Origin of the sequence: Apilactobacillus kunkeei, assembly GCF_005930975.1 — a bacterium.
Taxonomy (GTDB): domain Bacteria; phylum Bacillota; class Bacilli; order Lactobacillales; family Lactobacillaceae; genus Apilactobacillus; species Apilactobacillus kunkeei_E.
In genome coordinates, this window is the sequence record NZ_VBSE01000036.1 from 1 (window position 1) to 57,671 (window position 57,671).

57 protein-coding genes, 1 tRNA gene and 1 other annotated feature (1 of these 59 running past the window's edge) are annotated in these 57,671 nt (G+C 33.9%); of the genes, 8 read left to right on the forward strand and 50 right to left on the reverse strand.

All coding sequences use genetic code 11. The annotated features are described in order from the left end of the window. Positions 1-81: 81 nt before the first annotated feature. Positions 82-951, reverse strand: coding sequence for a DegV family protein (locus tag FD688_RS01980; protein WP_138741611.1), 870 nt, complete (start codon positions 949-951; stop codon positions 82-84). Between the two features lie 158 nt (positions 952-1,109). Between FD688_RS01980 and FD688_RS01985 the strand changes: the two genes are divergently transcribed. Then, on the forward strand, positions 1,110-2,822 hold the full coding sequence (locus tag FD688_RS01985) for an NFACT RNA binding domain-containing protein (RefSeq protein WP_138741612.1): 1,713 nt from the start codon (positions 1,110-1,112) through the stop codon (positions 2,820-2,822). A 28-nt stretch (positions 2,823-2,850) separates the two neighbouring features. Here FD688_RS01985 and FD688_RS01990 read toward each other — a convergent pair whose 3' ends face one another. After that, positions 2,851-3,396 carry a metal-dependent hydrolase gene (locus tag FD688_RS01990; RefSeq protein WP_190242880.1) on the reverse strand — a complete coding sequence of 182 codons (546 nt, stop codon included), beginning with the start codon at positions 3,394-3,396 and terminating at the stop codon, positions 2,851-2,853. 73 nt (positions 3,397-3,469) lie between these two features. Between FD688_RS01990 and FD688_RS07465 the strand changes: the two genes are divergently transcribed. Continuing rightward, positions 3,470-4,444: a DNA/RNA non-specific endonuclease gene (locus tag FD688_RS07465; protein WP_412174671.1), complete on the forward strand. Its 975-nt coding sequence runs from the start codon at positions 3,470-3,472 to the stop codon at positions 4,442-4,444. 41 nt (positions 4,445-4,485) lie between these two features. Here FD688_RS07465 and msrA read toward each other — a convergent pair whose 3' ends face one another. From msrA to parE, 7 genes are all read right to left on the reverse strand, one after another. Continuing rightward, on the reverse strand, positions 4,486-5,007 hold the full coding sequence (gene msrA / locus FD688_RS02000; protein ID WP_034531164.1) for a peptide-methionine (S)-S-oxide reductase MsrA: 522 nt from the start codon (positions 5,005-5,007) through the stop codon (positions 4,486-4,488). Positions 5,008-5,024: 17 nt separating this feature from the next. Beyond that, the gene (gene msrB / locus FD688_RS02005; protein WP_041152243.1) at positions 5,025-5,462 is read right to left on the reverse strand and encodes a peptide-methionine (R)-S-oxide reductase MsrB; all 438 of its coding nucleotides are present in this window, start codon (positions 5,460-5,462) and stop codon (positions 5,025-5,027) included. Positions 5,463-5,585: 123 nt separating this feature from the next. Continuing rightward, positions 5,586-6,293, reverse strand: a complete 708-nt coding sequence (locus FD688_RS02010) for a nicotinamide mononucleotide transporter (RefSeq protein ID WP_138741614.1) — start codon at positions 6,291-6,293, stop codon at positions 5,586-5,588. Positions 6,294-6,416: 123 nt separating this feature from the next. Next, positions 6,417-7,343, reverse strand: a complete 927-nt coding sequence (locus FD688_RS02015; protein WP_138741615.1) for a manganese-dependent inorganic pyrophosphatase — start codon at positions 7,341-7,343, stop codon at positions 6,417-6,419. A 21-nt stretch (positions 7,344-7,364) separates the two neighbouring features. After that, positions 7,365-8,333: a LysR family transcriptional regulator gene (locus FD688_RS02020; protein WP_138741616.1), complete on the reverse strand. Its 969-nt coding sequence runs from the start codon at positions 8,331-8,333 to the stop codon at positions 7,365-7,367. Positions 8,334-8,461: 128 nt separating this feature from the next. After that, complete coding sequence (parC, locus tag FD688_RS02025; protein WP_412174672.1) at positions 8,462-10,930, reverse strand: DNA topoisomerase IV subunit A; 2,469 nt, start codon at positions 10,928-10,930, stop codon at positions 8,462-8,464. 12 nt (positions 10,931-10,942) lie between these two features. Continuing rightward, positions 10,943-12,913, reverse strand: a complete 1,971-nt coding sequence (parE, locus tag FD688_RS02030; protein ID WP_138741618.1) for a DNA topoisomerase IV subunit B — start codon at positions 12,911-12,913, stop codon at positions 10,943-10,945. A 152-nt stretch (positions 12,914-13,065) separates the two neighbouring features. Between parE and plsY the strand changes: the two genes are divergently transcribed. After that, the gene (plsY, locus tag FD688_RS02035) at positions 13,066-13,677 is read left to right on the forward strand and encodes a glycerol-3-phosphate 1-O-acyltransferase PlsY (protein WP_054449922.1); all 612 of its coding nucleotides are present in this window, start codon (positions 13,066-13,068) and stop codon (positions 13,675-13,677) included. A gap of 31 nt (positions 13,678-13,708) precedes the next feature. On the opposite strand, the gene FD688_RS02040 is transcribed toward plsY, so the two are convergent. The 27 genes from FD688_RS02040 to FD688_RS02170 all read right to left on the reverse strand — a co-directional run bounded on the left by FD688_RS02040 (position 13,709) and on the right by FD688_RS02170 (position 39,088). After that, positions 13,709-15,265 carry a HAMP domain-containing histidine kinase gene (locus FD688_RS02040; RefSeq protein WP_138741619.1) on the reverse strand — a complete coding sequence of 519 codons (1,557 nt, stop codon included), beginning with the start codon at positions 15,263-15,265 and terminating at the stop codon, positions 13,709-13,711. After that, complete coding sequence (locus tag FD688_RS02045) at positions 15,262-15,948, reverse strand: response regulator transcription factor (protein WP_138741620.1); 687 nt, start codon at positions 15,946-15,948, stop codon at positions 15,262-15,264. The genes FD688_RS02040 and FD688_RS02045 overlap by 4 nt, the downstream gene beginning before the upstream one ends. 263 nt (positions 15,949-16,211) lie before the next feature. Next, on the reverse strand, positions 16,212-16,391 hold the full coding sequence (gene rpmF / locus FD688_RS02050; RefSeq protein WP_041152237.1) for a 50S ribosomal protein L32: 180 nt from the start codon (positions 16,389-16,391) through the stop codon (positions 16,212-16,214). Positions 16,392-16,446: 55 nt separating this feature from the next. Further along, positions 16,447-17,001 (reverse strand): DUF177 domain-containing protein, encoded by a 555-nt coding sequence (locus FD688_RS02055; RefSeq protein ID WP_138741621.1) that lies wholly within the window; start codon positions 16,999-17,001, stop codon positions 16,447-16,449. Between the two features lie 87 nt (positions 17,002-17,088). Next, positions 17,089-18,210, reverse strand: a complete 1,122-nt coding sequence (locus tag FD688_RS02060; protein WP_190242881.1) for a nucleotidyltransferase — start codon at positions 18,208-18,210, stop codon at positions 17,089-17,091. Between the two features lie 4 nt (positions 18,211-18,214). Beyond that, positions 18,215-18,949 carry a class I SAM-dependent DNA methyltransferase gene (locus FD688_RS02065; protein ID WP_138741623.1) on the reverse strand — a complete coding sequence of 245 codons (735 nt, stop codon included), beginning with the start codon at positions 18,947-18,949 and terminating at the stop codon, positions 18,215-18,217. A 4-nt stretch (positions 18,950-18,953) separates the two neighbouring features. Continuing rightward, positions 18,954-19,310, reverse strand: a complete 357-nt coding sequence (rsfS, locus tag FD688_RS02070) for a ribosome silencing factor (protein ID WP_034531185.1) — start codon at positions 19,308-19,310, stop codon at positions 18,954-18,956. Positions 19,311-19,324: 14 nt separating this feature from the next. Beyond that, on the reverse strand, positions 19,325-19,936 hold the full coding sequence (gene yqeK, locus FD688_RS02075) for a bis(5'-nucleosyl)-tetraphosphatase (symmetrical) YqeK (RefSeq protein WP_138741624.1): 612 nt from the start codon (positions 19,934-19,936) through the stop codon (positions 19,325-19,327). Further along, entirely contained in the window at positions 19,929-20,546 is a 618-nt protein-coding gene (locus FD688_RS02080; RefSeq protein WP_138741625.1) for a nicotinate-nucleotide adenylyltransferase, read from the reverse strand. The genes yqeK and FD688_RS02080 overlap by 8 nt, the downstream gene beginning before the upstream one ends. 14 nt (positions 20,547-20,560) lie before the next feature. Beyond that, positions 20,561-20,872 carry a ribosome assembly RNA-binding protein YhbY gene (gene yhbY, locus FD688_RS02085; RefSeq protein WP_034531190.1) on the reverse strand — a complete coding sequence of 104 codons (312 nt, stop codon included), beginning with the start codon at positions 20,870-20,872 and terminating at the stop codon, positions 20,561-20,563. Between the two features lie 17 nt (positions 20,873-20,889). Further along, a complete protein-coding gene (gene yqeH, locus FD688_RS02090; protein WP_138741626.1) occupies positions 20,890-22,023 on the reverse strand; it encodes a ribosome biogenesis GTPase YqeH in 1,134 nt (377 codons plus the stop codon). After that, entirely contained in the window at positions 22,010-22,546 is a 537-nt protein-coding gene (locus tag FD688_RS02095) for a YqeG family HAD IIIA-type phosphatase (protein ID WP_138741627.1), read from the reverse strand. The genes yqeH and FD688_RS02095 overlap by 14 nt, the downstream gene beginning before the upstream one ends. A 111-nt stretch (positions 22,547-22,657) precedes the next feature. Beyond that, on the reverse strand, positions 22,658-23,014 hold the full coding sequence (gene rplT / locus FD688_RS02100) for a 50S ribosomal protein L20 (RefSeq protein ID WP_034531196.1): 357 nt from the start codon (positions 23,012-23,014) through the stop codon (positions 22,658-22,660). A gap of 42 nt (positions 23,015-23,056) precedes the next feature. After that, positions 23,057-23,245 (reverse strand): 50S ribosomal protein L35, encoded by a 189-nt coding sequence (gene rpmI / locus FD688_RS02105; RefSeq protein WP_034531197.1) that lies wholly within the window; start codon positions 23,243-23,245, stop codon positions 23,057-23,059. Positions 23,246-23,292: 47 nt separating this feature from the next. Further along, positions 23,293-23,802 carry a translation initiation factor IF-3 gene (infC, locus tag FD688_RS02110; RefSeq protein WP_034533640.1) on the reverse strand — a complete coding sequence of 170 codons (510 nt, stop codon included), beginning with the start codon at positions 23,800-23,802 and terminating at the stop codon, positions 23,293-23,295. 36 nt (positions 23,803-23,838) lie between these two features. After that, positions 23,839-23,979 (reverse strand) — a sequence feature (ribosomal protein L20 leader region). 44 nt (positions 23,980-24,023) lie between these two features. Next, a complete protein-coding gene (gene thrS, locus FD688_RS02115) occupies positions 24,024-25,967 on the reverse strand; it encodes a threonine--tRNA ligase (protein WP_138741628.1) in 1,944 nt (647 codons plus the stop codon). 321 nt (positions 25,968-26,288) lie between these two features. After that, the gene (gene dnaI, locus FD688_RS02120; RefSeq protein ID WP_138741629.1) at positions 26,289-27,218 is read right to left on the reverse strand and encodes a primosomal protein DnaI; all 930 of its coding nucleotides are present in this window, start codon (positions 27,216-27,218) and stop codon (positions 26,289-26,291) included. Then, entirely contained in the window at positions 27,215-28,603 is a 1,389-nt protein-coding gene (locus FD688_RS02125; protein WP_138741630.1) for a DnaD domain protein, read from the reverse strand. Before FD688_RS02125 ends, dnaI begins: the two co-directional genes overlap by 4 nt. A gap of 12 nt (positions 28,604-28,615) precedes the next feature. Then, on the reverse strand, positions 28,616-29,086 hold the full coding sequence (gene nrdR / locus FD688_RS02130) for a transcriptional regulator NrdR (RefSeq protein ID WP_034531205.1): 471 nt from the start codon (positions 29,084-29,086) through the stop codon (positions 28,616-28,618). A 14-nt stretch (positions 29,087-29,100) separates the two neighbouring features. Continuing rightward, complete coding sequence (gene coaE, locus FD688_RS02135) at positions 29,101-29,685, reverse strand: dephospho-CoA kinase (protein ID WP_138741631.1); 585 nt, start codon at positions 29,683-29,685, stop codon at positions 29,101-29,103. Between the two features lies 1 nt (position 29,686). Continuing rightward, positions 29,687-30,520: a bifunctional DNA-formamidopyrimidine glycosylase/DNA-(apurinic or apyrimidinic site) lyase gene (mutM, locus tag FD688_RS02140; protein ID WP_053795375.1), complete on the reverse strand. Its 834-nt coding sequence runs from the start codon at positions 30,518-30,520 to the stop codon at positions 29,687-29,689. Positions 30,521-30,540: 20 nt separating this feature from the next. Next, positions 30,541-33,189 carry a DNA polymerase I gene (polA, locus tag FD688_RS02145; protein ID WP_138741632.1) on the reverse strand — a complete coding sequence of 883 codons (2,649 nt, stop codon included), beginning with the start codon at positions 33,187-33,189 and terminating at the stop codon, positions 30,541-30,543. Positions 33,190-33,295: 106 nt separating this feature from the next. Then, complete coding sequence (locus FD688_RS02150; RefSeq protein WP_138741633.1) at positions 33,296-33,991, reverse strand: Bax inhibitor-1/YccA family protein; 696 nt, start codon at positions 33,989-33,991, stop codon at positions 33,296-33,298. Between the two features lie 71 nt (positions 33,992-34,062). Next, the gene (gene murC, locus FD688_RS02155; protein ID WP_034531212.1) at positions 34,063-35,394 is read right to left on the reverse strand and encodes a UDP-N-acetylmuramate--L-alanine ligase; all 1,332 of its coding nucleotides are present in this window, start codon (positions 35,392-35,394) and stop codon (positions 34,063-34,065) included. 69 nt (positions 35,395-35,463) lie between these two features. Next, positions 35,464-38,034: a DNA translocase FtsK gene (locus tag FD688_RS02160; RefSeq protein ID WP_138741634.1), complete on the reverse strand. Its 2,571-nt coding sequence runs from the start codon at positions 38,032-38,034 to the stop codon at positions 35,464-35,466. A gap of 64 nt (positions 38,035-38,098) precedes the next feature. Continuing rightward, positions 38,099-38,743, reverse strand: coding sequence for a YtpR family tRNA-binding protein (ytpR, locus tag FD688_RS02165; protein WP_138741635.1), 645 nt, complete (start codon positions 38,741-38,743; stop codon positions 38,099-38,101). A gap of 27 nt (positions 38,744-38,770) precedes the next feature. Continuing rightward, entirely contained in the window at positions 38,771-39,088 is a 318-nt protein-coding gene (locus FD688_RS02170; protein WP_054604732.1) for a thioredoxin family protein, read from the reverse strand. Positions 39,089-39,376: 288 nt separating this feature from the next. Between FD688_RS02170 and FD688_RS07430 the strand changes: the two genes are divergently transcribed. Next, positions 39,377-39,511 (forward strand): hypothetical protein, encoded by a 135-nt coding sequence (locus FD688_RS07430; protein ID WP_257719911.1) that lies wholly within the window; start codon positions 39,377-39,379, stop codon positions 39,509-39,511. Here the strand turns inward: FD688_RS07430 and trmB are convergent, their stop codons facing one another. The 3 genes from trmB to FD688_RS02185 form a co-directional block, all read right to left on the reverse strand. Continuing rightward, entirely contained in the window at positions 39,512-40,162 is a 651-nt protein-coding gene (trmB, locus tag FD688_RS02175; protein ID WP_034531218.1) for a tRNA (guanosine(46)-N7)-methyltransferase TrmB, read from the reverse strand. Positions 40,163-40,283: 121 nt separating this feature from the next. Continuing rightward, positions 40,284-41,495: an ABC transporter permease gene (locus FD688_RS02180; RefSeq protein WP_138741636.1), complete on the reverse strand. Its 1,212-nt coding sequence runs from the start codon at positions 41,493-41,495 to the stop codon at positions 40,284-40,286. Beyond that, a complete protein-coding gene (locus tag FD688_RS02185; RefSeq protein ID WP_138741637.1) occupies positions 41,488-42,225 on the reverse strand; it encodes an ABC transporter ATP-binding protein in 738 nt (245 codons plus the stop codon). Before FD688_RS02185 ends, FD688_RS02180 begins: the two co-directional genes overlap by 8 nt. A gap of 113 nt (positions 42,226-42,338) precedes the next feature. On the opposite strand from FD688_RS02185, the gene FD688_RS02190 reads away from it, so the two are divergent. The 3 genes from FD688_RS02190 to FD688_RS02200 all read left to right on the forward strand — a co-directional run bounded on the left by FD688_RS02190 (position 42,339) and on the right by FD688_RS02200 (position 44,072). Further along, positions 42,339-42,767 (forward strand): HIT family protein, encoded by a 429-nt coding sequence (locus tag FD688_RS02190; RefSeq protein ID WP_053795365.1) that lies wholly within the window; start codon positions 42,339-42,341, stop codon positions 42,765-42,767. Positions 42,768-42,769: 2 nt separating this feature from the next. Next, positions 42,770-43,081 (forward strand): hypothetical protein, encoded by a 312-nt coding sequence (locus FD688_RS02195; protein ID WP_138741638.1) that lies wholly within the window; start codon positions 42,770-42,772, stop codon positions 43,079-43,081. Positions 43,082-43,187: 106 nt separating this feature from the next. Further along, complete coding sequence (locus FD688_RS02200) at positions 43,188-44,072, forward strand: peptidylprolyl isomerase (protein ID WP_225426089.1); 885 nt, start codon at positions 43,188-43,190, stop codon at positions 44,070-44,072. Positions 44,073-44,111: 39 nt separating this feature from the next. Here FD688_RS02200 and FD688_RS02205 read toward each other — a convergent pair whose 3' ends face one another. From FD688_RS02205 to FD688_RS02235, 7 genes are all read right to left on the reverse strand, one after another. Then, positions 44,112-46,604: an ATP-binding protein gene (locus tag FD688_RS02205; protein WP_138741640.1), complete on the reverse strand. Its 2,493-nt coding sequence runs from the start codon at positions 46,602-46,604 to the stop codon at positions 44,112-44,114. Next, complete coding sequence (locus FD688_RS02210; protein ID WP_138741641.1) at positions 46,594-47,781, reverse strand: metallophosphoesterase family protein; 1,188 nt, start codon at positions 47,779-47,781, stop codon at positions 46,594-46,596. Before FD688_RS02210 ends, FD688_RS02205 begins: the two co-directional genes overlap by 11 nt. Before the next feature lie 75 nt (positions 47,782-47,856). Then, a complete protein-coding gene (locus FD688_RS02215; protein ID WP_138741642.1) occupies positions 47,857-49,950 on the reverse strand; it encodes a transglycosylase domain-containing protein in 2,094 nt (697 codons plus the stop codon). A 114-nt stretch (positions 49,951-50,064) separates the two neighbouring features. After that, on the reverse strand, positions 50,065-51,756 hold the full coding sequence (gene argS, locus FD688_RS02220) for an arginine--tRNA ligase (RefSeq protein WP_138741643.1): 1,692 nt from the start codon (positions 51,754-51,756) through the stop codon (positions 50,065-50,067). 249 nt (positions 51,757-52,005) lie between these two features. Next, a tRNA-Gly gene (locus FD688_RS02225) sits at positions 52,006-52,076 on the reverse strand. A gap of 47 nt (positions 52,077-52,123) precedes the next feature. After that, positions 52,124-52,348, reverse strand: a complete 225-nt coding sequence (locus tag FD688_RS02230; RefSeq protein ID WP_054449897.1) for a hypothetical protein — start codon at positions 52,346-52,348, stop codon at positions 52,124-52,126. A 103-nt stretch (positions 52,349-52,451) separates the two neighbouring features. Further along, on the reverse strand, positions 52,452-53,381 hold the full coding sequence (locus tag FD688_RS02235; protein ID WP_138741644.1) for an L-lactate dehydrogenase: 930 nt from the start codon (positions 53,379-53,381) through the stop codon (positions 52,452-52,454). Positions 53,382-53,485: 104 nt separating this feature from the next. On the opposite strand from FD688_RS02235, the gene FD688_RS02240 reads away from it, so the two are divergent. Beyond that, entirely contained in the window at positions 53,486-53,824 is a 339-nt protein-coding gene (locus FD688_RS02240; protein ID WP_190242882.1) for a DUF1516 family protein, read from the forward strand. A gap of 13 nt (positions 53,825-53,837) precedes the next feature. On the opposite strand, the gene FD688_RS02245 is transcribed toward FD688_RS02240, so the two are convergent. The 4 genes in view from FD688_RS02245 to asnB are tightly spaced (at most 32 nt apart) and all read right to left on the reverse strand, a layout consistent with a single transcriptional unit that may run on beyond the window. Continuing rightward, positions 53,838-54,557 carry an aspartate/glutamate racemase family protein gene (locus FD688_RS02245; RefSeq protein ID WP_138741646.1) on the reverse strand — a complete coding sequence of 240 codons (720 nt, stop codon included), beginning with the start codon at positions 54,555-54,557 and terminating at the stop codon, positions 53,838-53,840. Between the two features lie 10 nt (positions 54,558-54,567). Beyond that, positions 54,568-55,818 carry a carboxylate--amine ligase gene (locus FD688_RS02250; RefSeq protein ID WP_138741647.1) on the reverse strand — a complete coding sequence of 417 codons (1,251 nt, stop codon included), beginning with the start codon at positions 55,816-55,818 and terminating at the stop codon, positions 54,568-54,570. Further along, complete coding sequence (locus FD688_RS02255) at positions 55,811-57,349, reverse strand: UDP-N-acetylmuramoyl-L-alanyl-D-glutamate--2,6-diaminopimelate ligase (RefSeq protein WP_138741648.1); 1,539 nt, start codon at positions 57,347-57,349, stop codon at positions 55,811-55,813. Before FD688_RS02255 ends, FD688_RS02250 begins: the two co-directional genes overlap by 8 nt. A 32-nt stretch (positions 57,350-57,381) precedes the next feature. Further along, a protein-coding gene (asnB, locus tag FD688_RS02260; protein ID WP_138741649.1) for an asparagine synthase (glutamine-hydrolyzing) crosses the window boundary here: on the reverse strand, positions 57,382-57,671 show its 3' portion. It continues 1,594 nt past the right edge of the window; only the last 290 of its 1,884 coding nucleotides appear in the window; its start codon lies off the right edge, out of view; the stop codon is at positions 57,382-57,384.

Consider the following 57,671-nt stretch of genomic DNA (forward strand, 5'->3'; position numbering starts at 1 on the left):
GTTATTTTATCAAATTAAAATAATCATTTTATCGAAAGTGCTTTTATTTATCTGTTCAATATTATAACTTCAGTTCCAAAACTAGTTCTTTTTTTCAGTATCAATCATCCAAGCTAAAGCAAGAGACTTATTACCTAAATGGGTACCAATAACTGGCCCAAAATAACTTTCTTCAATATTCATGTCAGGATATAATTGTTGAATATTTTCTTTCCATTCATGCCCAGCTTCTGGATCATTACCATTGATTACGATTGCTTTTAATGGATAATCAACCTTATCAGTAACCTCTTTAAAAATTTCTTCAGTACGTTTAAGTGCCTTCTTGCGAGATCTTACCTTTTCAAAAGCCACAATTTCATTACTATCTTTATCAAAAGTTAGTAAAGGTTTAATTTTAAGTAAGCTTCCTAAAAATGCCGAAGCGTTTGATAGTCTTCCGCCTCTCACAAGATTTTGTAAATCATCAACCACGAATACTTCACCAATTGTGTCTCTAACGTAATCTAAATGTTCAATAATTTCATCAACGTTAGCCCCTGCTTGTACCTTCTTTGCTGCTTCAATTGCTAAATTTCCCATTAGTTTTACGGTAATCTTTGAATTATAAGGAATTACCTTAATATTTTCAATGGTTGGTGCAAGTGCCGACAATGAATTGTAAAAACCAGAAATGGTACTTGCTAAATGAATACTGATTACAGTGTCGTAACCTTCATCTGCCAATGAATCATACAAGTTAATCAACTCACCCATTGGTGGTTGTGATGTACTTGGAAATGACTGCGAATTTTTTAGTTTTTCATAGAATTCATCTGTTGAGATGTTGCTGCCTTCTTCATAGCTTTTACCATCAATCATTACAGGCATATGAACAATATGAATTCCATATTTTTCTTGTTCTTCTTTTGATAAATAAGAAGTACTATCTGTTACGATTGCAATTTTCATTATCTTTCATCCTTTTTACATAATACATACGATTATTTATAAATAAAATTATAACATTAAAACATATTTATATCATGAGAACTCTGTTATTTTTGCTAATTTGTTAGCATATCAGTTATACTATAATGTAAGACTTTGTACGAAAGAGAGATGAGATAATGTCATTTGATGGATCATTTACTCACGCAATGACTGGTGAATTAAATCGATTAGTTTCAGGTGGTCGGGTATCTAAAATCAACCAACCATATGATAACGAAGTTGTATTAACCATTCGTTCAAACCATGAAAACTATCCAATTTTAATTTCAGCCAACCCTAACTACGCACGTGTGCAAATTTCAAGAATTCCATATGTTAACCCTCACACTCCAACTACTTTCACAATGACATTAAGAAAGCATCTTAGTGGAGCAGTTTTAAAGAAAGTATCCCAAATAGATAATGACCGTGTAATGATTTTTCATTTCACAACTAGAAACGAAATTGGTGATTTGAAAGAAATGCGTTTAGTTGTTGAAATCATGGCTAGACACAGTAATATCATCCTAGTAGATACTCAAGATGATATGAGAATCATCGATGCAATTAAAAGAATTGGTGCTGATAAGAATAGATACCGCACTATCTTGCCCGGTGACAAATATATTACTCCGCCAAACCAAAACATGGTCAATCCATTTGATGAAAATGTTGATTATAAAAAAATTGAGGACATAATTAAAGAGTTTCCTAATCAAGAAGTCCTATCTTCAGAACTACGAAAGAGAATTCAAGGATTAGGAAAAGATACATCATTGTATCTTGCTCAAGCAATGCATCAAGATGGAACTGTTAAAGGTAAGTTTGATGAATTTTTCAATCACTTTAACAATCCAGTTCCAACAATGATTAAACACGGTAATAATAACAGTTTCAATGTATATCCTTTTGAAGATAATAACATTCAATATGATACACTAAGTGAGTTATTAGATAACTTCTATGAAACAAAGGCTAGATTAGACCGTGTCCGCGAACAAGGTGGCCAGTTAATAAAAGTTGCTAGAAGTGAATTAAAGAAGAATAAAAACAAAAAGAAAAAACTTGAAAAGACTTTGGATAATACTAAGTATGCTGATGAATATCGTATTAAGGGTGAAATTTTAACCACATACCTATACAAAATTCAAAAAGGAATGACTAAGATTACCCTTCCTAACTTCTATGATAACGGAAATGAAATTGACATTAGTATATCAAATCAACTAACTCCTTCAGAAAATGCTCAAAAGTATTTTAAACGTTATCAAAAGGAAAAAAATGCTGTTTCATTTGTAAGTGAACAATTAAAAAAGACAAATAACGAGATTGATTACTTTGAAAACATCCTTTCACAAATTGAGATTGCCAACCCATCCGATTTAGACGACATCAAAGTCGAACTAAAAAACGAAGGATATTTAAAGCATCACAACAACCGTAATACAAAGAATAAAAATAAAAATACCAAGATTAGTAAACCTGAAGAATTTATTACTGATAAAGGCATTCACATTCTTGTTGGTAAGAATAACCTTCAAAACGATAAGTTAACAATGAAAGATGCTGATAAGAGAGATACTTGGTTGCATACACAAAAGATTCACGGTTCTCATGTTATCATCAAGGACTTTAATCCTGATGATGAAACTATTGAAACTGCAGCTATGCTTGCTGCATACTTCTCAAAAGCAAGAGATTCAGCAACCGTTCCCGTTGACTATGTTCAAGTTAAAAAAATCAGAAAACCAAATGGTTCTAAGCCTGGATTTGTTATTTATGAAGGTCAAAAGACCATCTTTGTAACACCAAATAAAGAATTCGTTGATCAATTAAGAGAAAATAAATAAAGGGATGCGTCTTGAGATGCACCCCTTTTTATTTTATATTTCTGTAAAAATAGAATAATGATTCAACCACTATTAAAATAATAGAAACATATCTAATTATAATTTCTTTCATGCTATGAACTTTATATCTAAATATGCCTTTCTTACGGATAATTTTACGATTACCAAATGGATATAGCCATCTAATTCCTTCAACTGAAAAAGCATCTAATAGTTCATGTAAGAAGTATCCCAAAACCAACGTAAAATAAAAGTATCCCATCACTTTATATCCGTAGAAACTTATTCCATTTAGGATTGGGCTATTAGAGCTGTAGCGTGCTAAAATAAATAGGAAGACTGGTATCCAAATACTGTGTGACCAGGTTCGATGACCCCATAATGTCAGAATGGATGTTTCTACGCCAGTTTTTTTATTTATTCTAGTTTGTCTCTGATCAATATCAGGAAGTTGACTACCTACCCAAACACCAATTGCCTCAGTTATGATAATTGGTAAAGGTTGATTAGTCGAAATGGCATAACCCATCATTACTGCTTCTGCTGAAGCAACATGCGTTTTTCTTAGCGCCAAAAATAACATTCCTTACGTATTTAACTTTAGGCAACTATTTTATCATACATAGGTTTATTAGGAGGATTTTTAATTGAAATATACTAAAATAATGGCCACCATTACTATTGGACTTTCATTAGTATTGTGTGGTTGTGCAAATAATGGTAACGAAAATACTGCTACCAAGAGCAGCAAATCGTCAGACGTTACCAAAGATTTGCCAAATACGAATACAAGTGATTTAGCGTCACTAAACTATCAAAATAACACATCAGCAATCTTGACCGTGAATAATGATGCATCTAACTTAAAAGCATCTGATTGGAAATACAATCACGTAGAATACACTAATCTAGATTCCTTAAACAGAACATCTGAAGGTAATACTGCCTACCTAGAAAAACGTAATATTGCAAACGACAGTCTAAGAACCAGACAAGTGGTTAAACCAACTGGATGGCACCAAAAGTTCGTTAACAATGATGCTATTATCAATCGTGGCCATGAAATTGCTTACAGTTTATCTAAAGGAATCAGTCTAAATGGTAAATATGAACCATCAGTACAATCTGGTGATCAAAATAATTTGAAGAACCTATTTACCCAAACCGCATTCAGTAATCAAAAACTACAAACTATTTACGAATCACAAGTCAGAGAAGCACTTAGAAAAAATAAAAAGGTTATTTTCCAAGTTACCCCTATTTTTAGAGGAAATGAATTAATGGCTCGTGGTGTTCATATGCAAGCCATTTCAACTGATGGAAGTCTAAACTTTAACGTTTACATCTTCAATGTTCAATCTGGTGTTGAATTCAACTATTCAACCGGTAGATCCAAGATAAATAACGAGATTAAGGTTCCTACACCTGAAAACGCACCATCGTTCAATAATCGCCGTAACTCATACAAGAAGCATCATTACGTAAGAGATGCCGTTGTAGCAGGTGTCGTTCATCACGAAATAAAAAAGCACTACGAAAGGAAGTATCGTAAAGAATACAAGAAAGAATCAGAACATCACCAATACCATTCACGTAGCCATTACTACAGACATAAGTATTAATTAAAAAAGGTTTCTAGCATATGCTAGAAACCTTTTTATTATTATTTAGCCCACTTTGTATCCTTAAATTGTTGACGGCCACCTAATTCTTCAATTTGAGCTCTTAATGGGTTCTTCTTGTAGAAATCTTGGTGATAGTCTTCAGCTGGATAGAATGGTTTAGCATCTTCGATTGATGTAACGATTGGTTCATCAAACATACCGCTTTCAGCTAGTTGCTTCTTTGATTCTTCAGCGACTTTTCTTTGTTCTTCACTGTTAACGAAAATAACGGGACGATAACTGTCACCTCTGTCTTGGAATTGGCCAGAAGCATCAGTTGGATCTGTTTGTCTCCAGTAAATTTCGACTAAATCCTTGTATGAAATGACTTCAGGATCAAATGTAATTTCAACGGCTTCAGTATGGCCTGTTGTATGGCTACATACTTGTTCGTATGTTGGGTTTGCAACGTGTCCTCCTGTGTAACCTGAGATAACACTTTCAATTCCTGGTTGTTGGTCAAATGGTTCAACCATGCACCAGAAACATCCTCCTGCGAAAATAGCTGTATCTTTACTCATAAAACAAATCTCCCATCCTATTTAAATTCTGCAGCGTATTGGCCGTAGCCTTCTTCTTCTAACTTATTAACTGGAATGAATCTTAATGATGCTGAGTTAATGCAGTATCTCAATCCACCCTTATCTTTAGGGCCATCAGGAAAGACGTGACCTAAGTGTGAGTTAGCTTCGCTACTTCTTACTTCGTTTCTTACCATACCATGTGAGGTATCTAAATTACTCTTAATGCTGCTTTGTTCAATTGGCTTGGTAAATGCTGGCCAACCACATCCAGAGTTGTATTTATCTTTTGAAGTGAATAAAGGTTCACCTGATACAATATCTACGTATAAGCCATCTTCAAAAAAGTCATCATATTCGTTTGAAAATGGCATTTCTGTACCGGCATTTTGAGTAACTTCGTATTGTTCGTCAGTTAATCTACTTCTTAATTCTTCTTCACTGTATTTCTTCATAATCGTAACAGCTCCTTTTGCTTGATCTGATATATCCGGTGGAGATATATCGTACACGATATATCTATAATGATAACGATTATAAAAAATAATGCAAATTATTAGCACAGAAAAATATATTAATTAATCCTTCCAATATGCATTACCAGCAAGTGCCATTAGAATGTAATAAATGTACTTACCAACGTTTGCAAAGTTGAATTGGCTAATTGCCTTAGCTAGTTGAATAAAGTCGTATAATAGCCAGAATTTCCATTGTGTAGATATCTTCATTGCATTCATGATATTTGCAATCAATGAAATTCCGAATACAAAACTAGTTAATACATATAAAACGGAATCAGATGAATTTAGACTACCGTATCCAATGTAATTAATACCAAAACTAAAGGCTAGTGATAATAATGACAATAGTACAAAGACAATTTGTCCCTTTTTAGTATTCATAAAATCAGATTTCTTGAATTTATCAGATCTTGTCCATGTTCTAATTGCCCAAATTTGGATAATAAAACTGATTGGATAAGTTAGGATTGCCCCATGGTTTCCCAATAGGTAATCAATTGCACATCCAAGAATGATTTCAGGAACACCAATCCAGTTACCTAGGTTACTAAAACGACCGACTAACCTAGTAGACATGATTGACATGCAGGCGTCAAAAGCACTAATTAGTCCGAAAGGAACAAAGATTGCCCAATGGCCCCAATGAGTCACATCGTTTAGTGATTCGAATAAATAACCTGAAAGAAACGCTGATAAGAAAATAATTGCGATTCCTAATAAATCCATTGTCTTTGAAGTAGCTAAATTTCTAAATACCTTTACCATTTTGAAGATCTCCTATTGTTTTTATTTGAGACAGCCGTATTCCGGAAGCAACGCTGTCAGATATTTTTTTATATAAAGAAAGAACACACCCATTAGGATGTGTCCTTTAAATACGTCCTAGTATTAGTCTAAAACATCAGTTAATTGAGGAACAACTTGTTTCTTTCTAGATACTACACCTGGAAGTGCAATTGTATCTTCTGAAACTTTTTGGTTAAATGCTTTTTCTACAGCATCCTTTGGTTCACCGTATACGATGGCTTCAGAATTACTGTCTAATACGTTGGTAGCAATTACTAAGAACAAGTCGTAGCCTTCTGCTTTAGCTTCTTCTTCCATTGCCTTTAATAAGTCTTCTTTACGTTTTAATACGTCGTTTAAATCAACAGTGTTGATTTGGTCGATACGTACAGCTTTGCCACCCATAGTGAATGACTTAGCGTCACCGTCGATTAGGTCTTTGTCAGATCTAGCATCAACGTTAGTACCGGCCTTTAGCATCTTGATACCATATTCTTCAGCATCAACCTTAGCAATCTTAGCTAATTCAGCAACGGCATTTTTATCAACATCAGTAGTTGTTGGTGATTTTAGTAATAAAGTATCTGAAATGATTGCTGAAAGCATTAGACCAGCTAATTTTTCAGGAATTTCAACGTTCTTTTCGTTGAAAATTTCAAATAATACAGTACTTACACACCCAACTGGTTCAGCACGGTAGAATACAGGCTTTTCAGTGTTGAAATCTGCAATTCTGTGGTGATCAACTACGTGAGTAACTGTTAATTTATCAATATCTGAAACACTTTGTTGAGGTTCATTATGATCTACTAGCATAACTGAGTCTACTTCAGATGAAGCTTCAGTAATAACACGAGGTGCTTCTTGACCGAAGTAATCTAAAACAAATTTAGTTTCCTCGTTTGGAGTACCTAGAGCAACGGCTTCAACGTCGTATCCTAGTTTATTTTGTAAGTATGCATATTCGATAGCTGCACAAATTGCATCAGTATCTGGACTTTGGTGTCCGAAAACTAATTCTTTAGCCATAATAAAACTTCCTTCGTATTTTTAGTAGTTGTCCTTCAATCTTGATAGGTAGTCTTCTTCATCTAAGAAGGCATCAAATTCGTCTAAGAATGAACCAACACGAGGAATCATCTTCTTGTTAGATCTATAAACGAATGCTAAATCAAAATTGATGTTTGGATTCAAACGGGCAACCCATGTATTATTATCTTCCAATGTTTTCACATCTTTGTCAATCATAAATGAACTTGGAAGAGCGGTATTTAATCCCGTATTAACTGCAAAACGTAAAATTTGATCTGGAGTAGAGAAGCAAGCTCCGCTGTTAGGATTATCTAGAAGTTGATCCTTGTATTCATTCTTTAAGATTGAATCTAAGAAGTAATCTTCTGGATATGTAACCCATGGACGATCCAATGTGTCTTTGAACTTAATCTTATCTTTACCAGCTAATTTTTCGTTGTGGTGAATGTACATTAAGTCATCACTCATAATCTTTTGAGATTCGTATGGCTTCCAGTTTTTAATTGATGAATCTGGTAAGTACATAATTGCTAAGTCAATTCGGTTATTTTCCAAGCTTTCCCAAATTTCCTTACGAGTTAACATTCTTAGGTTAACTTTTAGTTCAGGATTCTTTTTGTAAAGTTCAGCAATGAATTTTTCAAAAACTTTAACTTGGATTGATGATAGAACACCAATGTTAATGTCTCCTGTTGAGGCACTATTTGATTGTTCGATTTCATCAGCAGTTTGGTTCAAAATTTCATAAATATCTTTAGTTGACTTAAGCATAATGTTACCGGCAGATGATAACTTTAGCTTTTTTCCGATTGAATAAAACAATGGAGCACCCACTGTCTTTTCAAGCTTTTTAATTTGTTGAGTTAATGCAGGTTGTGTAATACCCAAAATTTGAGCAGCCTGCGTGTAATTCATAGTTTCTGCTAATTGCAAAAAGTATGAAAGTGTCTTAGAAGAGAAAATGTTTTCTTGCTTAGTTTTTTTCATGCTTATACCCCTATATCATTTATTACATATTATTATCTATTAATAGTTCATTAAAATATAATAACCTATCCATCATAAAATAACAATATATTTTATGATAATAATAATAAATTTCTATTAGAGTTATATTATTTAATATTTGCCACTACTTCTGGATGTAAAACAACCATGCTTGTTGGTGTACCTTCAGCATCAACATCCATAACAGCAGAACCATTTGATTGACGATCATTTACAGGGTGATCACTCGGCATAATATCATGGACACGGCGTCTATTAGTAAATACTCTAATTGGGTTGAAACTATCAGTGGCCTTTTCTAGTTTTACAAAATCAACTAATTCATGTGGGTTCTTCTTTAATGATTTTAGTACCTGTACACCTCTTCTTGCGCGACTGGCAAGTGGAACTTCGTCTACCTTCATATTCTTGTAGAATCCACGCTGAGTAATCATCCCTACCTTATCATCTTGTTCTACTAGTTGAACATCAACCACTTGTTCCTCATCCCTAATATCCATTGAACGTACACCAGTAGATCTTGCACCAGAATATGATACTTCGTCTAATTCAAAACAAGTAGCTAATCCAACGTTAGATGCAATAAAGACATTTGGATTGTCATTTGCATCTGCTAGATAATCCACATTAACTACATTAGCGTTATCATCTTTTAGTTTTTCAAATACAGATGGTCTTGAACGATAATTTCTACCAGGAGTTAACTTATCAAATTCAGTTTGTTTAATGTATCCATCACTAGTAGAGATTACAAACTTACCAGTTTCTTTCAATGTCTTAAACGACATTACCTTAATAATTTCTTCGTTATCGGATAAACCAATAGTTTGAGAAATATGTTCACCAGTCTCTTTCCAACGAGCATCTGTAATTTCATGAACTGGACGATAAATTAGATTACCTTTGTTAGTAAACATGAATAAGTGCTGTAGTGTTGTCATCTGTTCTAAGAAGATTGGATAATCATCTTCTTTTAGACCATTTTCTTCAACTTCTGAGGCTTTGTAAGAACGAACACTACTACGTTTTAGGTATCCATCATGACTAACCAACACAACAACATCTTCTTCTGGAACAGTAATCGTCTTACTAATCTTAAGTTCTTCAACTTCTGCTTCAATCTTAGTAAGACGATCGTTACCATAAGCCTTCTTGATGTCTTTAAATTCTTTAGTCAACACCTTATTTAGTTCATTTTTATCATTTAAGATAGTGTTGTATTCTAGAATATCTTTACTTAACTTATCTTTTTCAGCTTGTAGTTCTACTACGTCTGTATTAGTCAAACGGTATAATTGTAACTTAACAATTGCATCTGCTTGTTTTTCCGAAAAATCAAATTCAGAGATTAAGTTATTACATGCATCTTTTCTGTTAGCACTTGCTCGAATGGTTTTAATAACTTGGTCTAAAATTGATAAGGCCTTAATTAAACCATCTACAATGTGTTGCCTTGCCATTGCCTTGTCTAAGTCATACTTAGTACGTTTAGCGACAATTAAACGTTGATAGTCTAGATATGATTCTAGAATTTCCTTTAATGATAGTCGTTCAGGACGCATCTTATTAATTGCAACTACGTTAAAGTGATAGTTGATTTGTAAATCAGTGTTCTTAAATAGGTAGTTTAGAATACCAGTAGCGTCAACGTCACGTTTTAATTCAATAGCAATTGATAATCCGTTTCTATCACTTTCATCCCTAACTTCAGCAATTCCATCAATCTTTTTGTTAATTCTGATTTCATCGATTTGCTTAACTAGTTGTAGCTTGTTAACTTCGTATGGTAATTCACTTACACGAATAAGAGTCTTATTACCACGCAATTCTTCAACGCTGGTCTTAGAACGGATAATAATCTTACCGCGTCCAGTTTCATAAGCTTTCTTAATTCCATCTAGACCTTGCACGATTCCACCAGTTGGAAAGTCAGGTCCCTTAATGAATTGCATTAAATCATCTAAAGTAGCATCTGAATGCTTTTGTAGGTATATCAAAGCATCTAATACCTCAGATAAGTTGTGAGGAGGAATTTCGGTTGCATAACCTGATGAAATCCCTGTTGCACCATTAACTAATAGATTAGGAAAACGAGATGGTAATACTGTTGGTTCATTTTCAGTGTCATCAAAGTTAGGCACCCAATCAACAGTATCTTTATCAATATCTCTTAGCATTTCAGAAGCAATCTTGCTTAGACGTGCTTCTGTATAACGCATAGCAGCTGCTGGATCTCCATCCATTGAACCATTATTACCGTGCATTTCGATTAATGGTTCTCTGATTTTCCATTCTTGACTCATACGTACTAATGCTTCATAGATTGAACTATCACCATGTGGATGGAAATTACCCATTACATTACCAACAGACTTAGCTGACTTTCTAAATCCCTTATCATAAGTATTTCCGTCCTTATTCATTGCGTATAGAATACGACGTTGAACTGGCTTTAGTCCGTCACGAACGTCTGGCAACGCTCTTTCTTGAATAATTGACTTAGAATAACGACTAAATCTTTCACTCATGATTTGTTCAAGCGTTAGTTTTTCAATAACTGAATGATTAACCACTATATTTCCTCCTATCTACTCGTTTTCTGTCTCTTTGGTAGCATCTAAGATACTGCCGTCTTCTTCAAGTGTGAACTTAACGTTTTCTTCAATCCATTCACGTCTTGGTTCAACCTTGTCACCCATTAATGTAGTGACACGTTTTTCAGCTAATGCAGCATCGTCGATTTGAACTTGAATTAATGTTCTATTTTCAGGATCCATAGTAGTTTCCCATAATTGATCCGCATTCATTTCACCTAGACCCTTAAATCTTTGAAGGGCCGGATGTTGACCGAATTCCTTTAACTTGTCAGTTAATTCATCATTAGTCCATGCATAATCAACGTGATTCTTCTTTCCTGCCTTTTGTTGAATCTTAAACAGAGGTGGAAGTGCAATGTAGACACGACCTTGTTCAACCATTGGACGCATGTATTTGTAGAAAAATGTTAACAGTAAAATTTGAATATGGGCACCATCATCATCGGCATCGGTCATGATAATAACCTTATCGTAGTTGGCATCAGAAATGTTAAACTCTGGTCCTACTCCGGCACCGATTGTATAAATCATGGTACTAATTTCTTCGTTTTTTAAAATATCATCTAATTTGGCTCTTTCAGTATTTAAAACCTTACCTCTAAGTGGCAAGATAGCTTGGTGCTTTCTGTCACGACCTTGCTTGGCAGAACCACCGGCAGAGTCACCTTCGACTAAGAACAACTCATTCTTGGAAACATCTTTGGATTGAGCTGGTGTTAGCTTACCAGACAATAGACGTTCCTTCTTATGTTTCTTTTTACCATTTCTACTTTCATCTCTGGCCTTACGTGCAGCTTCTCTAGCCTTGCGCGCACGAAGAGACTTATGAACCAACTCATGTGCGAATTCACCGTTTTCCATTAAATAGTAACCTAATTGTTCTGAAACAATGTTATCAACGATAGAACGCACTTCTGGACTTCCTAGTTTTTCCTTGGTTTGTCCTTCGAATTGAAGCATTTCTTCAGGCACTTTGATAGAGATGATTGCAGATAGCCCTTCTCGAACATCGCTACCATCTAGATTCTTTTCTTTATCTTTAAGTAACTTCACTCTTCTAGCAAACTCATTGAATGATTTAGTCCAAGCACTTCTAAATCCTGATTCATGTGTGCCACCATCTTTGGTACGCACATTATTAACGAATGATAATGTGTTTTCTGTATAACCATCGTTGTATTGCGCGGCAACTTCAACTTCCACACCATCTTTGGATCCGTCAAAATACATGATGTTACCTAATGTGTGTTTATCTTCATTTAAGTATTGAACAAATTCTTTGATTCCATCTTTAAAGTAGAATTCATCGCTTCGTTCTTGACCTTCACGTTCATCTGTTAAAGTAATTTTAATTCCGTTTAACAAGAAAGCCGATTCTCTTAAACGTTGTTTTAGTATTTCATAGTTATAAATAGTGGTAGTAAAGATTGATGAATCTGGTTTAAATGTTACAGTTGTCCCACTGTGTTCACTTGTCTTACCAATTTTTTTCAAAGTTCCAATTGGTTGACCACCATTTTCAAAATCTTCTTCATATTTGTAGCCATCTCTTACGATTGTCACGCTTAAGTGAGTTGAAAGTGCATTAACAACACTTGATCCAACCCCGTGTAGTCCCCCTGAAGTCTTGTATCCACCATTTTCGGTGAACTTACCACCGGCGTGTAGCACGGTTAAGATAACTTCGGGAGTTGGCTTACCTGATGAATGCATTCCCACTGGCATACCACGTCCGTGGTCCACCACAGTTATACTATTATCGTTATGGATAGTAACATCAATTTCGTCACCATATCCTGCTAATGCTTCATCGACTGCATTATCTACAATTTCGTATACCAAATGATGAAGACCCTTGCTATCAGTAGAACCGATATACATACCAGGGCGCTTTCTAACTGCCTCCAGACCCTTTAGGACCTGGATGGAGTCATCATTATAATTTTCTGACTTCTTAGCCATCGTAACGCACTCCCTTTCATACAATATAATATATTACCTTATTTAAAACGCTTTTAAAAGGGAATATTAAACGGCATATAAAGAGATAATGTTGTCATAATGCTTAAAAATGGTAAAATTAATAGATAGTTAATTTTTGGGAGGAACCATTTTTGAAAATCACAATTTTATTAATTGTCGCCTATTTATTAGGGGCAATTCCTAATGGAATCTGGATTGGTAAGGTCTTTTTCAATAAAGATATTACCAAGTTAGGCTCTGGAAATATGGGAACGACCAATACATTTAGAGAACTTGGTAAGACTGCTGGTGCCGTTGTTATGGTTTTAGATATTCTAAAAGGGACCATTGCAACGTTGCTACCAACATTCTTCCATATCTCTAACGTATCACCCATTGTATTTGGTCTATTCGCTGTATTGGGACACACATTATCAATTTTTGCTAAATTTAAGGGTGGTAAAGCCGTTGCTACTAGTGCCGGAATGTTATTAGCAATTCATCCAATTCTATTCTTATGCGCTTTTATATTTGAGTTTTCATTTACTTACCTAACTAGTATGGTTAGTGTAGCAAGTATGATTTCATTTCCATTAATCACAATCTTGATTTTATTGGATCATGATTATGTACTTGGAATTATTGGTATTATCCTAACAATCTTTATTTTCATTAAGCACAGAAGTAACATTCAAAGAATTAAAGAAGGTAACGAAAATTTAGTTCCATTTGGTTTGGTATACAAACATCAAAACAATAAATAAAAAAAAGCACTGCAATTAAGCAGCGCTTTTTTTATTGCTTAGAATTCATATCTAATTGTTTCAAATGCTCAATTTTATCCTTTGAAAGAATTGGGAATGAAATTGTAAAGATTGATCCATACCCAGATGAACTTTCAACATTAATTTTACCGTTATAAGCTTCTACTAAACGCTTAGCAATTGAAAGTCCAAGACCATTACCACCTTGGTTACGGCTTCTAGCTTTATCAACACGATAGAATCTATTAAATATTTTATCAATGCTTTCTTGGCTTAATCCTTCACCAAAGTCTTGAACCGCAATATCAACATAACGATATTTACGAGAAAGTGAAATATGAATTTCCTTTCTTTGTTTAGAATACTTAACAGCATTATCTAACAAGATAATCAAGATTTGTTCTAAGTGATTACGATAAATTTGAATGATTGTTTCTTCCCCAATGTCATCATCTAGGATGAACTTGTAATCAGGGTGAATCATTTGGAAATCATTATATTGCTGATGAACAACATCTTGAACGTCCGTAGTCTTATTTCCATAGTTGATTTCAACTTGTTCAGCACGAGAAAGGTCTAACATTTCTTGAACTAAACTCTTCATACGATTAATTTCGTATATTGAAGATTTAATTGACTCTTCTAGAACTTCAGGGTCATCCTTTCCCCAACGAGAAAGCATATCTAAATGTCCCTGGATTACAGCGACTGGCGTTCTTAATTCATGAGAAACATCTTCAACGAATTGTTGTTGTTGATCAATATATCTTTGCATTGTATCAATCATATCATTGAACAAGTCTCCCAAATCAGTTAACTCATCGTTTTGAGTCAACTTAGGCACACGACTGTCCGTTTCAGGAGATTCTTTAACACTATGAATGGTGTTAGAGATAATCTTGATTGGACGAAGCATGTATGATGATAGAAAGTATGACAATGCAGCAGAGAAGAAGATACCAATAATTAAAATTACAAATAAAATTCCAGCTAATTTGTTTATATACAAATTATAGTCAGACATTGAATCAACTACTCTTAGATAACCAATTAATTCATGCGTCTTAGAAGAATAAATCGGAGAATCTAAAACTAAGATTGTCTTACCTGAGTTCTTGGTAATAACCGTTTTACGGCTATCTACCGGTTTGAAATTGTAAATCTTTTTTGGCGACTTCTTCGATGAGAAGATTTGGTCTGATTTCTTATTGTATACACTAACAACGATATCCTTACTAAATAAGTTAGTATAAATAGAATCAGAATAAACGTCTGTCGACATTCCATTATTAGGGTTGCCGTCCCTAAAACCACTATTTGGATTTAAAGCAGAACTAACTGTCTTTTCATCCAATGATTGATTAATCGTTCTTAATCGGTTTGATATCGTTACATCCGATTCAATAGTACGTGAGTTCTCCTGATGTAATAAAACATCAGAAAAACGATTGTAAATCAAAAAAGAAAAAATTGATAGAATTACAAAAATTATAATTGCTGATCCAATTGACCATTTCCATTTAAGAGAAAACCATCTTCGATTGCTGCTTACTGTCTTTGAAACTTTATCATCATGGTTTGAAATCATGATCTCATCACGTAACCGGTTCCTCTAACAGTTTGGATGTAGCTCTTTTGATCAGGTCTATCAATTTTGTTTCTTAGGTAACGGATATAAACGTCAACAACGTTTGTTTCAGCACTTGAATCGTATCCCCAAACCTTAGTTAAAAGAACGTCTCTTGCTAATACAACATTTACGTTTTCCATTAAAGTAAGTAATAGTTCGTATTCACGTTTAGTTAGGTCAATAATATCGTCACCACGTTTTACGATTCTACTTTCTTTTTCAACAGTAATGTCCTTAAAGTAAACAACTTTTTGGTCTTCAGCATTTTCGTCACCTTCAATATCAATACGACGAAGTAATGCTCTAACACGAGCTAATAATTCTTCGATAGCAAATGGCTTAACGATGTAGTCATCTGCACCATGATCGAATCCTGAAACTCTATCAATAACAGAATCTCTTGCTGTCATCATAATGATTGGAGTTGTCTTCTTTTCGCGAAGTCTTCTAGCAACTTCCATTCCATTAAGCTTTGGTAACATAAGATCCAAAAGAATAACATCATAGTCATTGTTAAGTGCTTCTTCTAGTCCTTCACGACCGTCCAAGGCTACCTTAGTTTCGTAACCTTCATGCTTCAACTCTAACTCTACAAATCTAGCTAAGCTTTTTTCATCTTCAATTATCAAAATACGGCTCATTAAATTACACCTCTCCATTTATTTTAGAAAATCTTAACTTACTTTGTACATTTTATCACGTTTTTTCTCATAATAGAAGAGCTTAATCCGAATATTATTATTAAAATCTTAAATTTTTTCACTAATTTACTATTTTAAATTAGAAAACGAACCTTCTGCTCAAGTTAAGTCTAATATAAACACTGAAATAAATAAAATAATTATACTTATATAACAAAAAAAGCTACCAGGACCCATGGTGTTCTGGTAGCTTTTTTATTTAATTAGTTGTTTTCATTAACAACTTGTTTACCATCATAGTATCCACAACTAGGACATACAATGTGAGGTTTACGTAATTCACCACAGTTTGGGCAAGCACTCAAACCTGGGTTAGCCAACTTAATGTGACCACGACGCATACCCTTCTTAGCTTTTGAAGTTCTTCTTGCTGGTACAGCCAATGCAAAAACCCCCTTTATATTAAAATATCCACTAGTGAAAAATTTTAAGTCTTGCTTAATTATCACTATCGTTAAAGAAATCCTTTAACTTAGCAAGACGTGGATCTACTTTTTTATCATTTGCCTCTTGTTCGGCTAAATCATCTTCAGAAATAACTTCCCAGTCATTTCCTTCTGGCATCTTACCAGTCTTGATTTCCTCAGGAGACAAAATGTGCATTGGAATTTGTAGAATGATGTTATCAGCTACAGATTTATCAAAATCAATTTCACCATCATCATCTACTAGGAAAGCAATTTCACCTTCATCTTCGCGTTCTTTCAAACGTAAATTAGTTTCAACATAAACTTCGTTAATTGAGAAATCCAACGGTAACTCAACTGGAGTTAATGATCTTGACGAAGGAACCACAATCTTACCTGTTACACGAGCAGTCACGATTGCATCACCGTTTTCAGAGAAAACGTTAGCATCAACGTGAATATCGTCATCAGCAGAAATAACATACTTGCTATATCTACTCATAATATCATCAGACAAGTTTATATCCTCAGATACTGAAAGTGGTTTGTTTTTGTATTCAGATAGTTCCTTTAAGAACCATTTCATGTCTATTCCTCCTAATGCAACAGCGTTAATTATACATATTAAGAAGTTAGTTTGTCAAGGTCATATCCTTGATACCTAGTCCAAAAATTAATAAATTAATGGTATTTTCCCAGCATCTTGAGGAATATGATTTATATTTTCATAAATCCTACCAGATACAACATCAAAATTTAACTCTGATTCAGATAATTCCTTATTAATCTTAGTAATTATAGGCATTTCTATTTGCTTCTTAATCTTATTCAAATACTCTCTTCCATTTTTATTAAATCCTAATACTCTGATATATTCCTGACATAAGTCATCATTTTTATGCCAATTTAAGAGCGTATACACAAATAAACGTTTAAGTCGCGCATATGTGTAACGTTTGGATTTAACTAATCGAAGAAACTCATCAAACGATTGTGCTTCATAGACATACTTCTTCAATCTGTATTCTAATCCCTCAGTCATTTGATAAATATTATTTAATTCATCAATACTCGATGTTTCAATCTTATATTTTAATAATGGCCAGAAATTTTCCCAATCAACATGATTCTTAAAAGATTCGATGTCAGTACTCTCGGGAATATAATGGAACAATTCCTTACTATTATTTAGGATAGCTAATCTTATTGAAGAAGCACTTGCAATTGATCCGTCATTATTTAAATTGCGATCATGATGGTTAGCACCACTTCTCTTGATTGGTACTAACTTCATTTGATAATCATTTTTGCGGTTAGCAATTGCATAGTTTAATGCCAATACATCATTTGGTGCACTGACATCTTCTTCAGTAGTATTAATTAATGCTTCCCTTATTAACTCAGCATAGCTTTTGGTAAAATCGTGAACTATTTTTGTTTCTTTTAAATCAACATTTGCAAGCTCATTAAAATTAATATCGGGATGTTCACAACCAAATGATAACCATTCACACTTAAGACCAGCTAAAATGTTCACAGCATGACTAGCAAAGATATCTACTGGCTGCACAGCACATTGTACAGGTAACTCAATTACCATATCTGCACCATTTTCTAATGCCATTTGTGCCCTATCCCATTTATCTAATATAGCTGGTTGACCTCTTTGTACCCAATTCCCAGACATAATTACGATAACTGCATCGGCATTAGTTGCTTGTCTTGCCTGTTCGATTTGATACTTATGCCCATTATGAAACGGGTTATATTCAGCGATTATACCAACTGCTTTCATCGAATCATCCCTTCTTACATACAAAGAACCATCTGGTTGTTGTATCAGTGATTTCATCTTTTCCAAAGTTAGCACTAACTTTAATATCCTTGAATCCAGCATTCTTTAACAAATCAATATAAGTATCCACTTTATAAGTTCTTTCTAAATGAATTTCACTAAATTGATCATATGCATTTAGTGACTCATTGTACTTAAAGAATACTAAATCGTGTTCTACAGAGTGATCCTCATCACCTAAGTATGATTGCCACATAAAAGCATTGCTATCATCGTGATAATTATACATGTATCCTGGGTATACTACATCTGTTTGATATGGAGTAATTACATCAAATAAGAATTGTCCATCATCATTTAGATGTTCATGCACTTTTTCAAAAGCAGTTTGTAGTACGCTTTGATTTGGTAAATAACACAATGAGTCATCAAAACAAGTAATCACGTCAAAATTAGGAATTCCTTCCATCTCAGTCATATCACCTTGTATTAATGGTATATCAGGTTTGATGTCTCTTAAATGTTCTTCTGCTAACGTCAACATGTCTTCGGATAAGTCCATACCACAAACATTATAGTTTTCAGCGGAAAGTAGCGCTAATAAGCGTCCAGTTCCACAAGCCATATCCATAATTGAATCATTCTTTGATACATTTGCTTGTACAAAAGAAAGCCATTGATCATACATTGTCTCATCGAATAATTCATCATAGAATTTTGCGAATTCCTGATAAATCATTTGACTAGTCCTTAACCCATTCTGAAACATCTACTGAATCAGCGTCTGACCATAGTTTTTCTAAATTGTAGTATTCTCTTTCATCTTCTTGGAATACGTGAACGATAACATCACCTAAATCCAATAGAATCCACTTAGCAGTATCTTTACCTTCCACTTCTTTAACACTGATACCTGCTTCTTCAGCTTGGTCAGCAACTTCGTCAGCAATAGACTTAACTTGTCTGTTTGATGCTGCATCCATGATTACGAAGTAGTCAGCCATTAAACTAACCTCATGTACGTTTAAGGCAACAATATTGTGAGCTCTCTTACTGTCTGCTGCTTTGACAATTACTTCTAGTTTTTCTTTACTATTCATTTGAAATCTCCTTGTTATTTGATGTTTGATCCATTTACCCATTCGTTATAGGTATCAATAGTCTTTGGATAAACGGGTTTATTGGAATTAATTAAATATTGTAGAGTGTGTTTAGTTTGATATGCTACCCCATCAGCTAGATTATTAAATGTAATCTCACGTGCTTCTTCTACGCCTGGAAAATCGCGTCCAACTTCGATATAGTCAGCCATGTATACGATTTGTTCCAGCTTTGACATATACTTTGCACCAGTGGTGTGATGCTTAATAGAATTCAAGATATCAATATCAGTAACTCCTAATTCATTTTGCACCATTAAGTACCCAACTTCACCATGCCAAATTGCATTTCCGTATTGTAACAACAAGTCATCCAAGTGGTACTTCTTAATTAGCTGGATGAAATCGGCATCTGGTCTTTGCTTAGCATAATCGTGGCAAAGTCCAGCAACACTTGCTTTTTCAACGTCTACATCATTTTTCTTTGCCAGTTCAATCGCCATTTGTTCGACACGTAAAACATGTTCGAATCTTGATTGAGTTAAAGCATTATTTAGTTTTTCGATTAGTTCTTCTCTAGATAAAGGGATGTACTTATTTGTATATGTTAATTCAACATTATTCATAAAGATGATGCTCCTTTATATATTTTAAAACCGCATCTGGAACCAAGTATCGAATTGATTGATGGTTTGATACGAGTTTACGAATTAAGGTTGAAGATATATCCAGCTTGGCAACGTCTACCCATATTACAGGATAGTTGGTCGACATTGGATAATTTTCCCTTCTAACACCTACAAAATGAATTAGTTTAAATAAATCATTAACCCGATACCATTTAGGTAGGTATTCAACCATGTCACCACCAATAATAAAGTAGTATTCATAGTCGGGATGCCTTCTCTTTAATTCTACCATAGTGTTATAAGTGTAACTTTTACCACGATTGATGATTTCTAACATTTCAATATCAAACTTATCATTATCATTGATTGCTAGATTAACCATGTTGACGCGGTCATCAGCATTAATTGCATCCTTATGATCAATATGGGGCGGAATAAAATCTGGCATAAAATATACCTTTTCTAGTCCTAATTGATTTCTTACTTGATCGGCAATAAATAGATGACCATTATGAATCGGATTAAAGGTTCCACCAATAATTCCGATTTTTTTGCGTTTGCTTAAAGATTTTAACTTAGGTAAAGTTTGCACCTTTTCACTATGCATTGCTAAGAACTCCTCTAAATATTTCTAACTTCTACAGAGTAAATTTGGAATTTTTCCTTACTTGCAGGTAAGAATAATAGTAACGTTTTTCCAATTGTTTGAACGACATTGATGTCACTGTTTTCTTCAATGTATTCTTGAACATCACTAACTTCTAAATCAGAATTTTGTTGAATGTTAACCTTGATTAACTCACGTCTGTGTAAAGCATCTAATACTTGTTCTAACCAAGTTTCATTTAAACCATTCTTTCCAACAGAGAATAAAGGTTTCATTCTATTAGCTTGTGATCTTAAATATCTTTTTTGTTTTCCGCGTAATTTCAATTTTGTACCTCGCTTTTTTATATCATTGCTCTTCTAACTAATACGTCTACACCCTTAGGTGCCCATCCAGCTACAACTACACCTGCTGGAACGGTGATCCATCCAAGTCCTTCAAATACTAAATCACTCTTTTGATTAGTCTTGAATTCGAAACGAACTAATTCTGGGAATTCATCAATTGATTCACTACTTGGTGGAGTTAATAATTCACCGAAATGCTTGTCGTAGAAGCTGTCAGCATTTGCTAACTTAGTACGGTGAATTAGTAGGTTGTTTTCAACATAAACAGTAAAACCATGCTTCTTGTCACCTTGAACGTAATCGAAACGAGCAACACCACCGAAGAATAGTGTTTGTTCTGGGTTCAATTGGTAAACCTTTGGCTTAATTGGCTTTTGTGGTTGAACAATCTTTAGGTCCTTACCGTTTAGGTAATGTGCCATTTGCTCTTTATGAATGATACCTGGTGTATCGACTAATTCATGACCATCTTCCAAATCGATTGAGATTCTATCTAATGTAGTACCAGGGAATCTTGAAGTAGTGATTAATTCTTTAATTCCAGTGTTTTGTCTAATAATTTGGTTAATCAATGTTGACTTACCAACGTTAGTAACACCTACAACATAAACATCACGATCATTTCTGTACTTGTCGATGTTCTTTAATAAATCATCAACTGATTCATTAGTCTTAGCAGAAACTAGTTCAACGTCAATCGGACGAATTCCGGCTTCATTAGCACGTTGTCTAATCCAATCCTTTAGTTTAGAACGTTTTAGTGAGTTTGGTAGTAAGTCAGACTTGTTACCAACTAACATGATTGGGTTATCACCTACGAAACGGTGTAATCCAGGAATCAAACTTCCGTTAAAGTCAAAGACATCAACCAAATATACGATAAGCGCATTAGCATCTCTAATTTGGTTTAATAACTTCAAGAAATCATCATCAGTCAAGCTAACTGGTGAAATTTCATTGTAGTGACGTAATCTAAAACAACGTTGGCAGTAAATTTCGCCACTTTCTTTGCCTTTTTCAAGCGCAGAATTAGGAGTGTATCCAAGTTCATCCGGATTTGTGGTTTGAATTAACGCACCACAACCAATACATCTAATTTCCTCGTCTTGTAATTGATTAATTTCTGTCATTTATATCCTCCTGCCAGTCTAAATCATCATATTTGTTTCTTAATTTTTTCCATATTAATTTTTCTAAGAAGCGATTAGGCTTAGTATTCCAAGCATCGGATTCAATTAATGGCTTAACTAACACACTTCTAACGTTTGCATTGTTGGAAGCCCAAACATCAGTTAATAATTGATCTCCACACATAATTACTTCTTTGTGGTGTAAATGGTAATCTCTCAAGGCCTTATTAATACCTTTAGGTAGAGGCTTTAAGGAGCGTGAAATGAAGTTTAGCTTCAAACTTCTTAATGCTCTTTGAACTCGGCTATGTTTATTATTTGAAATGACAATTAATTCAATATTGTTTTTCTTGAGTTCAGATATCCATTCTCTTAATTGAGGAGTTCCATCAGGATTATTCCAAGGAATTAAAGTGTTATCTAGATCACTAAAAACTGCCCTAATCCCCATGTCTTTTAGTTTTGATGGTGAGATATTATATACGACTGGAATCATCCATGTTGGTTTAAACTTAGAAATCATTTTAATTCTCCTCAATAATATTATGTATTATATGAGCACCAAAATCATTGGTACCCATAATAAGAAAAAAACTCCCACCTACTTACCTTAAGTGGTGAAAGTTTTTATAGACTATTTAATAGCTTTCTTTGCAGTTTCTGCTAATGAAGCAAATGCTTTTTCATCGTTAACTGCTAAGTCAGCTAGCATCTTACGGTTCATTTCAATGTTTGAAAGTTTCAAACCGTGCATTAACTTGCTGTAGCTTAAGCCGTTCATACGAGCAGCAGCATTGATACGAGCAATCCATAATCTTCTGAAGTTTCCTTTGTTTGCTCGACGATCACGGAATGCATATTCACGTGACTTCATAACTTGATCTTTAGCAGTCTTGAAAAGACTATGCTTACCTTCACGGTAACCTTTAGCTTCTTTTAAAACACGCTTACGACGTGCATGAGTAACTGTTCCACCCTTAACTCTTGGCATATTTAAATCCTCCTAAATTATGTCTTACTTAAAAAGTATTAATTAAAACATCTTTGTGTATTTGCTTGCTAATGTATCGTTTACCATGCTTGTACCACGTAGGTTACGACGTTGTTTCTTTGTCTTACCGTGGAAACGGTGACTTGTGAATGCGTTAGCACTCTTTAAGCCACCTTTAGCAGTTTTCTTGAAACGCTTTGCAATTGCACGATTTGATTTAGTCTTTGGCATTGAAAAAATCCTCCCTTAATTTAACTTAAGTATTATAAAAATACTATCTAATTTTTATCGCTTGACTTAGGTGCGAGCATTAGGAACATACTTCTTCCATCCATTTTTGCTCGTTGAGTAACGCTAGCAACATCTGATGTAGAATCTGCCATTCTGTTTAAAACATCACGACCAATTTCCTTATGTGTGATGGCACGTCCCTTAAAGCGAATTGAAACACGAACTTTTTCACCCTTTGCGATGAATGTCTTAGCTCTCTTCAACTTAGTATTAAAATCATTAGTATCAATAGTTGGACTTAATCTAATTTCCTTAACACTAACTACCTTTTGCTTCTTACGAGATAGACGAGCTTTCTTTTGTTGTTCGAAACGGTATTTTCCGTAATCAATAACTTTAGCAACCATTGGCTTAGCCTTTGGAGCAACAACCACAAGATCTAATCCAGCAGCTTCAGCAATTTGCATTGCTTCATCCTTTGACTTAATACCTAATTGATCACCGTCAGCACCAATTAAACGAACTTCACGAGCTCGAATTCCATCATTAACCATCATATCGTTTGCTATGGTAATTCACCTCCAAGTATATTAAAAAGCAGAAAAAAGCGGATGCCCACTGTTGAGCACCCGCTTTTGGTCCTTTGAACATTAAATCAAAGGTTAATCCGATATCATGCCTAGCCATCTCTTTCGATCACTCAGGCGAGAAGCGGGATGCTTCTGCTTTTTCGTTACTTATATAATACCACATGAGTGGTACATGTCAATAACATTTATTATTTTTCTCTTGAATAGTTACTAATGTCTTCTTGAATTTCTTTGATGAAGTCATCAAGACTTAGGCTTTCACTATCTTGTTCACCGTACTTACGTACAGAAACTTTGTTTGAATTCATTTCGCTTTCACCAACAACGATTGTGTATGGAATCTTGTTAGTTTGAGCATCACGAATTAAGTAACCCATCTTTTCGTTTCTGTCATCAACACTTGTACGAATACCTAATGCGGCTAACTTGCTGTTAACTTCCTTAGCGTAATCGCCGTATTTTTCCATACTTACTGGAATAACTTTCACTTGTTTTGGAGCTAACCAAGTTGGGAATGCACCCTTGTATACTTCGATTAGGTAAGCAATGAATCTTTCCATAGTTGAAACTAAACCACGGTGCATCATAACTGGACGATGTTCTTCACCATCTTCACCAACATAATGTAAATCAAATCTTTCTGGTAGCATGAAGTCTAATTGAATAGTTGATAATGTTTCTTCATTGCCCATGGCAGTGTAAGTTTGAACATCAAGCTTAGGACCGTAGAATGCTGCTTCACCTTCGGCTTCAACGTAGTCTAAACCAAGATCATCCATAGCACCCTTAAGCATTGATTGTGATTTGCTCCACATTTCTTCATCATCAAAGTACTTTTCAGTATTCTTAGGATCTCTGTAACTTAATCTGAAGTGGTAATTCTTAATATCGAAGTCTTTGTAAACTTCAACCATTAAACCAAGGACCTTCTTAAATTCGTCCTGAATTTGGTCTAGTCTTAAGAATGTGTGACCATCATTTAGAGTCATTTCACGAACACGTTGTAAACCTGATAAAGCACCTGATTTTTCGTATCTATGCATCATACCAAGTTCAGCAATTCTCATTGGTAGCTCACGGTATGAACGAATGTGGTGCTTGAAGATTTGGATGTGACTAGGACAGTTCATAGGACGTAGTTCTAGTTCTTCACCATCACCCATGTCCATTGGTGGGAACATGTCTTCACGGTAGTGTTGCCAGTGACCAGACGTCTTGTAAGCATCCAAGTTCATTAGAACTGGTGTAATAACGTGTTGGTAACCATTAGCTAATTCCTTATCAATGATGTATCTTTCAACAACACGACGGATAGTAGCACCATTTGGCATCCAGTAAGCTAAACCAGCACCAACCTTAGGGTCAACGAAGAATAAGTCTAGCTTGTTTCCGATAACTCTGTGGTCTCTTTCTTTAGCTTCCTGTCTTCTCTTTAAGTCATCTTCTAAGTCAGCCTTCTTGAAAAATGCTGTAGCAAAGATTCTTTGTAGCATTGGGTTTGATGATTTACCTTCCCAGTATGCACCTGCAACTGAAAGTAACTTGTATTCCTTAACAGCCTTAGCTTCTGGTAATACAACGCCTTCACCTAAACCAAGGTAGTCACCGATTTGGTAGAAGACCACTTTACCATCTTCAGCTAATTCGTTAACTAACTTAGCTTGGTATGGATCTCCATCAACTTGCTTTAAAGCATCTTCTAGTAATAATACTTTTCTTTCAATTTTTACATTGTCTGAAACCATTTTATTAATACGTTCTTCTACTTGTGGTAGTTCGTCAGCACTAACTTGTGAGTCACGTTTGTCAGTATCAACGAAGAAACCATCTTCGTCAGAAGTACTTTCACCAAATTGGATGTTGTTAAATTGGTCAGCAAGGGCAGCTTTTAGTAATTGTGAAGCTGTTTGGCGTAGAACCTTTAGACCATCTTCTGTATCTTTTGTAACGATTTCAATCTTGCCACCTTTTTCAAGTGGTAAATCAATTTCAACCATTTTTCCGTCAATCTTACCAGCTACTGATTTCTTAGCTAAACTAATTGAAATTGATTTAGCGATATCTTCAGTAGTTACTCCCTGATCGAATTCTTTTACGCTACCGTCAGGAAATTCAAATGAAATCTTTGCCATAATAGAGCACTCCCTTGTGTAATTTTCGAATAGAAACAAAAAAGTCCCTAGCATCTAAAAAATAGACACTAGGGACGTTAATAACGTGGTTCCACCCGAATTCTACCTATTTGCACAAACAAATAGGCCTCATAATAGTCTATAACGAAACAACCCGATTCAGAATTTTCCTCTGATTTAGAATAAAAGTGGTAACTTCAAACCTGAACATGAAGATACTTCCAGCAAATATACCTTCTCCCTGTAAGTCGAGATTTGAAATCATGTCTTTTATCAACTGTCTATATTATCGACAGTCACACTGAAATTGTCAAGTATTAATTATTGAGGTCGGCGATTTCTACCGCCTATTTCTACCTCTTTAGATAAGAATCTTACGCGTTGCATAATCCGTTTAGCTTGAAGCGGTTCTTCATCACCTTTGTTATTTTCAGACAGGAATTCTTCAAATTCATCCATAGTTAAGTTTGATGTAAAAAATGTTGGCAACGTATTTTGCATACGAAAGTCCATTATGATTCCTAATATATTATCTCTTACCCATGATGACATTGATTCTGAGCCAATATCATCAATTATTAATATGGGAGATTTTTTAATTGAATCAACACTTTTAAAGAACCCATCATTAGAAATCATTTTTTTCATTTCTTCTACAAAAGTTGGAAAATGAATAAAAGACACTAAATGTCCTTTTTTAGCTAATTCATTAGCCATAGCTCCCATTAAAAAAGTCTTACCAACACCAAATCTACCAGTTAAAAAAGTACCTTGATGCCACTTTTTTGGGGACTCATCGTAGTCTCTTATAAACAATGATATTCGCCTCATGGCTAATATTCTGGAATTATTTTCTTTATAATCAAAATCATTAATTCCGGCATCCCTAATACTTTTAGGGATTGAAACAGTCGTTATTCTTTTTTTTATCTTTTTTAACTTTATTTTTTCTTTTTGCTCATTAGTTGGAACATAAGAAATATCAATCATTCCATTATTTACAACTAAAATCGGCTCAAATCCAGGTATGGTTGTAGCTTCATTATTCTTTAATTTGTTATTTTCCTTAACAAATTCGAATAATTTAGACATCGAATGATTAACAGAGGAATCATTTAGCTCATTAGAATGATCTTTAATAAATTGTTTTATTGTAACATCATTCAAAACAGAATTAACAATTTCTTTATAAGTTTTATTATATTTCGGCTTTTTTAGCGTATTTTTTAGTTCATCACTTAAATTTTTCATCTTCCGCCCTCTTTTCCATCACTGTGAATTTCATCAATTATCTTCTGTATTTCTTCTTCATCTTTCTTATCTATTTCACCATAATCTTTTTGTTTAGCACCTTTTTTTGCCCACTCAGGAAGTTTTCTTTTAATTGGTTTTCTATAATTTCTCTTGGTTTCTTTTATTCTATCATTTCTATCATTTTTTCTCTGCTTTATATATCTTATAGCATCTTCAGCATTGCTAATGCTGTGTCTAGACCAATCATTTGCAATAGACTCGAATAATGATTTGGATAATGAAGGTTTTTGCATATCAATTATGATGTGGTAAATAATTAAATTAATTACTTCAAAATTAAGAAATTGCATCTCAACTAAATTATTAACCATTTTATGTTCTGTTTCTTGGACAAACTCATTATTTTGCCCTTTTATCTTATTCAAAAAGTTTAATGGCGTATACTCTTTGGCAATATCAGATAGTTCTCTTTCTTTTTTAGTAAGGTCTATAGATTTTGTTTCTGATTTCAATTCAGTCACTTCTGAGTTTTGTCTAGCTTCTATATTTAAGGCATTAGATTGAAATTGTCTAGATATCAAAATTTTAAAGTTATTGGGATCAAAGACATTGTTGGTCACATTGGTCGCCTTTTCAATCAGTTTAGCCATTTCAATCTCATCGATACCATACAATTGATGTTCAGAATTAATCAAGTTAATATTTTTCTTAACATCGGACGTATTAACATATGACTGATTTAACATGTCTAATAGCAAGTTAAAATCAAAGTCATCACTTTTTTCGATTACCGGACCTGATTGCACATCAAAACTATTATTTTTAATACTATTTTTTACTTGTTGAGCAGCCTTTGGAGTATTAGTAACTTCGCTATCACGAATATTAAACACTTGAAGAAAATTCTTAGAAACATCTTCATATTCAGATAAATCAAAACCTGGTCTGATAAATTCATTATACAAATCAACGTATCTATCTTCACCAATTACTTGTAGTAGTGAAACGCTTAATAAATCGTCCATAAAAAAGTCATTAACAGATAAAGGACTAACTAGACGATAAACGTATTGTTTTTCACCTTTTTCATTAGTCTTGATATATGTCTTAATTAATCCAGCCGCTTCTAATCTTAAACGTGCATCATAGAAGGATTTCATGTCGACGCTTAAATAAGATAAGGTTTCAAAATGACTGTGTGCTTGATGTGTCTTCTTTTCATGACTCATACGCCAAAAATTATTAATCAAAGCATATGGCAAGACACCAATGATTGGTTGATATAAAACATCCAAAGAAGTTCTTTGTAAGTCAGATAAATCATCATCTGCCAACAATATAAACTTAGATAGAGGATTTACCTCTCGCCATTGATCTGTCATATTAATTCCCCACTATTTCTTATTTTTTTGGTCCTTATCTAATACCTCTTTTAATTCATTATAAAAGACTGTCATATCTTTAAATTGACGATAGACACTGGCGAATCGAATATAAGCAATTTCATCAACATTCACCAGTTCTTTCATAACATACTCACCAATTAATTGACTTGATACTTCGTTTTCGCCTAAAGAACGGATACGGTTTTCAACCTTATCTGCTATAGATGTCATTGCATCCATTGGCACTGGACGTTTTTCAGCAGAACGAATAATTCCACGAAGAATCTTTTCGTGATCAAATTCTTCACGGTTGCCGTTGTTCTTAATAACTAATAATGGTGTTTGTTCAATTCTTTCAAATGTTGTATATCTGTAATTACAATTTTCACATTCACGTCGACGTCTGATTACCTGGCCATTTTCTGCAGGACGACTGTCAACTACTCTCGAAGAGTTTTTATGGCAATGAGGACATTGCATATGTTTCACCTCAATTAATCTATGTTATTAAACAATTTTACCACTTGATTGTGTGTTTGCATAATGCTCCCATTACTATCAATAACATAAGTGGATAATTCCGACTTAATTTTTAAAGGCCATTGACTTTTAATTCTTGCATCCGCATTTTCTTTAGATAAAGAATCACGTTTCATCAAACGCTTTTCTTGTTCATCAAAATCACAAACGACACTGATAATATCATCACACATAAAGTGATAACCGTTTTCAAATAAAGTTGGTGCGTCTAATATCACAAGTTTATTTTTTGTTTTATTAATTCTATTATTCACTTCATTGCGAATGAACGGATCAATAATTCTAGTTAATTCTATTAATTTAGACTTATCTTTAAACACGATTGAACCTAGTTTTTGTCGATTTAACTCACCATCTTCTTTGATAATATCTTTACCAAAAAAGGCAACAATAGCCTCGAGACCTTTGCTGCCTTTTGATTGAACCTGGTGAGTAATTTTATCAGCGTCAATAATTTCATATCCAACACTTGCTAGATAATCAGAAACTGTTGATTTTCCAGTGGCAATGCCACCAGTCAAACCAATTACTCTTGTCATGTTATTCAACCACTTTTCTTTGACAGTTAGGACAGAATGTTGTTCCTCGTTGAGCCACCTTAATCTTTTCTAATAAGGTATCACAACGTTCACAAGGTTCTCCTTTTCTACCATACACATGTAGATGGTTTTGGAATGATCCAGCTTCCCCATATGCATTTGAATAAGAGTGAACAGTAGTTCCATGTCCCTTAATTGCCATTTTTATTTCTGCAATAATGTTCTTTCTTAATTCTTCAATTTCTTCATCAGTAATTAAGTTAGTTTGAGTTTCAGGGTGAATCTTGGTCAACCATAAAACTTCATCACAGTAAATATTACCTAATCCAGCAATATTACTTTGGTTTAGTAAAAATGGTTTAATCTTTCCTCTAGCTTTGTTCATGATTGATTTCATGTAATCAAATGTTAGAGTTTCATCAGTTGGTTCAGGACCAATTGTACCTAAACCAGAAAGAGTTTTTTCGTCACCATTTTTAACTAAGTACATTCGACCGAACTTACGACTATCTTTGTATCTTAGTTCACGGTCGTCATCCATATGAAAAATAATATGAGTATGTTTAGTTGGCTCAGTGCCATCAGGTTCTACGTCATACTTACCTTCCATTCTAAGATGTGATACCAAAGTCATTTCGTTATCAAATCTGAATAGTAGGTATTTACCACGACGGTCAATACGATTAATAGTGTGGCCTTCTAGAGTATCCTTGAATTCCTTTGCACTAACATTAATCATTTTTGGATATAATACATCAATTGTCTTAACCTTAGCACTTTCCACTAAGTTAGTAAGACCTCTTCTAACAGTTTCTACTTCAGGTAATTCAGGCATATCATTAAACCTCACTTAATTTATTTCAAACTGTACCAGTTTTTACCGTAATGGCTCTTAACATTTAGTGGAACGTTAAGTTCAACAGCTGAGTCCATTACCTTTGGTACTAATTCGCTTAATACTTCAATTTCTTCATCAGGTGCTTCAAAAATTAATTCATCATGCACTTGTAATAACATTTTGGCTTTCATGCCACGTTTGTTTAATTCGTTTTCCATCTTAATCATTGCAATCTTGATGATATCAGCAGCACTACCTTGAATTGGTGAGTTCATTGCTGTTCTTTCTGCAAATGATCTTAGGTTAAAGTTCTTTGAATTGATATCTGGTAGATAACGTCGACGGTGAAGGATGGTTTCAACATAACCATTTTTCTTTGCGTTTTCAACACTTTCATCCATGTATTTCTTAACACCAGGATATTCGGCAAAGTACTTTTCGATGAACTCCTTAGCATCTTTACGACTGATTCCAGTATTCTTGGCTAAACCAAAGTCGGAAATACCATAAACAATTCCAAAGTTAACGGCCTTAGCTTGACGACGAAGTTCAGGAGTTACTTCACTGTTATCCTTCAATCCAAAGATTCTTCTGGCTGTTGATGCGTGGATATCATCATTATGGATGAATTCATCTTGCATGTTCTTGTCACCAGAGATAGAAGCAAGCACTCTCAATTCAATTTGTGAATAATCGGATGAGAAGATTTGGTAGTTATCATGACTAGGTACAAATGCTTGTCTAATTTTACGTCCTTCTTCAGTTCTTACCGGGATGTTTTGTAGGTTAGGATCTACTGAGGATAATCTTCCAGTTTGGGTAAGTGTTTGTAAGTATCTAGTATGAACCTTGCCATCCCCATGAATATCAGATAATAATCCTTCAACATAGGTTGATAGAATCTTAGATAATTGACGATATTCAAGGATTGCTTCCACAATTGGATAGTCAGGAGCAAGTTGTTCTAACACGCCCACTGCAGTTGAGTAACCGGTCTTAGTCTTTTTAATTACAGGTAGCTGTAATTTTTCAAATAGAATAACACCTAATTGCTTAGGGGATGCAATATTGAATTCTTCACCAGCATCGTTGTAGATATTTTGTTTGATTTCTTCCAAACGTTCAGAAAGTTTGCTTTGCATTTCGTTTAGAACATCTTTATCAACTACCACACCAGCAATTTCCATTCTAGCTAATACAAATGTTAATGGTAATTCAACATCGGTATATAGGTCCCATTGGTTATTTTCTTTTAACCCATCGAATAGCTTATCTTTTAATGCATCAATGGCATTTAACTTTCTAGCGAAATGGTTAAATAACTTATCGCCCTCAGGAATTTCACGCTTAGCACCCTTACCATATACATCATCATCTGATTGAACATCAAAATAATCATGACGATTAGCAACTTTACCTAAATCATTACTATTGTCATTTGTGTCCAATAAGTATGAAGATAGCAATAAATCAAAATCAACGTTGTTTAATATAATGCCTAAACGATTTAAACCAACATAGGTTCTCTTAGCATCAAACACATCTTTTTTAACATCATTGCTTTCAATGATTTGTTTAATCTGATCGCTCTTTAGATATTCAACATTGTTTGATACATAAATCTTATCGTTAATCTTTAAAGCAAATCCAATAAATGGAGCATCATGATAGTTATCACCATCCATACCAAGATAAAATGTCACCTTGTCGCTGTCTTGTTCAGCAATTTCAGATAATGTATCGTCACTAAGTTCAACGTATTTAATATCCTTCATATTGGCATTTTGAGTGGTGTTCATTTCACTAAGGAATTTTCTAAAGTTCATTTGACGATAAAATGCGATTAAATCATCAATATAATCTCCCTCGTATTCTGTATCATCAATTGAAATTTCGATTGGAGCTTCACGATTGATTCTAGCTAACTTTTTAGCAAGGAAAGCTTCATCCTTATCTTCAATTAGGTGTTCTTTTAGTTTCTTACCTGAAACTTCATCAAGATGGTCATATAGATTTTCCACGCTACCAAATCGCTTAACTAGTTTTAGGGATGTCTTATCACCGACACCGGTAACACCAGAATAGTTATCAGATGAATCACCTTTCAAGGCTTTCCAATCAATAATTTGTTCGGGGGTAATTCCCATTGTTTCTTTAACATAGTCAGTATCGTATCTTACAACACCAGAAACTCCTCGGTTAGAAATTGATACAGTCGTCTTATCTGAACATAGCTGAGTTAAATCGTTATCTCCAGTAACAATAGTTGTATCGAATCCCAGACTATCAGCTTCTTTTGAAAGGGTTCCAATAATGTCATCAGCTTCGTAATTATTTAATTGGTAATATTTAATCCCACGATGTTTTAAAAGTTCTTTTACGTAGTCGAATTGTTCTACTAATTCTTCAGGAGTCTTGTCTCTACCAGCCTTATAATCAGAGTACATTTCTGTTCTAAATGTAGTTTTCCCAGCATCAAAGGCTACTAGAACATGGGTAGGTTTCACTTTATCTAACATAATATTTAACATGTTATTGAAACCATAAATTGCATTAGTATGTACCCCTTCGTTATTAGTAAAACGATCTACTAATTTAATTAAAGCAAAGAAGGCTTTATAAGTAATACTATTTCCATCGATTAATAATAATCTCTTATCAGACATATAATTCTCCTTACCGTTTTCTTCGATAATTTAATTTTAACATGCACGCATAGTATATTATATAAAAAATAAAAAAGATGGTGTTGTATAAACACCATCTTTTTTATTATCTGTTATTGTCACCAATTCCAAAAATACTTAATAAGTTTAGGAATAGGTTAATAAAGTCCATGTATAAAATCATCGCACCATTAATGGCTAAACCATTTTCTGATACTTCAGAACCATATTCGTTAAATGCTTCCTTAATTTTTTGACTGTCATAAGCAGTAAATGCTGTAAAGATAATCACAGCAATAAATGAAATGAATAGGTCAAATAATGGATTGTGTAAGAAAATATTAATGATACTTACAATAAACAATGCTATAAAGGCAGCCATTGCTTGAGTTCCAATCTTATCTAAGCTCTTCTTAGTAGTAACACCAATGATTGCCATAATGGCGAAATCAATGGTAGTAGTGAAGAATGCTTCAGCAATTGCAGTTGGACTGTATATCATAAATACATATGAGAATAATCCACCTGTTAATGCTGAAAAGACCACTAACATAATAAATCCAGCGAATGCATTACGCATAGCAACTGATTGAGTAGCAAAAGCTAACACAACCCATAGAATGAAACCTACAATAGTTGTTCCATAGTTAAAACTAGCGTGGTACATTCCACCCATTAGATAAGCAACAATTCCAGAAATTAATACTGAAAGAGTCATCCATCCATATGTTTTAGTTAAAAATCTGTTCATCCCGAAAGCGTCGTTTACTAAACGACGTCCAGCTTGATCATAGTTATTCATAAAATCTATAAACCTCCTTGTTTACGATATGTTAGAAGTATTTTACCAGAATCGTAAGAAACTACAAGTGTTTAATTCATGTTATTTGTTACATCATTCAACAAGTTTTCGTAGATTCTTTCGTACTTTTGAATATCTCCAGCACCCATGAATACGACAACAGCATCATGATATTCAAGTAATGGTGACATGTTTTCGGCTTCGATTAAGCCACCATTCTTAGTAATCTTGTTTGCTAAGTCAGCACTTGAAATCTTACCAGATTTTTCACGTGGTGAGCTGTAAATCTTAGTAATGTATACGTCATCAGCCTTGTTTAGGCTCTTAGCGAAATCATCTAGATAAGCGATTGTACGACTAAATGTGTGTGGTTGGAATACCGCAATAATCTTCTTGTTTGGGTATTCTTGTCTTGCAGCATCAATAGTTGCATCAATTTCTGATGGATGATGAGCATAGTCATCAATGATAGTCATGTCAGCAACTTTTCTTTGTGCAAAACGTCTCTTAACACCCTTGAAAGTTTCTAGTTCACGTTGAACTTCATCTAGGTTATCGTGTTCGAAGTATGAAACAGCGATAACTGCTAATGCGTTCAACACGTTGTGTTCACCATATAAGTGAATTTGGAAATGACCCAATTTCTTACCCTTGTATTCAACATCAAATTCTGAACCAGAAGTGCTCTTAACAACGTTAACAGCTCTAAAGTCATCGTCTTCTCTAGTACCATAGTAATAGATTGGAACATCAGCTTTAATGTCTCTTAGGTTTTCATCATCACCCCAAGCAAAGATACCTTTCTTTGTTTGGTTAGCGAATGTTTGGAATGCACTCTTAACATCTTCGATTCCTGTGTAGTAATCAGGATGATCAAAGTCAATGTTAGTCATGATTGCATAATCTGGACTAGTTGCTAGGAAATGACGACGGTATTCGTCAGCTTCGTATGCAAAGAATCTAGCATTTGGAACACCTTTACCTGTACCATCACCGATAAGGTAATCAGTAGGGGCAATTCCTGATAATACATGGGCTAATAGACCGGTAGTACTTGTCTTACCGTGGGCACCACAAACACCAATACTAGTGTGTCCCTTGATCATTTCACCTAGGAACTCGTGGTATCTAAATACTGGTAGTCCCATTTCTCTTGCTTTTTTGATTTCTGGTTGATCATCTGTAAATGAGTTACCTGCAATTACAGTTAAACCTTCTTTAATGTTATCTACGTTAAAAGGAAGTACTTTAATTCCAGCTTGTTCTAGACCAACTTGAGTAAATGTGTATTTATCAATGTCTGAACCTTGTACTTCGTATCCTCTATCTTTAAGAATTCTTGCCATTGCCGACATTCCTGTACCTTTAACACCGACAAAGTGATATATTTTCTTTGCATCCATAATTAAATGCTCCTTTTATCTCTCATTAATCTTATAATATCAGATTTGAGCTGATATGGCGCCCCTTTTTTAAATATTTAACTTTTTGTAATCACTTTCGGTTAAATATACATCTCTCGGTTTAGAGCCATGTTGACCTGATACATAATTATGCTTCTCTAACTCATCAATCAAACTGGCCGCTCGATTGTATCCAATTGAGAAGACTCTTTGTAATTTTGATGTAGATACTGTTTCTTCATTAGAAATGTATTCCAAAACATCTGGCATCAATTCGTCTTGTTGTTCAACTTGGTTTACGCTCTTCAACAATGAATCAGGTTGGAAGGCGTACTTTGGTTCACCTTGTCTTCTAACTTCATCGGTTACTCGTTCGATTTCATCGTTAGTGACAAATGTACCTTGTAAACGAGCAGATTGACTTGCTCCATTTCCTAAGTACAACATATCACCTTTTCCAAGTAATCTTTCGGCACCAGCGGTATCGATAATGGTTCTTGAATCAACTTGACTGGATACCATGAAGGCAACACGAGTTGGAATATTATTCTTAATTGTACCGGTAATAATATCAACACTAGGTCTTTGAGTAGCAACAATCAAATGAATACCTGCCGCTCTGGCCTTTTGTGTAATTCTGACGATGTAGTCTTGAACTTCGTTAGAAGCAACCATCATCAAGTCGGCCAACTCATCGATTACAATCAAAATGTAAGGCATCTTCTTGGTGTATTCACCGGCTTGTTCAGCCATTTGATTGAATTGTTCGATGTTTCTTGCCCCTGCTGCAGCAAGTTTTTCATATCTTTCATCCATTTCCTTAACAGACCATTTCAAAGCTGCAGAGGCTTGTTTTGGATCTGAAATAACTGGTGAAAGTAAGTGTGGCAACTTATCATAAGGCGCCATTTCAACAGCCTTAGGATCAATTAAAATCATCTTTAATTGTGCAGGAGTTGCCTTATATAGTAGTGAAATTAATAAACTATTTAAGAACACACTCTTCCCTGAACCAGTTGCCCCGGCAATTAAACCATGAGGCATCTTACTCAAGTCTGTCATTTGAGGTTTACCTGTTAAGTCAACCCCTAAAGCAACGGTAAGTGGTTTATCTGTCTTTTCAAACTGTGGCGTATCCAATACTTCGGATAATCTAACGGGTCTTGGTTTGGGATTTGGAATTTCGATACCTACAGTTGTCTTTCCAGGAATTGGTGCTTCAATTCTGATGTCCTTGGCAGCCAATGCTAGTTTCAAGTCATCTGTTAGGTTGGTAATCTTGCTTACCTTAACCCCTAGTTGAAGCTTAATTTGGAATTGTGTGACTGTTGGTCCATTGGTCCAATCAACAACGTTTGCATCCACATTAAAAGCACGGAGTGTTTCATCCAAGATTTCAGCTTGATTTTCAATCCAATCATCCATTGAATCATCTTCAAATTCATCTGATGGTTCTAACAAATTCATAGATGGGAATTGGTATCCCTTATCATCGTAATCAGCAGAAACACTTTCATCATGATGATATTCTTCCTTAGATGTATCATCATCTTCTGCGACGTTTGATTGCGAAACTGGACGATCATTAAAGATAGACAAGTCTTTTTGCACGTTTTGCTCTTGACTCAAGATTGATGATAAAGAGTGTCCTAATCCATGATTTTCAATATTTCTATTTTCTTCATGTGGTTCTTCAACATGTTCATTATCGTCATTACCACTTGTTTCAGTTGCTGTTTCATCAATTTCAGCGCTTTCTTCTTCATTGTTTGAAACATCATAATCAGATGAAACAAATTGAGTAGTATCTCCATCAACTGATGAATTATTTACTTCAGCATGTGAAGAGGCAATATCATCACTATCTGAAGTAGCGTAACTATCACTATCAGATTCATCATCGTAATAGTCATGAGTTTTCGTATCACCTTCAGCATCGTTTTCTGATTCTGATACTAGGTGATCATCAGCATCGTGATTTACCATCCCCATAAACTTATTAAACGAAGATTGATTAGATGAACTGCTTTGATCAGGACTTTGAAGGACTTCATTACTTGAAGTCACAGTGGCATCAGCAACAGTGTCACTTACAGAAAAAGATTCACTATCAGCCACAACTGCTTCTTTGGCTTCTGCTTCACTTTCAGCAGCCTTACTTCTATCGATGTAAGGTGTTGAGTATGGTTCTGCTTCTATGTCATTAAATTGTTCAATTGATTGTTCATCAACTGCATCAGCTTGACTAGTTGCAATCAATTCGTCTTCAGAAGTGTTAATTTCTTCTCGATCTAAATCAATAGCTCCAGTATCATCACTTGTCATACCAATTAATTCTTCATTGTGACGATCAAGTTGATTCATAATTTTTCTGAATTTACTAGAAGTTTCATTTTGGTAGAATTGCACTTTTGAGCCACTAGTTGAATTATGACTAGGTTTAAAAGCTGCTGCTCTCTTAGCAATTGGATTATCCCTGTTAAGTAGAGGATAATCTTCAGAATCATTACTTTGTCTTACAGTTGCATCTCTATTAGTTCGGGATTCACTTTTATTAGACTTATTATTATGTTTTAATTCATCGTTTTTACCTAAAACATTATATTTACGGTAAAAAGCAGGTCCGTCATAGTGTTCCATTCAAGCGTCATCCTTAATCTAAAAATTTATGTATAGCGGGGATTTTAAATCCCCTACCTCTTACTTATTTTGAAAATAATGCGTCAGCTTTATCAAAATCAAAAGCTTCTCCAACTTCTTGGTAATCATTAGGTAGAATCAAAGCACCTGGTCTTTGTGGTGCATTTGGAATTAATAGTTCACGACCTGAACAAATCATTCCGTTACTTTCTTCACCCTTCAATTCGCCAGGCCAAATGATTAGTCCATCCGGCATCATTGCACCAACTTTGGCTACGACTACCTTGATGTCTTCTTGCATGTTTGGAGAACCACTAACGATTTGTAGTGTCCTACCATCATTAATTTCAGTTTCAGTAATCTTTAGGTGGTCAGACTTAGGATGTTCTTTAACAGATTTTACATATCCCACAACAAACTTTGGATCAGTATCCAATTCAATAGTGTCCTTAATTCCATTATCAGATAATGACTTGTTTAGGGCATTTAAATCTTCTTGAGTTAAGGTAACTTCACCGTTTACTTCCTTTAAACGTGGTAGTACTTCAGAAGCGTTAGTAAAGTTAAAACCAGTAACGTGGTCGTTTTCGGCATCATAAATTCTGACAACATTACCAATTTGTTCTACCTTTTGTTCTTTCGCGTCTTCATCCAAGATGACAACTAAAATGTCACCAGTTTGTTTTGGGTTATAACTTGCAATTAACATTAAATCTTACCTTCCACATATTAATTATTATAAAGAATCGATAAATTCTTCTACTTGTTTCTTTGTTTTTCTGTCTTTGTTTACGTAACGGCCAATTTCTTCACCGTTTTCGAATGCAACAAAGCTTGGAATACCAAAGATTGCTAAATCAGCAGCTAAATCAATGTTTTGGTCACGATCAACTGCGATAAATTTGTAATCTGGGTATTCTGCTTCAATTTCTGGCATTGCTGGCTTGATGAATGAGCAATCTGGGCACCAGTCAGCTGAGAAGAATAGCATGTACTTGCCATCGCTAACAGTCTTCTTTAATTCAGCTAAGTTCATTGTTGGTAATTGTTCCATGTTTATTCACTCCAATTATTTTTTCTTTATTATAACTTATTTCTTGCTATTTTCGATGCAGTTTGATTATAAATTTGAATGTAATATAATATATCCTATACAAAAAGGATGTGATATATCATTAAGTCTAAAAATGCAATCGTTTCAACCCTTGCAATTGGAGTTATCGGCACTAGTGTTTTAGTTGCTAAAAAGATTAAGCAAGAAAAACATATTAAAAAAATTAACCTACAAATAACTCATGCAAAAAATACTTTAAACAAAAGCAAAGTTTACGGTAGCTGGGTTATGAAAAAGAATAACAATAAAGATTACGTTGGTGCTATCAACGTTTTAGAAAACGATGAAATAATTGAACGATACTTTGAAATTAATTCTAACTATCAATTCAAATGGATTAACGAACTTCAAGAAGACTATTAATTAGTCTTCTTTTTTGTTGAAGTAAGCAACAATCTTGTAGATTGGACCTTTACTACTAAATTTGTGTTCATATTCAGTTTCAACATTATCTTCCATGTATTCACTATTATGTAAATCAAGTGATAATAAGTCGAAGTACATTCCGTAATTATTGAAAGTAATTACAGAGTATTCAAATAAGCCACGGTTATCGGTCTTGAAAACGACAGGAGCGTCTTCCTTTAGAATTGTTTTGTAACTATCCAAGAATGTTGGTGAAGTAAGTCTTCTCTTAGCATGACGTTTCTTTGGCCATGGATCTGAGAAGTTTAGGTAAACTGTATCAATTTCATGTTTACCAAAGAAGGTATCTACACCAGCACCATCGGTATGAACCAATTGTAGGTTTGGTAAATCAGCTTCAACTACCTTTTTCAAAGCAATTGCAATAACTGTCTTTTGGATTTCGATACCTAAAAAGTTCACTTCAGGATGCTTTTTGGCCATTTCAACGATGAATTGACCCTTTCCTGTTCCAATTTCAATATGAATTGGTTGTTCCTTTTCAAAACGTTGTGACCATTTGCCAATCCAGTTTTCAGGATCAGTCACAATATATTTTTGGTTATCTTTGATATAACCGTCTGCCCATGGCTTATTTCTAACTCTCACGAATTATCCTCCTCATAAAAAATAGCCAAAACCAAGGTTTTGACTAATTAAATCTGCCAAATGTTCTATTTTTATTCTGTTACCTATTTTACTGGCTTTTTAATAGCTACGTCAAGCAGCATCAATAATTTGAACTGGCTTTTTTTATTTTCTTTGGTACATATATTTTTATCAATAAAATCCATTCAATCACTAACGCCAATAATAACATTAACGATCCAAATAAATTAAACATGAAGATAGAACCCACCATCAATACAATAATCACTAAAATCATTATCTTACCAATCACGTTGGTAAATGATTTTACTTGTTGATCAAAGTTAATTGGATACAATGTTGTAAACACATTATCTTCGAAATTAGTAAAGTATGGAATAAGTTGAAAAACAATCAAATACATAAATAACAATGCGATTAAAATAGCCATCCAATTTAATTTAATTGCACCAATGATGATTGCACCAAGAACAGAAACTCGTGCTAATAAACCACTAATTTCTTTATCTCTAACTATTCCTCTTGAATATAGTACTGAATAAACGTCACCATTGAATATTTTGAACAATGAATCAAGATAGCTGCGTCTCTTAACTACCCCTTGCATGTTTTCAACATCGGTAAACATGTTGAAGAAGCGATTAAGACTATTTTCATGGCTCTCTGTTTTTTCAATCACTACTTGCCAATCAATGCTTTGCTGTTTGAGTTTGGAAACCAATAAATGCGATAAAATCAACATCGCAATTCCAATTATCACACCCACATAAACATTAATATAGGTGGCTAAAGCAACAACCACCAATGGAACAATCACGCGGTAGAATACTTTATTGTTCAAAAGATTACGATTGTGATGATAGTTATCAATCATTTGAAAGTTTAAAATCATCATCTTTAAAACGACCATGGTTACTAAAAATATCAAAATTGCAGAAATGTTAGTAGTTACCATCGCCTTTTCAATAAATGAAATCATGACAAACCATGCCACGATTTGGACAATGACTGCTAAAGACTTAGAATATCTTAAGCCACTACGTAGGAATGCAAAGAATTCTTTTTCTTTTGGTAACCAGAAAACAAAGTCGGCTCTTTTTACGAAAGTGACCAAATTATTTAGTTGAATAACAAATAATATAACAACTACTAAGACTAGTTGTTCCCACCATTGGCCTGCTTGAAGATGTTTAATAAACATCGCATATTGATAGCCAATTCCACCAATGATAAACATTAATGCAATAACAAAGAAATCATTAAATACATATCTTAAATACTTAGACATTTGCGTGAAATGGGATTGCAAACGCTGATTAAAAAGACTATTCATTAGCTTCTTCCTTTGCAAGCTTCAAGTAAATATCATTTAAGGAACTATCTTTATTGCCAAATTCATCTTGTAGCTTTTGAATATTTCCTTCTGTTCTGATTTGCCCATTGTGAATCAAAACAAAGCGATCACAAAATCTTTCAGCTGTATCTAATACGTGGGTAGACATTAGAATGCTGCTGCCTTTTTTCTTTTGTTCTTCAATTAAGTTAAGCAAGTCATTTACTGCGACCGGGTCCAAACCTAAGAAGGGTTCATCAATAACGAATAGATTGGCATTGGTAATAAATGCACAAAGAATCATCACCTTTTGACGCATTCCCTTTGAGAAATTAACCGGGAACCATTCAAGTTTATTTTCTAGTCTAAACATCTTCAGCATTTTGTTAGCATCTTCCCAAGCAGCTTGTTCGTCTAGTTCATAAGCCTTAATGGTAGTTTCAATGTGTTCTTTTAAGGTTAGTTCTTTATATAAAACTGGGAATTCCGGAATATATGCAATTTGTTTCTTATATTCTTCGATATCATCTTGCATCGCGATTCCATTAATCTTAATTGACCCAGAAAATGGTCTTAACAATCCAATGACATGGTTGATTGTGGTTGACTTCCCTGCACCATTTAAACCGATTAAGCCCACTAATTCGCCATCTTTCACGTCAAATGATACATCTTTTAGTACTGGAATTCGTGAGTATCCACCCACTAAATTATCCACTTTTAATGACACGGAATATCACCCCTATGGAATTTATTAACATCAATTATATCACAAGTTCCTTTAAGCTTAATTTATGTTAATATGTATATAATCACAGTAATATCAAAGAAAGGAAGAATAATATGAGTGATTGTGTATTCTGCAAAATAATTGATGGTGAAATTCCTAGTTACACTATTTACGAAGATGAATATGTGAAAGCATTCTTGGACATTTCACAAGCTACACCTGGTCACACTTTAGTTGTGCCAAAAAAACATGTTGCTAATATCTACGAATATGATGAAAAGCTTGCTGAACAAGTATTTTCAAGAATTCCTAAGATTGCTAGAGCGATTCAAAAATCAGCTCCCGACATTTTAGGAATGAACATCGTAAATAACAACGGTGAATTGGCATATCAATCTGTGTTCCATTCACATTTCCACCTTATTCCTAGATATAGTGAAAACGATGGCTTCTCTATGAGCTTTCAAGACAACTCAGATAAGTACAATGAAGAAGCTTTTGAACAAATTAAAGCAAATATTATTAATTCATTGGAGGAATAAGCATGATTAAATCAATGCTAAAGTTACTAGGATTATCTGCAGCTGGTTTGGCCGCTTATCTAGTTGTTACTAAACGTGATCCAAAAGAATTTGCCAACAGTATTTATTCATCTACTAAGGATAAAATCAATGGCGTTTCAAACGTTTTAGATCAAAAAAATAAGCTAACTGCTAATATCTCCGAGTTACAAGATGAAGTTAGTAAGGCAAAACCTACTATTGAGGCAATGAAAAGAGATATTGATGAATATCAATTTAAGATAAATCCGCACGTAGATTTAATTAACCAAAGAATTAATAACATAACCAAATAAAATTTAAAAATTTTTTAAGTTTTTTTGTGATAAAATTTACTATGTGTTAACGTAAAACTATCAGTTTACTGATAGACAAAATAAAGAAATGGATGTGTATTACATTATGAATAAAAAAGTTCTAGTTGGACTTGCCGGTGCATTACTAAGTGTTTCATTAGTTGCATGTGGTGATAAGACTGTTGCCGTTACAAACGGTGGTAAGATTACGCAAAGCGAATACTACAGCAGCATGAAGAACACTTCAAACGGTAAGCAAGTTCTACAACAAATGATTTTAGATAAGGTATTGAACAAGGAATATGGTAACAAGGTTTCTTCATCTGAAGTAAATGCTCAATACAACCAATACAAGAGTCAATACGGTTCAGAATTTGAAACTTTACTTGAACAACAAGGTCTAACCACTACTAGTTTTAAGAACCAACTAAAATCTAACCTACTACTTAAGGCAGCCGTTAGAGCTAACATCTCATATTCAACTGCTGACTTAAAGAAACAATTCAAGAGCTACCAACCAAAAGTTACTGTTAATGAAATTCTAGTTTCAGATAAGAAAACTGCTGAAAAGGTTATTTCAGAACTTAATGACGGTAAGAAGTTCTCAGATCTTGCTAAGAAGTATTCAAAAGACACTTCAAACAAGAACAAATCTGGTCGTTTAGCTCCATTTGATAACACTGACTCAAGCATCGATTCAGCATTTAGAAAAGCTGCTTACAAGCTATCAAACGGTGAATACACTAAAACACCTGTTAAGACTCAATACGGATACCAAATCATCCAAATGGTTAACCACCCTAAGAAGGGTTCATACAATGACCACATCGATGATTTAAAGGATCAAATTGCTACTTCTAAGTTAAGTGACAGTACTACTCTTAAGAATGTTGTAACCAAAGTTCTTAAGAATGGTGGTGTTGAGATTAAGGATAAAGACTTACAAAACATCCTATCATCATACTTAACTAGCTCATCAAGCAGCAAATAATAGTTAAATAAAAAGACTCCGGTATTTCCGGAGTCTTTTTTAGTATTCATTTAAATTTAATACGGCCTTATCATCAACTAGTTTCAAGATATTAGAATCACAAGTAACATAAATCACCTGCATTGTCTTACTGATATCATCTAGTAGCTTAATCGCATTACCTGTTCGTTTTTGATCAAACTCTGTTAATCCATCATCTATGATTAACGGTAAACGATAGTCCCTACCAAACACCACAGAAAGCGAAAGAATCAAAGCTAGATATAATTGTTCAAGTGTACCTCTTGATAATTCTCCAGCGTCAAATTGAGTCTTATCATCCCTGGTCACCTTTAGTTTACTCTTGTAGTAAGTAATACCTGTGTATCTATTATCGGTTAGGATTGCAAAGAATTCCTTGGCTTTAGACTCAAATAATGGAATTCTATCAGCAGTAGCAATATTTAGTGATTCATCAATCCAAGAATTAGCTAACTTAATGCTCATCCACTGGTCAACCATTTCATTAATTTCTGCTTCAAAGTTACTTTGCTTTTGTACTAATTCGTTGTATGTCCCATCAGCAATGACATGTTTCAACTGAATATTTAAACTTTCTATTTGCTGGGATGCATTTAGTAAAGATTGTTTTGCACTAGTGATTTCTGCATTAGTCGCATTCAATTGCTTATCCAATTCAGTAATATCACTAAAAGTATCTAAAACTTTTACGTCGTCTTCAGTAATTTGATTCTTAACGTTTTGTAATTGTGCTTCTTTAATTGAATGATTTCTTTGTTGTTCAACAACCTCTTTAAACTCATCACCGTTATCTACTTTTCTAGTACTCAAAAATTCAGAGTAATCCTTTTTATACTGGATTTGTTTATCGATTAATGATGATTTTTGTTGTAAGTAGTTTTGCAATTGATTATTGTTTCGTAAATTGATTGCATTTTCTTCATTCATTTTATTTAGAAAAGTACGAATTTGAGCAAGCTGATTATCAAATGAATCATTAATGTTAAGTCCACTAAAAACTTTTTTCCATTCAGCAAAATATTCTTTTAGTATTTCATTAAGTTGATTCATTTCTTCTTCGTATTTGGCTTTTTGATTGTTATCTTTAGTCTTACGAGCTAAGTATTTTTGTTCAGATAACCAATCATCAACATTTTCAACATTAAAGGAATATCTATTTCCATAATTTATTAATTGATTGTATAATTCATCGCGTTTTTCATTAGATTCGGCATCATCATTTTTCTTGAATTTAACAGATCCTGTATAAATACCGCTTAATAGTAGAATGATAATTCCAACCACCTTTAATGCTCCTGGCAATACTGTAAGCATTGCTATTCCAAAAACTACACCAATTAAACCAATGATAGAAAAACTATTAGATGGTTTTTGTTTTCTTGTTTGAAGACCAATAAGTTGTTGTTTAACTTCTTCAATTGAAACGATATCATCCCTGCTGGCAACAATTTGTCGACTATCTTGTCGGTTGATTTCATTAATCATTGATTGATTAACACTTAATTGATTTATTTGTTCGTTAACTTTTGAGAATGATTGAACCATTTTATCAATTTCATTCTTGTATTTATTAAATTTTTTCAAATCATCATCGTTGTTCATAGAGTCATTTAATTGGGTAATTGATTTTTCGATGCTATCAATTTGTTGATTAACTAAGAACAGATGATTCGTTATTTCATTAAAATACTTAACATCTTCATCTGAAAAACCATCTTTAAATTTAAAATTGCTGTGTTCTAAAGACGAAAGTTGTTGGTATACTGGCCAAACTTGTTTGAAATGATTTAACTGTGTCATTTTCTTTTCTAATTCATCAATCTTTTGCTTAGCTTGATCTATGGATGCTTCCAAAACATTCTTTTGGCTAATCAAATGGTTGTAATCATTTAAACTATTCTTTTTCTCAGCAATCTTATCCAATAAATTATCGTATTCTTTAAGCTTTTGATTCAACGGTGGCTTACGTCCGTTCGGCGCATATAATTCTTTTGCTTCTTTATCAAACTTATCTCTTAATTCTAACCATTTGTCACTTCCTACAAAACCAACTTTTTGAATCCTGCTAACTAATTCATTTTTACTTAACTTAGAAATTTGTTTAATATCTAAATCACCAAAATAAAATAGTTGTTCGAAAGTATCACGATCAATTGGTCCTAAAATCTTTTCTAAAATATCATTTGGAGTTTGCATATCATTATCAATATCATAAATTGATAATTCCCCACCATGTGTTCCAGCAATTCTGGTTAGTATAAAATGACGATTGCCATCAGTGGTGATTGTTAATTTACCACCATATGATTTGGTGTCACGTGGAATGTATTGTTCATACGTACTTCCACGTCCGTCAATATATCCAAACAAAATTCCTTCAATCAGACTAAGCAAAGTTGTTTTTCCTGCTTCATTGTTACCAAATATTATTTGGAGGTTGTCTTCATTAAAATCGAAAGATACGTCATGCCATTTACCATAACCAAGCACTTCTAACTTATTAATTTTCATCCGTATCCTCCTTTCCACCTAATAGCTTCATTTTTGATTGTTCCATTAAATCTTCTTTGGAGTCATCCAAATGTCGTGCAATAAAATCATACTTACGTAATGATTTAGAAATCGAACTAATTTCATCTTCAGAGAAGACCTTTTCTTGTGCCTCATCCCAAATATCTTGGTCAATTGATGACATCTTTTGATCATTGCTCAATCTAATATTAATTTCATAAATCCATGCATTTAACTGTTCATAATCCTTTGCTAACACATTAGTAATTCGATATTCTAAATCTTGTCTTTGACCATCAGAAATCGGATTGTTCAATATAAGGTTCAAACTAATTAGTTGCATATTTTCATACTTATTACCCATTAGAACTTGTAAGATGTGATTTTTGGCACTTTCAACATCAACAAAATCCATGCTTAAATCAAGTGTTAACCAATCGATTAATGATGTGGCGTGAAATTTAGCTTCCATCTTACCACTTTCATCATTAACCAATAAATATCCCTTGTTTCCTGGTTCGTTCTTATGTCTTCCTTGAATGTTACCAGAATAAAATACTAGTGGACTTTCATTTAATTGTTGACGCTTATGAATATGGCCTAATGCCCAATAATCATATTTCTTGCTTATAAGGTCCTCTAATGCAAATGGAGCATAATGATCACCTGTTTGTTCCAAACCACCGTGTAGCATACCTATTTGCACATCTACATCATTTTTCATCGGATATTCATCAATTTTCTTATCTGTAATCCATTTATTAGCATAACTAAAACCAGTAATAGCAATTTTCCTACCATTGATAGAAAATGTTTTAGTTTCAACATCGTTACCAAAAACATGAACGTTATCCGGAAATGACACAGTTTCCCTTTGCATATCAAAATAATCATGATTTCCATAAATCATGTATACATTAATATTTTTTTCGTTTAACTTTTGCATTTGTGATTGAAAAAAATCATATGTCTTAGGGGTTTGATTATCTCGATCAAATAAGTCACCTGCCAATAATACAAAGTCAACATCGTATTTTATGGCATCGTTTACTATTCTTTCAAAAGATTTGAATGTAGAATCATATATCTGTTTCCATAAACCATTTGGAGTTTCATCATTTTTCAAACCCTTAAACGGGCTTTCTAAATGTAAATCAGCGGCATGAATAAATTTCAAATTAACTACTCCTTTAACTAAAAACGTCGTATCACTTAATAATAATGATACGACGTTTTATATTAATTGGTCAATTTAGTCTCCAACAAATTTCTTGGCATCATTCCACCAATTACTTGCGTTCTTCTTTAAATTGTCCCATCCTTTACCAAGACTCTTAGATACTTTGTTAGCACCGTCAGAAACACTATCCCAGAAACTGGAATCAGATGAACTATTTGCCTTCTTTTCTTCTGAATCCATGTAGGCAGCGTCTTTGACACTAAAGTCATTATTACCTGTAGTTGGTAAAATTTGTTGTAACTCTGTCTTAAATAATGGTCCTACTCCAGTTCCACTTAGATTTTCCAAGTGATGTCCGGCATTGGTATTATCAAATCCTTCCCAGGTTGCAACAACAACCTTTGGAGTATATCCGATAATCCATTTATCCCTCGTAGCATCTGAATCACCAGTATTATCAGCTTCAGTACTACCGGTCTTTCCGGCAATTGAGTAACCACTTGGTTTAGCAGATGCACCTGTACCATTATCAAAGACACCTAACATCATGCTAGTCATCTTATTTGCAACCTCTTTTGACATTACATTTTTGGAAGTTACTGATTCATTATTAACAATGACATTTCCTGAAGAATCAACAATCTTTCTAATGTAATGAGGTGTAGTCATGTTACCCTCATTTGCAAAAGCCGTATAAGCTCCGGCCATTTGTTGAGGTGATACCCCTGTTGAGAGACCACCTAAAGCTAAAGCAAGGTTCTTATCCTTCTTTTGGACAGGCAAACCAAATGACTTAACTGATTCATAACCTTTTTCAACACCAATCTTATGAAGCAACCATACAGCAGGAGCATTCATACTTTGAGCTAAAGCAGTGTACATTGGTACAGTTCCAGTATATACGTTGTTGTAGTTTTCTGGTGTGTACTTGTTAGAACCATATGATGTTTTCTTATTTTGAAGCATATCATTGTAGTTATAACCATTTTCCAAAGCTGGTGTATAAACAGCTAATGGCTTAATGGTTGAACCTGGTTGACGCTTAATTTGAGTAGCACGATTGTAACCACGGAATACGTGTTGACCACGACCACCAACTACCGCAGTAACTCCACCGGTACTTGGGTTCAAAGCAATTGAAGCTGCTTGAACCTTTGTACCATCCGACGCATTGCTTGGGAAGTTATTATCGTTAGCAAAGTCATCTTGCATACTGTTTTGTTGGTCTTGATTTAACGTTGTATAAATCTTGTACCCTCTGTTCATAATATCTGATTCGGATAATCCATATTTGTTAATTGCTTCATCAATTACAGCATCGAAGTAATATGGATACTTATAACCATCCTTATATTGATAGGTATTCTTAACTTGGATGGGCGTCTTCTTTAACTTGTTTGCTTCTGATTGACTAATCTTATTATTATCAGCCATCAATTGTAAGACGACGTTTCTTCTATCTAAAGCTAATTTAGGATGATCAACGGGATTGTATGCACTAGGATTGGTTAACATTCCTGCAATCACTGCAGCATCTTGAACGGGTAAATCTTTAGCATTCATTCCAAAGTAACGTCTTGAAGCATCTTCAACACCATAGACTCCATTTCCAAAATACGAGTTATTCATGTACATGGTTAAAATTTGATTTTTACTGTATACATTTTCAACTTGAATGGATAAAAATAGTTCCTTTAACTTTCGACTAAAAGTTTGTTGTTGAGTTAGATAAGCATTCTTTACCAATTGTTGGGTTAGCGTACTTCCACCACCACTAATGTAATCACGACGCATAATCTTATTCTTAATCATTAGTAGAATCGCACGACCAAATCCTTTAACGGAAAAACCGTGTTCATTGTAGAAGTTTCTATCTTCGGTTGATAAGATTGCATTGGGAATATTTGGTGAAATATCTTTAAATCCAACATAGGTTCCCTTTTGTGAATAAATTTTACCGGCTTTTTTATTATTACCATCGTAAATTACAGTAGATTGTTCCAAAGACGACTGCAAGTCTTGAACATGCGTAGTCTTCGCAACAAATGTGCAATATGCACTCATTACAAAAAATAGTAATAAAAATGTGACGATAATCCAACGAGTTAGTTGGTATCGGTGCCAAATCTTTTTAAAAGCACTTTTTGTTTTTTTATCATTTTTCATCTAGTATGATTACTCCTTCACTGATGATGATATTAATACTATTTTAACCCAAATTAACTCTAATTGGTAAAATAAAAAACAGATTTAACTATTTGTTAAACCTGTTTTCTTTAATTACATTTCGTCTGGAGCCTTAACACCAAGTAATCTTAGTGATTCTTTAAGAACGATTGACACTGATTTAACTAATGCTAAACGAGCATCTCTTTGTTCATCATCATCTAAAATCTTAGTGTGAGCGTAGTACTTGTTAAATGACTTAGCAAGTCTTAATGAGTACTTAGCAATAACTGAAGGTTCAAATTCATCACAAGCCATCTTAACTCTTGCTGGGAAATCATTCAATAACTTAATAACGTTCCATGATTCTGCATCATTAAGTTTCTTGTCAACGTTTGAGAAGTCAACGTCACCAGCTTTACGTAAGATACTTTCGGCACGTGCACGAGCGTATTGTACGTATGGTCCAGTTTCACCTTCAAAGCGTAATTGATCTTCTAAGTTAAAGTCAATGTTGTTAATCTTTTCGTTCTTCAAATCACCAAATACGATTGCACCAACACCAACTTCTTTAGCAACTTCTTCTTTGTTAGGAAGATCTGGGTTCTTTTCAGCAATTTGTTTCTTAGCAATTGCAATTGATTCGTTCAATACTTCATCTAATAAAATGATACGTCCTGAACGAGTTGATAATTTCTTACCATTTACAGTAATTAGACCGAATGGAATGTGATGTAGATTCTTAGCTGAAGGAACACCCATTTCCATTAGCACAGCCTTTAATTGCTTGAAGTAGTAAGTTTGTTCTGAACCAACAACATATAGATTCATAGCTGGATGGTAAGTTTGGTCACGATAAATTGCAGTTGCGATATCTCTGGTGATGTATAGTGAAGCTCCATCACTCTTCAAAATCAAAGCTGGATTTAAATCGTATTTTTGTAAATCAACAATTGTAGCACCTTGTGATTTGCTCAATAGACCTTTTTCTTGTAATGAATCAACGACATCTTGTAACTTGTCATTGTAAAATGCTTCACCATTGTAGGTATCAAAAGTAATACCCAATTTGTCATAGATTTCACCAAAAGCTTCAAGTGATACTTCTCTAAACCATTTCCATAGTTTAGTTGCTTGTTCATCACCATTTTCAAGTTTTCTGAACCAATCTCTAGCAACATCGTCTAGTTCAGGTTGTTCCTTATCAATCTTGTGGAACTTAACGTAATACTTAACCAAGTTGTTGATAGGGTCTTTTTTAACGTCTTCTTCGTTACCCCACATTAAGTACGCAGTAATTAACTTACCAAATTGAGTTCCCCAATCACCTAAGTGATTATCTTTAATTGGGTTGTAACCATTTTTACGTAGGATTTCAGCAACAGAATTACCAATAACAGTAGATCTTAAGTGACCCATTGAAATAGGCTTTGCAATATTAGGTGAAGACATATCGATGGTTACATTACCACCCTTACCATCTTCGTTTTGACCATATTTTTCCTTTTGATCTAAAACAGCTGATAATACATCTTCACTGAAGTTAGACTTATCTAAGAAGAAATTAACGTATGGTCCAGCAGCTTCAACATGATCAAATGAACTTTGATCGATTTTTTCTACTACATCAGAAGCAATTTGTTGAGGTGCCTTTCTAAACTTTTTAGCTAAAATAAATGTAGGGAAAGCTAAATCACCCATTTTTGAATCTTTAGGTCTTTCAATTTTTGGTAGAATGTCTTCTACAGATAGTTCGTTGTCCAATGCTTTGGAAAGAGCATTAGCAACCAATTCTTTGTTTTCCATTATCCAAAACCTCCATAATATATAAAAAAGTCCCTTACAATATTAATAATTGTAAGAGACGGAATAACCCGCGGTACCACTCTATTTGATATAAAATATCCGCTTTATTATTTAATTAATCATAATTCTAAAAAGTGCGAATTCAACATACCCTAATCATCGGCTCTCACCAAATCCGATGTCGCTTTTTAATGGAATATGTCTACTAGTCTTTTATTATCGAACAGTATCTGTCGTTTTATTCGACAAAGCGGGTAACGGGAATCGGACCCGCGACCTGAGCTTGGGAAGCTCATATTTTACCACTAAACTATACCCGCAGATACAAACTCTATTATATCACACGTTACAATTTTTGGTAAGTTTGTTAAGCTGTTTTTTTCTTTGATGGTTTAGCAACTTTTTTGCTAACAACCGCACGCTTATTATATTCATTAACGACGATGCCATCTTCTTCATGGTGTTCATCGATAAAGACCATTACTGAATTCTCATATATTTTTTCAATTGTTCCAGCAAAATCATGTTTTAAATAACCGAATCTAGGTGCAGAAACGTGGTCGCCAATTTGTAATTCTTTTGGTTCAGCCATCTTTTGCCTCCTTAATAAAAAATAACGCGATATTGATAATATCAAAACGCGTTATTAATATCAAGGTATTTTTTAGAAAATATTAATATCTACTAATCACTAATTAATTAGTGATTTCGCGAGTCTTTTGATTAATATAATCTGCTGATTTTTGTAGTTGTTTTTGTTCCTTTTCAGGAAGATCCAAATCGATTTGTTTTTCAATCCCATTTCTTCCAACAATTGCTGGATAAGATAGGTATGTACCGTATTCTTCACGGTAATTTGATACAGCTAATTCTGTTTTAGCATCTTGTAAAATAATTTCAGCTAATTTTACGGCTGATGCTGAAATAGCAAAATTAGTGTATCCCTTACCACTATGAACCGTAAATCCGCCCATACGAGCATCATTATCGATTTCATCTAAGTCAATATTGTATTTTTCCGCGTATTCAAAAATACTCTTATCGAAAACCTGAACTGTTGACCATGCTGTGAATTGAGAATTACCATGTTCTCCCAAGTTATAACCAATTACTGATCGAGGATCAATGTTAAGCTTTGCGGAAACTGCCCTCTTCATTCTAGATGAATCAAGAAGTGTCCCTGTTCCGATAACACGCTCTTTGGCTAACCCTGTCTCACGTTGATATAAAGAGGTAATGACATCATTTGGATTAGTGATTACAATAATAATTCCATTAAATCCAGATTCTTTAACGTGTTTTGCAACATCCTTAACTTCCTCAACGTTAGCTTTTAGTTCTGCAAATCGGTCATGTTTATCCTTATTAGCATTAATTAATTCCATATGGCCAACTGCTGAAATAATAACGTCTGCATCAGCTAAACTCTCATAATTATTAACCTCAATATTTGTATGGAATTTAAGATTAGACATGGCATCTCTGAAATCCAACGCATCAGAATTTACCTTTGCATCATTATGATCAATAATAACCAAATCATCTGTGATTCCTGAAACAACAATATGATGGGCAACTGCTGCACCAACATTTCCGTCTCCGATAATACCAATTTTTCTTGTCATAATACATACCTCCTTTAACGTTGTAGATATTCTATCACTCTAATATTTTAATTCAAGTTTTATTATGGTTATTTATGATAAAATGTTTTTTAGGAGGAGTTACTATGTGGGCTAGCTTAACACTGATAATGTTATTCATTTATATAGCAGTAACCATAATTGGTATCACCAGGGTCTCCGTCAAAAGAGTCATTCAATGGTTAATTGCTAGTCGAGTAATATATATATTAATACTAATTACGCAAATTGTTATCACCATTAGAGTATCGGACCATCGTTTCTACACCGCAATAATCGCTGATGTATTATCTGTACTACTTGGTGGTCTAACAGAATTAAACTATACAAACAAGCAACAAAATCACATTATTAATTTTAATGTAATTGGTCTCATCATTGTTATCATAGCTTTGATTACCATTACAATCTATAATGTAATATAAAAAAGACATCGAATTATTCGATGTCTTTTTTTCTGTTATTTAAAGCTAATTCAATTGAACGATCAACTAAAACTGATTGAGCATCAATCACAGGATAATTATGATCTGAAGCACGTTCTTCAGCGACAGATAATTCTGTACATCCCAAAATTATTACATCACAATCCATCTCGTTTTTCATTTCATTTAAGATATGATGATATAGTTCTTTATTAACTTTATTTTGTTCTTTGACATATTTGTATATCAAATCCATTGTCTCTTCTTGAATATGCTCAGATGGTTTTACGATTTCATAACCAGCATTTTGCACTTCTGTATCATAAATACCATCAAAAATGGTTCCCTTGGTGGCAATCAAACCAATTCTTTTAGCACTAGGATAAACATTACTGATTTCAGCAACAGCTTCTTTTGGCATATGCAAAATTGGCACATCAGTCTCTGACTGTAGCTCATCGAAAAAGAAATGAGCAGTGTTACAGGGAATCACAAAGAAATCAGGTTTTAATTGTGATTGTTGCTTAATGTCTTCCTTTAATGGAATCAATGGGTTTGGTTTAGTATTGTCTAAAATGTAATTGGTTCTGTCTGGGACAGTCGCATGATTTACAAGGATATAATTTAAATATTCCTGATCATTACTAGCTGGCGTTCGTTGATTCAATAAATGAATGTAACTTTCGGTAGCTTCTGTTCCCATTCCACCAATAATTGAAAAGAAATGTCTCATTTTATCATCCCTATTTTTCGCTAAAGTAACGTTTGAAGTTCTTTGCGTAGTTATGCTTAATCCAAACGTCTAATAACCAACGCTTAAAGCTCTTGTCACGGTTATACCAGAAAGTAGTACCGTATTGGCCCTTCTTGATTAATTGAAGAGCAAATTCTTTATCTGCGTTGTCCTTAGCATATTTTTTGAAGACTTGTTCGCCAACACCTAACCATAGGTAACGATTATCTTTATTTTCGTTAGCGTATACCGTTTCCTTATCTGATAAGTCATCAAATGCATAATCTCTAACAACCCAATCAGCTAAGTTGTAACCATTTAAACTAACGAAGAAACTACTTCTACCTTGTCTCAAGTTAATTTCAAATAGTTTGAAAGTATTGTCTCTAGTATCATATTTCATATCAAAGTTAGCATATCCAACATAGTTAATCTTTTCAAGAAATCCTTGAACCATTGAATACAGCTTTTCGTTATATTCTGGAAGGATTGCTACGTAGTTACCGATAGCTGCTGGTGATGGATCTTCCAATAATGGATGACCTAAACACATCATCTTAACCTTGTGGTTCTTGTCGACATAAGCATTTAAAGTACGCATATTACTGTCATCACCAGGGATAAAATCTTGAAGAATCAAGTCAGAAGTATAGCCATTGGTATAAATCTTTTCAATTATATCCTCAAACTCTTCTTGTGATTCAATAATGAATGCTTTCTTTCTGCCTTCAAAGTGAACATCCAACCATTCAACACTGTTGGTAGGTTTTAATGCAACTGGATAACCAAATGGTTGTTCAATCTTTTCATCACTTTCAAAGTCTTTCTTAGAAATAATCTTTGTCTTTGGATATGGCAAATCGTATTCTTCACATAACTTATAGAAGTTTTCTTTACTGTTTAATTTCTTGATTAAATCATAATCAACGTATGGGCAAACAAAAACATCTTCTAGTTCATCCTTATGTTTTGAAATTAATTCAGCATAACCATCACCACAACCAATTAAGATAACTGGTTCTTCATGTGATGCATATTCCTTCTTAAGTTCTTTCATTGATTCAATCCATTTTGGATCTTCACTAAAGCCATCAATCAAAGTTAAATCAACAATTTTTGTAAAACGTGTAGGTGCAAGCGCTTTTTCAGCGTAAGCCTTCACGGGTTGTCTGTATTTTTCGTATAATGAACGAGCCATTCCATAAGCATTGAAATCACTACCTAATAGAACAACTGTAAAATTAGATTCTAAATTACTCATTATCTATCCCTCTCAAAACATTTTGTACCACGACGGGATCTGTTTCGTATGGAGTATCTACGCCGTTGATTTTTTGGTAAGGATCTCTTCCTTTACCAGCAACTACTATCATAGCATTATTATCACCGGCGTGAATAGCCTTTTTAATAGCTACTTTTCTGTCTAGTTCAATATGAACATCGACTTTATCATGATCAATGTAAGAATCTATCTCATTAATAATATCTTTGGGATCTTCAAATGCAGGATCATCAGAAGTCAAAAAGGCAATATCAGCACTTTCAGTTAACGCTTTTCCAAAACCTTCTCTACGATCTAGTCCCTTATTACCAGGACTTCCCACTACAACGATTACCTTTCCATCAGGATTATTGCTCTTTAAGAATCCTAATAGAGCGTGCATGCTAGCATAGTTGTGAGCATAATCAACGTAAATTGTACCGTTATTATTAGACTTGTATGATTCCATTCTTCCCGGAACAAATACTTCATTCAATCCTTTTTTGGCGTCGGAAGCACTAGCATCATCTAAAGCTGCCGCAATAATTGCAGACATCGCATTGGCTTCGTTATAGTCTCCAACAACGCCAATCTTGTAGTCATCTTCGATATTCATCTTCTTAGCCTTTCGACTATTTGCAAATACCCTTATTTCATTGCTATCGATTGTGTCAGAGATGCTTGAAAAATTGAAATCAATTTGTGCGTCTTTAAATTCTTTTTTATCCCTACTGAATAAATAAATATTATCTTCATCAGTAGTTGCTTTAGCAGCTTCATAAACATCTAACATGTAATCTGTGTCTGCATCAATAATACAATGTGTGGAATTAACCATTAATTGTTCCTTACAATGTAGATAATCTGCAAATGTTGGATGTTCATTTGGACCAATATGATCCGGTGAAATATTTAAGAAAATGCCTACATCAAAATGAAGTCCATAGACTCTTAATTTTTTGTATGCTTGTGATGAAACTTCCATCACTAAACTTGTCATTCCATTATTGACCGCTTGTCTCATATAGTTAAAAATATCTAATGATTCAGGAGTGGTTAAGTGTGACTTGAAACGTTGTGAAGGTTCTTTTCCAACAACAGTATCAATCGTAGAAATCAATGCGGTTTTGTTGTTATTAGTGTTGTCTAAAATACTCTTAGCAAAGTAAGAAGATGTTGTTTTCCCCTTGGTACCGGTATAAGCAATTACAAACAAATCATTTTGAGGATAGTAGTAAAAGGCAGCGCCTACTAGAGACATTGCCTTTTGCACGTTATTCACAATGATTTGAGTTAAGCCATTACCTTCATCATACTTTTGTTCGGCAACATAACCAGTCGCACCCATTTTCTTAGCCATTGCCAAGTATTCAGGTTTGAAGTTTCCTTTACAAAAGAACAATGTATTTGGTTTAACATTTCTGGAATCGTAAGTTACTTCATCAAACGATACATCCTCACCTGATACAATTTCTTGTATTAGTCCATGTTCAGCTAATATTGTTTTTATTTCATCAATTCCAAGAGCCATTGTTTTTACTTCCTTATATCAAGATTTAAAAATTATGCTTGTAGTTGTACCTTGTTAATAGTATCAGCATTTGTATCTTCTGGGAAGTATACTTCATACCATAAAATAAATAGGTAAGGTGTCATAATTTTTTGCATGCTTGACTTACCTTCATCGTGTTCCTTTAGAATTCTTAACAATTCATCAGTGTTAAAGAACTTTTCAGCAACATCAGAAGTAAAGGCTCTAACAATTCTTTCATGGAACTTAGGTTCTCTAATCCATGATGCAATTGGTGATGGGAAACCAAGTTTTTCCTTCATAGCAACCTTATCAGGTAATG

Excerpts from the sequence above, each read along its gene's own strand:
- FD688_RS02060 (WP_190242881.1), bottom strand. The coding sequence starts at position 18,210 with ATGAAAGCAGTTGGTATAATCGCTGAATATAACCCGTTTCATAATGGG.
- parE (WP_138741618.1), bottom strand. The coding sequence starts at position 12,913 with ATGGCTAAGAAGTCAGAAAATTATAATGATGACTCCATCCAGGTCCTA.
- FD688_RS02095 (WP_138741627.1), bottom strand. The coding sequence starts at position 22,546 with ATGATTTCTAAGTTTAAACCAACATGGATGATTCCAGTCGTATATAAT.
- mutM (WP_053795375.1), bottom strand. The coding sequence starts at position 30,520 with ATGCCTGAATTACCTGAAGTAGAAACTGTTAGAAGAGGTCTTACTAAC.
- FD688_RS02250 (WP_138741647.1), bottom strand. The coding sequence starts at position 55,818 with ATGAGTAATTTAGAATCTAATTTTACAGTTGTTCTATTAGGTAGTGAT.
- FD688_RS01985 (WP_138741612.1), top strand. The coding sequence starts at position 1,110 with ATGTCATTTGATGGATCATTTACTCACGCAATGACTGGTGAATTAAAT.
- coaE (WP_138741631.1), bottom strand. The coding sequence starts at position 29,685 with ATGACAAGAGTAATTGGTTTGACTGGTGGCATTGCCACTGGAAAATCA.
- FD688_RS02170 (WP_054604732.1), bottom strand. The coding sequence starts at position 39,088 with ATGGAACAATTACCAACAATGAACTTAGCTGAATTAAAGAAGACTGTT.
- yqeK (WP_138741624.1), bottom strand. The coding sequence starts at position 19,936 with ATGAATAATGTTGAATTAACATATACAAATAAGTACATCCCTTTATCT.
- FD688_RS02245 (WP_138741646.1), bottom strand. The coding sequence starts at position 54,557 with ATGAGACATTTCTTTTCAATTATTGGTGGAATGGGAACAGAAGCTACC.
- rplT (WP_034531196.1), bottom strand. The coding sequence starts at position 23,014 with ATGCCAAGAGTTAAGGGTGGAACAGTTACTCATGCACGTCGTAAGCGT.
- FD688_RS02040 (WP_138741619.1), bottom strand. The coding sequence starts at position 15,265 with ATGATTTCAAACCATGATGATAAAGTTTCAAAGACAGTAAGCAGCAAT.
- FD688_RS02065 (WP_138741623.1), bottom strand. The coding sequence starts at position 18,949 with ATGATTTATCAGGAATTCGCAAAATTCTATGATGAATTATTCGATGAG.
- ytpR (WP_138741635.1), bottom strand. The coding sequence starts at position 38,743 with ATGTTAATTGCAAGTTATAACCCAAAACAAACTGGTGACATTTTAGTT.
- msrA (WP_034531164.1), bottom strand. The coding sequence starts at position 5,007 with ATGAGTAAAGATACAGCTATTTTCGCAGGAGGATGTTTCTGGTGCATG.
- FD688_RS02195 (WP_138741638.1), top strand. The coding sequence starts at position 42,770 with ATGATTAAATCAATGCTAAAGTTACTAGGATTATCTGCAGCTGGTTTG.
- FD688_RS02200 (WP_225426089.1), top strand. The coding sequence starts at position 43,188 with ATGAATAAAAAAGTTCTAGTTGGACTTGCCGGTGCATTACTAAGTGTT.
- FD688_RS02180 (WP_138741636.1), bottom strand. The coding sequence starts at position 41,495 with ATGAATAGTCTTTTTAATCAGCGTTTGCAATCCCATTTCACGCAAATG.
- FD688_RS02160 (WP_138741634.1), bottom strand. The coding sequence starts at position 38,034 with ATGGAACACTATGACGGACCTGCTTTTTACCGTAAATATAATGTTTTA.
- murC (WP_034531212.1), bottom strand. The coding sequence starts at position 35,394 with ATGGATGCAAAGAAAATATATCACTTTGTCGGTGTTAAAGGTACAGGA.
- FD688_RS02230 (WP_054449897.1), bottom strand. The coding sequence starts at position 52,348 with ATGGCTGAACCAAAAGAATTACAAATTGGCGACCACGTTTCTGCACCT.
- dnaI (WP_138741629.1), bottom strand. The coding sequence starts at position 27,218 with ATGAAAAATTTAAGTGATGAACTAAAAAATACGCTAAAAAAGCCGAAA.
- rpmI (WP_034531197.1), bottom strand. The coding sequence starts at position 23,245 with ATGCCAAAGACTAAATCAAATCGTGCAATTGCAAAGCGTTTCAAGAAA.
- thrS (WP_138741628.1), bottom strand. The coding sequence starts at position 25,967 with ATGGCAAAGATTTCATTTGAATTTCCTGACGGTAGCGTAAAAGAATTC.
- FD688_RS02125 (WP_138741630.1), bottom strand. The coding sequence starts at position 28,603 with ATGACAGATCAATGGCGAGAGGTAAATCCTCTATCTAAGTTTATATTG.
- FD688_RS02215 (WP_138741642.1), bottom strand. The coding sequence starts at position 49,950 with ATGAAAAATGATAAAAAAACAAAAAGTGCTTTTAAAAAGATTTGGCAC.
- argS (WP_138741643.1), bottom strand. The coding sequence starts at position 51,756 with ATGGAAAACAAAGAATTGGTTGCTAATGCTCTTTCCAAAGCATTGGAC.
- FD688_RS02240 (WP_190242882.1), top strand. The coding sequence starts at position 53,486 with ATGTGGGCTAGCTTAACACTGATAATGTTATTCATTTATATAGCAGTA.
- FD688_RS01980 (WP_138741611.1), bottom strand. The coding sequence starts at position 951 with ATGAAAATTGCAATCGTAACAGATAGTACTTCTTATTTATCAAAAGAA.
- nrdR (WP_034531205.1), bottom strand. The coding sequence starts at position 29,086 with ATGCAATGTCCTCATTGCCATAAAAACTCTTCGAGAGTAGTTGACAGT.
- FD688_RS02190 (WP_053795365.1), top strand. The coding sequence starts at position 42,339 with ATGAGTGATTGTGTATTCTGCAAAATAATTGATGGTGAAATTCCTAGT.
- msrB (WP_041152243.1), bottom strand. The coding sequence starts at position 5,462 with ATGAAGAAATACAGTGAAGAAGAATTAAGAAGTAGATTAACTGACGAA.
- polA (WP_138741632.1), bottom strand. The coding sequence starts at position 33,189 with ATGTCTGATAAGAGATTATTATTAATCGATGGAAATAGTATTACTTAT.
- FD688_RS02205 (WP_138741640.1), bottom strand. The coding sequence starts at position 46,604 with ATGAAAATTAATAAGTTAGAAGTGCTTGGTTATGGTAAATGGCATGAC.
- FD688_RS02055 (WP_138741621.1), bottom strand. The coding sequence starts at position 17,001 with ATGAAATGGTTCTTAAAGGAACTATCTGAATACAAAAACAAACCACTT.
- FD688_RS02080 (WP_138741625.1), bottom strand. The coding sequence starts at position 20,546 with ATGCATAGTGAAAAGGTGCAAACTTTACCTAAGTTAAAATCTTTAAGC.
- FD688_RS02010 (WP_138741614.1), bottom strand. The coding sequence starts at position 6,293 with ATGGTAAAGGTATTTAGAAATTTAGCTACTTCAAAGACAATGGATTTA.
- yqeH (WP_138741626.1), bottom strand. The coding sequence starts at position 22,023 with ATGACAGAAATTAATCAATTACAAGACGAGGAAATTAGATGTATTGGT.
- FD688_RS02045 (WP_138741620.1), bottom strand. The coding sequence starts at position 15,948 with ATGAGCCGTATTTTGATAATTGAAGATGAAAAAAGCTTAGCTAGATTT.
- FD688_RS07430 (WP_257719911.1), top strand. The coding sequence starts at position 39,377 with ATGAAAAAGAATAACAATAAAGATTACGTTGGTGCTATCAACGTTTTA.
- infC (WP_034533640.1), bottom strand. The coding sequence starts at position 23,802 with ATGATGGTTAATGATGGAATTCGAGCTCGTGAAGTTCGTTTAATTGGT.
- rsfS (WP_034531185.1), bottom strand. The coding sequence starts at position 19,310 with ATGAATAGTAAAGAAAAACTAGAAGTAATTGTCAAAGCAGCAGACAGT.
- FD688_RS02150 (WP_138741633.1), bottom strand. The coding sequence starts at position 33,991 with ATGAATAACTATGATCAAGCTGGACGTCGTTTAGTAAACGACGCTTTC.
- FD688_RS02255 (WP_138741648.1), bottom strand. The coding sequence starts at position 57,349 with ATGGCTCTTGGAATTGATGAAATAAAAACAATATTAGCTGAACATGGA.
- FD688_RS02235 (WP_138741644.1), bottom strand. The coding sequence starts at position 53,381 with ATGACAAGAAAAATTGGTATTATCGGAGACGGAAATGTTGGTGCAGCA.
- FD688_RS02020 (WP_138741616.1), bottom strand. The coding sequence starts at position 8,333 with ATGAAAAAAACTAAGCAAGAAAACATTTTCTCTTCTAAGACACTTTCA.
- FD688_RS02015 (WP_138741615.1), bottom strand. The coding sequence starts at position 7,343 with ATGGCTAAAGAATTAGTTTTCGGACACCAAAGTCCAGATACTGATGCA.